Origin of the sequence: Ligilactobacillus sp. (assembly GCF_036846325.1) — a bacterium.
GTDB lineage: Bacteria > Bacillota > Bacilli > Lactobacillales > Lactobacillaceae > Ligilactobacillus.
Window position 1 is genome coordinate 1 of sequence record NZ_DAIUCE010000003.1, and the last position, 54,086, is coordinate 54,086.

The 54,086-nt window shown below is 48.7% G+C and carries 46 protein-coding genes and 2 pseudogenes; 36 read left to right on the plus strand and 12 right to left on the minus strand.

The annotated features are described in order from the left end of the window. Positions 1–113 precede the first annotated feature (113 nt). Positions 114–2,030, minus strand: a complete 1,917-nt coding sequence (locus V7Z60_RS00640; RefSeq protein WP_334115537.1) for a M13 family metallopeptidase — start codon at positions 2,028–2,030, stop codon at positions 114–116. 238 nt (positions 2,031–2,268) lie between these two features. On the opposite strand from V7Z60_RS00640, the gene jag reads away from it, so the two are divergent. After that, a complete protein-coding gene (gene jag, locus V7Z60_RS00645; RefSeq protein WP_334115538.1) occupies positions 2,269–2,979 on the plus strand; it encodes an RNA-binding cell elongation regulator Jag/EloR in 711 nt (236 codons plus the stop codon). Between the two features lie 34 nt (positions 2,980–3,013). Further along, on the plus strand, positions 3,014–3,481 hold the full coding sequence (locus tag V7Z60_RS00650; RefSeq protein WP_334115540.1) for a MarR family winged helix-turn-helix transcriptional regulator: 468 nt from the start codon (positions 3,014–3,016) through the stop codon (positions 3,479–3,481). Between the two features lie 372 nt (positions 3,482–3,853). Here the strand turns inward: V7Z60_RS00650 and V7Z60_RS00655 are convergent, their stop codons facing one another. Further along, positions 3,854–4,657, minus strand: coding sequence for an HAD family hydrolase (locus tag V7Z60_RS00655; protein ID WP_334115541.1), 804 nt, complete (start codon positions 4,655–4,657; stop codon positions 3,854–3,856). Between the two features lie 291 nt (positions 4,658–4,948). On the opposite strand from V7Z60_RS00655, the gene V7Z60_RS00660 reads away from it, so the two are divergent. The 5 genes from V7Z60_RS00660 (at position 4,949) to V7Z60_RS00680 (ending at position 7,822) form a co-directional block, all read left to right on the plus strand. Further along, positions 4,949–5,362, plus strand: a complete 414-nt coding sequence (locus V7Z60_RS00660) for a MerR family transcriptional regulator (RefSeq protein ID WP_334115542.1) — start codon at positions 4,949–4,951, stop codon at positions 5,360–5,362. A gap of 183 nt (positions 5,363–5,545) precedes the next feature. Next, positions 5,546–5,908, plus strand: a complete 363-nt coding sequence (locus V7Z60_RS00665; RefSeq protein ID WP_334115544.1) for a PadR family transcriptional regulator — start codon at positions 5,546–5,548, stop codon at positions 5,906–5,908. Then, a complete protein-coding gene (locus tag V7Z60_RS00670; protein ID WP_334115545.1) occupies positions 5,901–6,530 on the plus strand; it encodes a DUF1700 domain-containing protein in 630 nt (209 codons plus the stop codon). Before V7Z60_RS00665 ends, V7Z60_RS00670 begins: the two co-directional genes overlap by 8 nt. Continuing rightward, entirely contained in the window at positions 6,527–7,519 is a 993-nt protein-coding gene (locus V7Z60_RS00675; protein ID WP_334115546.1) for a DUF4097 family beta strand repeat-containing protein, read from the plus strand. Before V7Z60_RS00670 ends, V7Z60_RS00675 begins: the two co-directional genes overlap by 4 nt. Positions 7,520–7,561: 42 nt before the next feature. Beyond that, entirely contained in the window at positions 7,562–7,822 is a 261-nt protein-coding gene (locus V7Z60_RS00680; RefSeq protein ID WP_334115547.1) for a PspC domain-containing protein, read from the plus strand. Positions 7,823–7,867: 45 nt separating this feature from the next. Here V7Z60_RS00680 and V7Z60_RS00685 read toward each other — a convergent pair whose 3' ends face one another. Then, positions 7,868–8,050 carry a hypothetical protein gene (locus V7Z60_RS00685; RefSeq protein WP_334115549.1) on the minus strand — a complete coding sequence of 61 codons (183 nt, stop codon included), beginning with the start codon at positions 8,048–8,050 and terminating at the stop codon, positions 7,868–7,870. A 131-nt stretch (positions 8,051–8,181) separates the two neighbouring features. Between V7Z60_RS00685 and V7Z60_RS00690 the strand changes: the two genes are divergently transcribed. The 3 genes from V7Z60_RS00690 to V7Z60_RS00700 all read left to right on the plus strand — a co-directional run bounded on the left by V7Z60_RS00690 (position 8,182) and on the right by V7Z60_RS00700 (position 11,542). After that, positions 8,182–8,682 carry a hypothetical protein gene (locus V7Z60_RS00690; protein WP_334115550.1) on the plus strand — a complete coding sequence of 167 codons (501 nt, stop codon included), beginning with the start codon at positions 8,182–8,184 and terminating at the stop codon, positions 8,680–8,682. 237 nt (positions 8,683–8,919) lie between these two features. Beyond that, the gene (locus tag V7Z60_RS00695) at positions 8,920–10,314 is read left to right on the plus strand and encodes an ATP-binding cassette domain-containing protein (protein ID WP_334115551.1); all 1,395 of its coding nucleotides are present in this window, start codon (positions 8,920–8,922) and stop codon (positions 10,312–10,314) included. Next, entirely contained in the window at positions 10,304–11,542 is a 1,239-nt protein-coding gene (locus V7Z60_RS00700) for an MFS transporter (protein ID WP_334115552.1), read from the plus strand. The genes V7Z60_RS00695 and V7Z60_RS00700 overlap by 11 nt, the downstream gene beginning before the upstream one ends. Before the next feature lie 170 nt (positions 11,543–11,712). On the opposite strand, the gene V7Z60_RS00705 is transcribed toward V7Z60_RS00700, so the two are convergent. Continuing rightward, a complete protein-coding gene (locus V7Z60_RS00705; RefSeq protein WP_334115553.1) occupies positions 11,713–12,024 on the minus strand; it encodes an ArsR/SmtB family transcription factor in 312 nt (103 codons plus the stop codon). 127 nt (positions 12,025–12,151) lie between these two features. On the opposite strand from V7Z60_RS00705, the gene V7Z60_RS00710 reads away from it, so the two are divergent. The 3 genes from V7Z60_RS00710 to V7Z60_RS00720 all read left to right on the plus strand — a co-directional run bounded on the left by V7Z60_RS00710 (position 12,152) and on the right by V7Z60_RS00720 (position 18,003). Continuing rightward, positions 12,152–13,873: an ABC transporter ATP-binding protein gene (locus tag V7Z60_RS00710; RefSeq protein ID WP_442918879.1), complete on the plus strand. Its 1,722-nt coding sequence runs from the start codon at positions 12,152–12,154 to the stop codon at positions 13,871–13,873. Next, on the plus strand, positions 13,873–15,633 hold the full coding sequence (locus V7Z60_RS00715) for an ABC transporter ATP-binding protein (RefSeq protein WP_334115555.1): 1,761 nt from the start codon (positions 13,873–13,875) through the stop codon (positions 15,631–15,633). Before V7Z60_RS00710 ends, V7Z60_RS00715 begins: the two co-directional genes overlap by 1 nt. Positions 15,634–16,122: 489 nt before the next feature. Further along, positions 16,123–18,003, plus strand: a complete 1,881-nt coding sequence (locus V7Z60_RS00720) for a heavy metal translocating P-type ATPase (protein ID WP_334115556.1) — start codon at positions 16,123–16,125, stop codon at positions 18,001–18,003. Positions 18,004–18,131: 128 nt separating this feature from the next. Here the strand turns inward: V7Z60_RS00720 and V7Z60_RS00725 are convergent, their stop codons facing one another. Together V7Z60_RS00725 and V7Z60_RS00730 are read right to left on the minus strand one after the other, a co-directional pair. After that, a complete protein-coding gene (locus V7Z60_RS00725; protein ID WP_334115558.1) occupies positions 18,132–19,073 on the minus strand; it encodes a nucleoside hydrolase in 942 nt (313 codons plus the stop codon). Positions 19,074–19,273: 200 nt separating this feature from the next. Beyond that, a pseudogene (locus V7Z60_RS00730) lies at positions 19,274–19,513 on the minus strand (zinc ribbon domain-containing protein); the annotation flags it as partial. Between the two features lie 403 nt (positions 19,514–19,916). On the opposite strand from V7Z60_RS00730, the gene V7Z60_RS00735 reads away from it, so the two are divergent. The 9 genes from V7Z60_RS00735 to V7Z60_RS00775 all read left to right on the plus strand — a co-directional run bounded on the left by V7Z60_RS00735 (position 19,917) and on the right by V7Z60_RS00775 (position 30,989). Next, complete coding sequence (locus V7Z60_RS00735) at positions 19,917–20,942, plus strand: BMP family lipoprotein (protein WP_334115559.1); 1,026 nt, start codon at positions 19,917–19,919, stop codon at positions 20,940–20,942. Between the two features lie 114 nt (positions 20,943–21,056). Next, on the plus strand, positions 21,057–22,577 hold the full coding sequence (locus tag V7Z60_RS00740) for an ABC transporter ATP-binding protein (RefSeq protein ID WP_334115560.1): 1,521 nt from the start codon (positions 21,057–21,059) through the stop codon (positions 22,575–22,577). Between the two features lie 8 nt (positions 22,578–22,585). Continuing rightward, positions 22,586–23,668, plus strand: a complete 1,083-nt coding sequence (locus V7Z60_RS00745; protein ID WP_334115561.1) for an ABC transporter permease — start codon at positions 22,586–22,588, stop codon at positions 23,666–23,668. After that, on the plus strand, positions 23,665–24,624 hold the full coding sequence (locus tag V7Z60_RS00750; protein ID WP_334115562.1) for an ABC transporter permease: 960 nt from the start codon (positions 23,665–23,667) through the stop codon (positions 24,622–24,624). Before V7Z60_RS00745 ends, V7Z60_RS00750 begins: the two co-directional genes overlap by 4 nt. A 479-nt stretch (positions 24,625–25,103) precedes the next feature. Continuing rightward, positions 25,104–26,105: a LacI family DNA-binding transcriptional regulator gene (locus V7Z60_RS00755; protein ID WP_334115563.1), complete on the plus strand. Its 1,002-nt coding sequence runs from the start codon at positions 25,104–25,106 to the stop codon at positions 26,103–26,105. 158 nt (positions 26,106–26,263) lie between these two features. Next, positions 26,264–28,522 carry a glycoside hydrolase family 65 protein gene (locus V7Z60_RS00760; RefSeq protein WP_334115564.1) on the plus strand — a complete coding sequence of 753 codons (2,259 nt, stop codon included), beginning with the start codon at positions 26,264–26,266 and terminating at the stop codon, positions 28,520–28,522. Positions 28,523–28,535: 13 nt separating this feature from the next. Then, positions 28,536–29,204: a beta-phosphoglucomutase gene (pgmB, locus tag V7Z60_RS00765; RefSeq protein ID WP_334115566.1), complete on the plus strand. Its 669-nt coding sequence runs from the start codon at positions 28,536–28,538 to the stop codon at positions 29,202–29,204. A 304-nt stretch (positions 29,205–29,508) separates the two neighbouring features. After that, positions 29,509–30,366 (plus strand): endonuclease/exonuclease/phosphatase family protein, encoded by an 858-nt coding sequence (locus tag V7Z60_RS00770; RefSeq protein WP_334115567.1) that lies wholly within the window; start codon positions 29,509–29,511, stop codon positions 30,364–30,366. Between the two features lie 47 nt (positions 30,367–30,413). After that, positions 30,414–30,989, plus strand: a complete 576-nt coding sequence (locus V7Z60_RS00775) for a DJ-1 family glyoxalase III (protein WP_334115569.1) — start codon at positions 30,414–30,416, stop codon at positions 30,987–30,989. A gap of 52 nt (positions 30,990–31,041) precedes the next feature. Here V7Z60_RS00775 and V7Z60_RS00780 read toward each other — a convergent pair whose 3' ends face one another. The 4 genes from V7Z60_RS00780 to V7Z60_RS00795 form a co-directional block, all read right to left on the minus strand. Beyond that, complete coding sequence (locus tag V7Z60_RS00780; RefSeq protein ID WP_334115570.1) at positions 31,042–31,242, minus strand: DUF3955 domain-containing protein; 201 nt, start codon at positions 31,240–31,242, stop codon at positions 31,042–31,044. A 114-nt stretch (positions 31,243–31,356) separates the two neighbouring features. Continuing rightward, positions 31,357–33,426: a methyl-accepting chemotaxis protein gene (locus V7Z60_RS00785; protein ID WP_442918880.1), complete on the minus strand. Its 2,070-nt coding sequence runs from the start codon at positions 33,424–33,426 to the stop codon at positions 31,357–31,359. Positions 33,427–33,604: 178 nt separating this feature from the next. Further along, the gene (locus V7Z60_RS00790) at positions 33,605–34,570 is read right to left on the minus strand and encodes a sugar ABC transporter substrate-binding protein (protein ID WP_334115572.1); all 966 of its coding nucleotides are present in this window, start codon (positions 34,568–34,570) and stop codon (positions 33,605–33,607) included. A 20-nt stretch (positions 34,571–34,590) separates the two neighbouring features. Further along, positions 34,591–36,579: a methyl-accepting chemotaxis protein gene (locus V7Z60_RS00795; RefSeq protein WP_334115574.1), complete on the minus strand. Its 1,989-nt coding sequence runs from the start codon at positions 36,577–36,579 to the stop codon at positions 34,591–34,593. Between the two features lie 257 nt (positions 36,580–36,836). Here V7Z60_RS00795 and V7Z60_RS00800 point away from each other — a divergent pair, with 257 nt between their 5' ends. The 14 genes from V7Z60_RS00800 to V7Z60_RS00865 all read left to right on the plus strand — a co-directional run bounded on the left by V7Z60_RS00800 (position 36,837) and on the right by V7Z60_RS00865 (position 51,950). After that, positions 36,837–37,925, plus strand: coding sequence for an ABC transporter ATP-binding protein (locus V7Z60_RS00800; protein WP_334115576.1), 1,089 nt, complete (start codon positions 36,837–36,839; stop codon positions 37,923–37,925). A gap of 11 nt (positions 37,926–37,936) precedes the next feature. After that, positions 37,937–38,743: an ABC transporter permease gene (locus V7Z60_RS00805; protein WP_334115578.1), complete on the plus strand. Its 807-nt coding sequence runs from the start codon at positions 37,937–37,939 to the stop codon at positions 38,741–38,743. Next, positions 38,743–39,585 (plus strand): ABC transporter permease, encoded by an 843-nt coding sequence (locus V7Z60_RS00810; protein ID WP_334115580.1) that lies wholly within the window; start codon positions 38,743–38,745, stop codon positions 39,583–39,585. Before V7Z60_RS00805 ends, V7Z60_RS00810 begins: the two co-directional genes overlap by 1 nt. Continuing rightward, positions 39,582–40,655, plus strand: a complete 1,074-nt coding sequence (locus V7Z60_RS00815) for an ABC transporter substrate-binding protein (protein ID WP_334115581.1) — start codon at positions 39,582–39,584, stop codon at positions 40,653–40,655. The genes V7Z60_RS00810 and V7Z60_RS00815 overlap by 4 nt, the downstream gene beginning before the upstream one ends. A gap of 818 nt (positions 40,656–41,473) precedes the next feature. Then, entirely contained in the window at positions 41,474–42,310 is an 837-nt protein-coding gene (locus V7Z60_RS00820) for an HAD family hydrolase (RefSeq protein WP_334115603.1), read from the plus strand. Positions 42,311–42,556: 246 nt separating this feature from the next. Next, complete coding sequence (locus tag V7Z60_RS00825) at positions 42,557–42,991, plus strand: Hsp20/alpha crystallin family protein (RefSeq protein ID WP_334115583.1); 435 nt, start codon at positions 42,557–42,559, stop codon at positions 42,989–42,991. A 357-nt stretch (positions 42,992–43,348) separates the two neighbouring features. Then, positions 43,349–44,926, plus strand: coding sequence for an ABC transporter ATP-binding protein (locus V7Z60_RS00830; protein ID WP_334115586.1), 1,578 nt, complete (start codon positions 43,349–43,351; stop codon positions 44,924–44,926). Positions 44,927–45,275: 349 nt separating this feature from the next. Next, positions 45,276–45,554: a chorismate mutase gene (locus V7Z60_RS00835; protein WP_334115587.1), complete on the plus strand. Its 279-nt coding sequence runs from the start codon at positions 45,276–45,278 to the stop codon at positions 45,552–45,554. Next, the gene (gene aroC, locus V7Z60_RS00840; RefSeq protein ID WP_334115588.1) at positions 45,551–46,714 is read left to right on the plus strand and encodes a chorismate synthase; all 1,164 of its coding nucleotides are present in this window, start codon (positions 45,551–45,553) and stop codon (positions 46,712–46,714) included. The genes V7Z60_RS00835 and aroC overlap by 4 nt, the downstream gene beginning before the upstream one ends. A 2-nt stretch (positions 46,715–46,716) precedes the next feature. Further along, a complete protein-coding gene (locus tag V7Z60_RS00845; RefSeq protein WP_334115590.1) occupies positions 46,717–47,238 on the plus strand; it encodes a hypothetical protein in 522 nt (173 codons plus the stop codon). Between the two features lie 12 nt (positions 47,239–47,250). After that, positions 47,251–48,561: a 3-phosphoshikimate 1-carboxyvinyltransferase gene (aroA, locus tag V7Z60_RS00850; RefSeq protein WP_334115592.1), complete on the plus strand. Its 1,311-nt coding sequence runs from the start codon at positions 47,251–47,253 to the stop codon at positions 48,559–48,561. Further along, entirely contained in the window at positions 48,554–49,645 is a 1,092-nt protein-coding gene (locus V7Z60_RS00855) for a prephenate dehydrogenase (RefSeq protein WP_334115593.1), read from the plus strand. The genes aroA and V7Z60_RS00855 overlap by 8 nt, the downstream gene beginning before the upstream one ends. A 5-nt stretch (positions 49,646–49,650) precedes the next feature. After that, positions 49,651–50,145: a shikimate kinase gene (locus V7Z60_RS00860; protein WP_334115594.1), complete on the plus strand. Its 495-nt coding sequence runs from the start codon at positions 49,651–49,653 to the stop codon at positions 50,143–50,145. A 158-nt stretch (positions 50,146–50,303) separates the two neighbouring features. Further along, positions 50,304–51,950 carry a peptide ABC transporter substrate-binding protein gene (locus V7Z60_RS00865; RefSeq protein WP_334115596.1) on the plus strand — a complete coding sequence of 549 codons (1,647 nt, stop codon included), beginning with the start codon at positions 50,304–50,306 and terminating at the stop codon, positions 51,948–51,950. A gap of 76 nt (positions 51,951–52,026) precedes the next feature. Here V7Z60_RS00865 and V7Z60_RS00870 read toward each other — a convergent pair whose 3' ends face one another. Together V7Z60_RS00870 and V7Z60_RS00875 are read right to left on the minus strand one after the other, a co-directional pair. Further along, on the minus strand, positions 52,027–53,022 hold the full coding sequence (locus V7Z60_RS00870; protein ID WP_334115599.1) for a glycosyltransferase family 2 protein: 996 nt from the start codon (positions 53,020–53,022) through the stop codon (positions 52,027–52,029). A 15-nt stretch (positions 53,023–53,037) separates the two neighbouring features. Next, a pseudogene (locus V7Z60_RS00875) lies at positions 53,038–54,086 on the minus strand (4-amino-4-deoxy-L-arabinose transferase); the annotation flags it as partial.

Consider the following 54,086-nt stretch of genomic DNA (forward strand, 5'->3'; position numbering starts at 1 on the left):
AAACAAAGTCCCGGATGAAATTTGCAATTAACTGCAAATCATCCGGAACTTTTGTTAGAGACATGGTTTTTTCCCAGCCTCCTGTCAGCAGATATTCCTGTTATCCGGTCACTTTACCAGATGTGAACCCGTTTTTCAGGGTCAAGCCACATTCCGTCGCCTTCATGAACGTCAAACACGTCGTAGAAGTCCTGAAGGTTCTCAGGCTGAATGTTGGCGCGCAAAACGTGCGGAGCATGCACGTCGATGGCAAGGAGCAGCTTCTGGCGTTCAAGTGACGACTTCATGCACCAGATGCGGGCCCAGTTGAGGAAGAATCCTTTAATATCAGGATTTTCCTCGCCTTTTGCGGCCTCAAGCGCACAGCTCAGGCCGCCGGCATCAGCGATGTTTTCGGAGACGACGAGCTTGCCGTTGCACTTGCCTGCTTCCGTTTCCAGGCCGTCAAATTCGTCAATCATTTCCTGTGCCAGACCTTCAAAATGCTTCAGATCCTCATCCGTCCACCAGTTGGAGAGGTTGCCGAATTCGTCAAAGTGAGAACCATTGTTGTCAAAGGCATGCGAAATTTCGTGCGCGATTACGGCACCGATGCCGCCGTAGTTTTCGCTTGCGGTCTGCTTCAGACTGTAGAACGGAGCCTGAAGGATGGCTGCAGGGAAGACGATGATGTTGAATGACGGATTATAGTACGCATTTACCTGATGAGCAGGCATCTCCCAGCGCGTCCGGTCAACCGGCTTTCCGTAACGGTCAAAGTTGTCCGAAGTTTGAATGCGCCTGAATTCAACGGCGTTATCGAGCAGATTCTTTGTTTCGTCGACAAGATACTTTTTGTAGAGTGGGTCAAGCTCATCCGGATAGCCGACGTTGATGCCGAGCGCATCGAGCTTGACCACGGCTTTTCTGGCTGTTTCCCTGCTGAGCCAGTCATTTGTTTCAAGGCGTTTCTTATAAACGGCAATCATTTTTTCAACCATATGCTGAACGTCTGCCTTGGCATCAGGTCCGAAGTACTTGTGTGCATAGTAAAGACCGACGACTTGGTCGTAGCGTGCCGTTGCAAGGTGATATGCGGCTTTTTCAGGCTTCATGGCTTCCCTGGCACCGGAAAGGGCACGTGAGAACGTGCCTCCGAGGACGCGGATGTCATCGCTCAGGAAACCTGTCGAACTCAGCAGCGTATGTACGAAGATCCAGCTCCTCAATTGTTCAAACGTGTCATCGTTGACGATCATGTCTGCGGCTTCATAGAATTTCGGTTCGGTAACGACGATCTTGTCAGGCGTCGTCCCGACGATTTTCCTTGCGGCAGCTCCGAGGTCGATCGTGGTTGAAAGCCCGGAGAATTCTTCAAACGAATACGGATTGTAGACTTTGACGTAATCGGCACGTTCCGTGCTGTCCTTCTGGAACGGTGCGATCAGGCGGTCGTATTCGATGGCTTCGCTGATCGTCTTTCTGGCAAATTCAGCATCGTATCCGGCCTTTTCGAAGAGTTTTTCAAGCATGTCGGACAAGACCGAAAGCAGGGCGGCACCTTGTTCGTTTCCTTCTTCATAGTACGTCTTGTCCGGCAGGAACAACGGCGTCACGTCTGCGTACAATGCATATTCCTGTGTGTTCTTCATATCCGGTTCAACGCAGAAGTTGAACGGATTTGCCGCATCGACCAGAGCAAAATCGAGCCACTTGTCCTGCCAGTCATGCAAATCCCTGATGGCAAGAACGGCATCAAGGTATTTTCTGGCCGGTTCAAATCCTTCGGCATCGCGAGTTTCAAAGTCTGATGCCAGTTTATAGTACTTGAGGAATTCCTTTAAATACCTGTCATCAGGAACGTTCTTTCCTTCAAGCATTCCGCCCAGGTCATTCATCAAAGTCTTTTCAATGTTAAGATCAAGTTCGGAAAATCCTCCGGCTGTCGGGCGATCAGCCGGGATAACGGCCGTTTTCAGCCATTCACCGTTGACGGCTTGATAGAGATCGTCTTTTAAGAGACTTTCGTTGACCTTATTGTTTTCACCCATAAGAAAACCCCCCTGGATAATTTAATCAAATACATTTTTAATTTAAGCACAATTTTGATTTAAAGTACATAATCATGCTTGCACTTCTGGAATCAGAAACGCTGAAGAAGTTTCAGCCGTGGATTTTCCCAAAGTTTGAAAATTAGTATGCGGGTGTTTTTGACCTATGGTATACTTACCTGTGGATAGTGTAAATTAGCGCTGTTTAATCATTACTTCATAATCAGGGGGATTCTAAATGAAATTTTCCGCACAAACTGCTGAGCAGGCGATTGAAAAAGGCCTGCAGGAACTTGGAAAGACTCGTGAAGAAGTCGAAATCGTCATTGTCAGTGAGGGCAAAAGGGGATTTCTAGGCATTTTTGGAGGAAAGTCGGCTGAGGTCGAAATTATGCCGAAGGAAACGGAACGTGTTGAAGAAAAAGCTGAAACTGCTGCTGAACCGGAGCCGTCCGCTGAAGGGAAGGAGCCGGAATCGGAACAGGACGTCGAACAGGCGTTGCGCGAGGTGGGCTCATATCTGGCTGAAGTTACGAAGGAAATGGGCGTTGAGACTCAAATCGAAGTTACGGTTGAACGTCGCAGCGTTGTTTATAATTTCAGCGCCGACCAGGAAGGACTTTTGATTGGAAAGCATGGCAAAACGCTGAATTCACTGCAGTTACTGGCGCAGAACTATTTTGACAAGCTGAGCCGCAGGCGTTTGAACATCATTCTTGACGTGGCCGATTACCGTGAGCGTCGGACCGAGACGCTGGAATATCTGGCAAAGAAGGTCGCTTATGACGCCATTTCGCAGCGCCGGCGCATGCAGCTTGACCCGATGCCGGCGTACGAAAGAAAGGTCATTCATTCTGCGCTTGCCGATAATTCAAAGGTCAGGACCTATTCAAGGGGTGCGGAACCGAGACGATACGTGGTTATCGAGCCGGCAAGGTCAAGAAGGTAGTCAGAACAAGGCTGATTGGGGGAAACAGGGGGAAATGCTGAAACATAAGCCGTCACACTTGGAAGATGAGTTGTGTTTTGCAGTTTATTCAACGCAGAAGCTGTATAACCGTTTTTATTCAATCGTATTGAAAAGATACGGACTTACATATGTACAATATGCGACAATGCTTGTTTTGTGGGAAGAACAGCGTCCGATGATGGTCAAGGAGCTTGGCGAAAGGCTGAAGCTTGATTCCGGGACCTTGACGCCGCTGCTTAATCGTCTGGAAAAGCAGGAATGGGTCGTTCGAAACAGAAACTTTGAAGACGGACGGCGCGTGATGGTCGAACTGACGCCTAAGGCACTAAGTCTTGAACATGACGTCAAGCATCACATTCAGGATTGCGTTCTTCCGATCGAGATGACTGAAAACGAGTATCGTGAATGTGTCAGCGTTCTTTATGAGATTTCAGATAAGCTGGAATTCATCAATGAGCATCTTTTGGGAAAAGAAGAATAAAACAAGACCGGGGAATTGGCCTCGGTCTTGTCTTTTATAGGGGATTGGTTGTGAATCATGCAAACCGAAATCTTCAATCCGGACGTACTTCAGCAATTTCTCAAGAGTAACGTTGACCGGAATCAAAAAACGGCTTGCAAAAGACCGGGCCCCTTTTCAACGGGCAGGCAATCAGTTCCAGAATCTGGAAGAAACCCGGTCATGATAAGTTGTATTCTGTTTTCAGGGCAGTCGCCTGCCCGGAACCGTCTTTCAGGGACGATTCGGTTCAAGGTGTCTTCGCCTGCTCGCAGCGGGAATGTGAAAACACCTTACAGTTCGTATTGTATCTCTGAAGTCTAAACAATCTCGTAAGCAAATTTCAAAATTAGATTAAGATTCCAAATCTTCTGTAAAGTATTTTGAAAGGAAGGCATGAATTCCGTCTTCGTTGTTTGACTTCGTAACGACGTCCGCCTGTTCCAGGACTTGCTTGGGACTGTTGGCCATTGCCACGCCATGTCCGCTTTCAATCAGCATCGGCAGGTCGTTTTCGCCGTTGCCGAATGCAATCGTGTTTTGCGGCTTGATTCCGTATTTTTGCGCCACGTCCTTCAATGCTGCTGCCTTTGAGCGTCCGAAGGGAATCAGTTCGATGTTGTGTTCGTTTGATGAGGAAAGGCAAAGAGAGGGCGCATCCCTTAAGAATTCCCTTGCGGCCGCCAGAACCGACAGGTCGTCCGCACACAGAATGCCGTTCGTGATGAACGGGTTCAGGCGGTCAAGGTCAGCCTTTGACTTGATTTTCCTGAATTTCGTCCTGGAGGCAAGGTTCATGAAAACCTGCAGCATCCCTCCCATGCCATAGGCGGTATCAGTCGAAAACAGCCGCAGCTGAAGCCCTGGATAAAGCCTGCAGGCTTCAAAAACAGCCGAAACAGCTTCATCTTTCAATCTGTTTTTGACGATTTCGTTTTCGATGGTATAAACGCTGCCGTTTGAGGCAATCGTTCCGATGTTTTTGCCGAGCATTTCCGAATATGATCTGGCAGAAGAAAGCAGCCGGCCGGAAGCAATGTAGAAAAGATGTCCCTTTTTCTGGAGGCTTGAAACGATGTCGACTGTCTTCTTCGGGATGCGCATGTCGTCGTTCAGCAAAGTTCCGTCAATATCAAATAAGATGAGATGTTTTTCCATGATTATTTCCCCTTGTTCAAGGCATTCTTAAACTTAATTTTAGCTTATTTCCCCGATGAAATACAGTGCTGAATCAGAAAACGGGGTGACGTGGACACGGTGACCTGAGATTGGCCGTAATCGATGTCATCAGGAATCACGATTCACATATGCTGTTCCCAAAAACCGCGGCTGATCTGACTGCTTTCTGGTCAAAGCACTGTATTTTCATGAAATTGTCAAAAAAGTTGACAAAATGGCACGAAAAGTTACAATTAACGTAAGCAACACTTGAAAGGAAAAAGGACAACAGTGGATAAGTTAAAAATGGGTGACAACCTTCGCATCGGCATCGGTGACATGAGCAAAATGACAGGCGTTTCTTCGCGCCAGCTGCGTTACTGGGAACAAAAGGGGTACATCAAGCCGATGAATGAGGAAGAAGGGGCTGCAAGAAAATACGGCCTTGGATCGATGTACAAGATTTTTGCAATCAAGCATTTTCTGGACGAAGGGTATACTTTGTCAAAGTCGGTCGAGAAAGCCGAGATGCATCGCAAGGAGGGAATTTTGCTTCATCAGGTTTTTCGAACTCTCATCAAGGGCATCGAACTGACGGATGATGTCGAGATCAAGGGACGCGTTGATCTGGGGACTGCCGGTTCGTATCATGTCTACGGAGTCGTGGATGAAAAGGGAACTCGGATTGAGCTCGAAAAAGAATAGCTTCGTGACGAATTTTGGTTGGAGGACGTTGAGCCGCCTGTTTTTGACAGGGGGAATCAGCGTCCTTTGTCTTTGTGTCGAAAATTTCTTCTTGCTTTTTAAATAATATTGCTTGCCTTTTTATATTATACGTCATATAATATGGTTACGGATAAGATATTACATTCAAAAGGAGGGTGCGTGATGGAAATCAAAGTGACGGCGGATCTGCTAGACGGCCTGGTGCTGGCGCTGCTTGACAAGCAGGATTATTACGGATATGCATTGACGCAGGACATGCAGACTGCGATTTCAATTTCTGAATCGACGATGTATCCCGTATTGCGCCGATTGCAGAAGAACAATTATCTGACGACTTATGATCAGCCGTATCAGGGACGAAACCGGCGCTATTATCAGATTACACCTGAAGGGCGGACGCATTTGGAAAGGATTCGCAAGATGTGGGGAGATTTCAAAACGAGTCTGGACTCTGTATTCTACAAAGCGGATATTGTCGTAAGCCACAGTGATTTTAACGATGCAAAGGGGAATGAACATGGATAAGGAGAACTACTTGACGGAGCTCGAAGAGTATCTGGATGCTCTGACGGCTGATGAAAAAACGGATGTAATTGAATTTTACAATGAATACATTGATGATGCGGGGCTTGAGACAACGGACGAGATCGAAAAGCGTCTGGGGACTCCGCGTCAGTTGAGTCGCAAGGTTCTGGCGGACTATTCGATCAGGGCAACGGACGTTGAATCGCATCGAGGCAGGAAAAGCAAGGCTTCCGTCCGTTCAAACGGCAGAATGATCTGGATGATTCTGCTGGCATTGCTGGCATCGCCTGCCGCCATCGTGCTCGGAATCGTGCTGTTTGCGATTCTTGCGTGCGTGGTTGCGGTCTTTGGTGCCTGCATGGTTGCCGCGCTGGCAGTTTTGTGCGCATTCTTCGTTTTGATGATTGCTTCGTTCTACGTCGGCATCGTGATGCTGTTCAGCAGTTTCGCGACGGGACTTTTCTATCTCGGATGCGGGCTGATGGGGCTTGGCGCCGTTTTGATCGGCTTTCCTCTTCTGTACTGGATCTGCCGTGCCATCATTCAGGGAATCGCGAATTTTGCAAAGTTCCTGTACAGGAAAATTTACAGGAATCGTCGTCAAGGGGGGAATGAGCAATGAAGAATCTTTTTAAGGCAGGCTGGATCGTGCTTTTAGTCGGTGCCGTGATGACGGCAGTCGGTGTTGCCAAAAACGGAGCCAGATCGATTGAGTTCAAGGGAATCAAGCCGGTCGAAGTCAAGGACGATAAGAAAATCACCAGAAAATATAATGTCAGGGAAGCCAGGAATCTGGTCATTGCCTTGAACAAGAAGGCTGACGGCTCCAATGGCGACTACAGTTCAGTCGTCAACGTCGAGGTCCGACAGGGGGATGCCTTTTCTGCCAAATACAGCGGATCAAAGGACCTTGCGCCCGTAATCAAAAATGAAGGCGACACGCTCAAGATTTACGCCGGCAAAAAATCCGGAAATTATCGCAGAGTCGTTTTTGACTTCAACGGTTTCCGCAGCAGCACCGACTGGACGAGCCGCCTGGTCATCACGGTGCCTCGTGACTACAAGTTCAACAGCGTCGAAAATGACGGGATGAACGGTGATCTGACTCTCAGCGGACTTAAGACCGAAAACCTCAAGCTTCACATGTATGATGTTTCTGACGTAACGCTCAACAGCGTTGAAGCAGACAAAGTCGACGTCGATGTTGCAAATGACCTTAAAGTTAACTCATCAAAGCTCAGCTATGGTATGATTAAGGTGGATGAAGGCGATCTCAACCTGTCTGACAGCGAGGTCAACAGCATCGGATTCGAACTGAACGACGGGGATTTCACAAACAGCAACACCGTCATGGAAAAGAGTTCTGTCAAGTCAAATGACGGGGACATTTCAGCGAGCAACGCGACGATTAAGGGAAGATGCCAGTTCATTTCGCAGGACGGCGATATCAATGTCACAAACGCTCAGGCGGACGGGTACGTCTCGACGACAAGCTCTGGAGACAATCTTCTACACACAAAGAAGGGTGAGGCAACGACGTTTGAAGAGAATCCCAATGCAGCGAACATATTAGTCTTGATGAATTCAAACGGGGACAACTCCGTTAAATAAAGATTCTGGTTTATTTGATTAAAGAAAGGAAAGTGTTTTGGCATGAGCAAAAGGAAAAAGCAGCTTGCAAAATCAAATGACAAGGTAATCAGCGGTGTTTTAGGCGGTGTTGCCGAATATTTTGACTGGGACAAGACAATCACGCGTCTGATTGCGGTCGTCCTGTGCGTCTTTCCGGGACATGTCTTTGGCGGCATTCTGATATATCTGATTGCGGCCGTCGTAATGCCGGATGCAGATGATGATGATCGTCACCACGATGACGATGATGAAGTCATTGAAGGCGAGTTCAGGGAAAAATAAGCAGCTTGTGAAAAAAAGAGGACGGGAATTTTCCCGTCCTCTTTTTCATTTACAGTCATGATTTGCCTTCCTGATGATTGCATAGGCTTTTGCAGAAGCAACGATCAGCTTGTCAAGCTGCATGACGACCACACCTGTGAGGAGCAGTCTTCTGCATTTCTTAAAGTCCCCGGGGCTGACAAGGCAGGCCGGTTGTTTTCCGGTTTTGGCAAAAGGCAGTTTTTTCATAGTTAACACCTCATTAGCTTGTTTTCCTTATAGTATACCCAAAGAATTAGTCAAAAAAACGTCAATCTTCGTAACATGAAATGAAGAATTTGAGTGTTATACTGGACCTGTATCGATAAGGAGGAATTAAGATGGCTTTAAATGAAATCAATATTGCGCTTGGACCTGAAGCAACCATGAATATGCTGCTTGAGAAGTATCCGGAGCGTCATCTTCTGAAATACAGATCTGCGGACGATCACAGGAAGTTCATGCTTCTTGACGTTTCGGGCGAGAAGACCGTCTTTCAGTCTGGTCTCGACTACAAAGTGATTCAGACGCTTGGAAAGGTCAGTCTTGGCGAGAACGACATTCTTGAACTGCGCTACATGACGCTTGATTCCGATGAACAGAAGGTCATGCAGTCCATTCTTGATTCCTGGGATGACAGAGAAAAGCGTCCGCTCGGGCTCAAGTCATACGTTGAAACGCGCTCAGTCAAGCAGGACTATGAGTTTCTTCTGATCAACTCCTGGGAAGACGAACATGACTTCCTCCAGTGGGACAATTCTGAAGACAACAAGCTGGCACAGTTCGGTCACGCCGGCAACAGGTCCGCCGTGGTCAACCAGTACATCAGGGCGAAGAACTGAGATTGGAAAGAGGCCTGGGAAAAAAACCCCAGCCTCTTTTTCAGTCTGCTTGAATGTTGAACTATGTGCATTTGTGTAAACCGTTTTTTCATGTTTTGACTTAAACCCCCGTATGATTTTCACATTATGAATCATACGGGGGTTAAATTTGTTTTAACGGATTGTTTTCTTGACTTGGGAGAGTATCAGTACTACCATTGGATTAATATTAATTTTTTCTAATGGGGGGTGTAAATCTTGCTGACAGTTAATGACATTTCATTCAGCTACGTGGATGATCCGCTTTTTTCAAAATGCAGCTTCCGCATAGGAAACGGCAGGCACGTGGCACTTGTCGGTGACAACGGCACGGGAAAGACCACACTGCTCAGGCTGATTGCCGGAATCTTAAAACCTGATGAAGGAATGGTCAGATATGACGGACATGTTGAAATGGTCAGTCAGTTTCCGGCTGACATGGAAGAGGTCAGTCCCGGACAAGGGCAGATGCAGCGGATCAGCCGTGCATTTGCGAAGAGACCGGACATCCTGCTGCTCGATGAACCGACGTCAAATCTTGACGTGGAAGGCATCAGGAAGCTGACCGGGATGATTGGGGGCTTTCGGGGAATCGCAGTCATCATCAGTCATGACATTGCCTTTCTTGAAAAGGCAGTTGACGGCGTGCTGATGATTGAAAACCGGCACATCGACCTTTATGACGGTGATTTTGAGGAATTCCGGCAGATAAGGGAAAGGAACCGGAACAGTCAGTATCAGCTGTACGAGGTTGAGCAAAAGCAGCGGAAAAGGCAGAAGAAAGTGGCGCAGAAGATGAGGGAGAAGGCCGCAAAGTCCAGGAAGTCCGGCGGTGTTTCCAACTCGGATGCAAGGGCCAGGTCACTTCTCGGGAATTACGACAAGGTTCAGAAAAGACTTTCGGCCAATGCCAGACGCATGCAGAAAAGTCTGGACGAAGGGCCGAAGAATGCCAAGCCGTATGAAAAGATGGGGCTCAAGCTTCTGACGACATATCAGAAACCGCAAAAGGTCAGGATAAATCTTGACTTTGACGGACTGTTCGGCCATGGCATCAGGCTGATTGACAATTCGTTCTCGTTTCGGATCAGGTCAGGGGAAACGGTCGGTCTGCTCGGCAGAAACGGCAGCGGCAAGTCGACTCTGATGGATGAAGTCGAGGAAAGACTTGAGAAAAGATCCTGCAGAGTCAGCCACTTCAGACAGCAGATTCAAAATGTCTGGGAAGAAGGTGGAAGTCTTCTGTCCCAGCTCATGAAGGCCTCCGGGATGCCGGAACAGGTTGTGCTTGATGTCGCAGGGGCCATGGGACTTCATGCGGGCCTTCTTTCCCGCACTCCGGACGAACTGAGCGGAGGACAGCTTCTCAAGGCCCAGCTTGTACTTGAACTTGTGTCGCCGTTTGACGTCCTGCTGCTTGACGAGCCGACGAACTATCTTGACTATGACGGGGTGAAGGCCCTGACTGAATTCATCAGGAACAGCGAAGCGGCAGTCGTTGTCATTTCCCATGATGAGCGCTTCGTCGAGGGATGCGTTGACCGCACATATCTGATTTCGGACGGAAGATTCAGTGATTACTGTGATGTGGGAGATTATTTCGGTGGCAAGTGAGGAAGAAGACAAGGGGGTGGTTGACATGACTCATTTCAAGCGTATTGTGATGAACGACCTTTTGAGCAATGTGGCCTTGTCTGCATTCAACATCTACACAATCTGGTATCTTGCAAACGTCGTTCACAGCCAGGGGGCAGTCGCCCTGTTCGGATGCGCTGGCTTTGTCGAGATAGCCCTGGCATCGTTTGGCGGCAGGATGTCCGACCGGTTTCCGCGGATAAATCTGATAAGAATCGGCAGCGTGGCAAGGATGGTTGCATTGGCGGTTCTTATCGTGATGCAGAAGATGTCAGTCAGCTTCACTGCCGTTTCCGTTGCGGTCGGTTGTGTGCTGAGCTTCGTCACTTCATTTTATCTGCCTGCAATCGAGACGATAGCCCCGGCCTTTTCCGAAGATGACGACGATCTCATAAGAAACAACGCCAGTCTCAACATGGTTCAGCAGCTTGCGACGATTTTAGGTTCAGCGCTTTCCGGCGTGCTCGTCCTCCTGAAGAGCGCCCTTGTCTCATACGGCATAATCCTGGCCATCATGGGCGCATCATGCGTCATGATGCTCGGAATACCGTCGGACCCGGTCAGTCGTGAGGAAACCGAAATTGATGAATCCATGCTCGATTCCTTGAGACAGGTCATTCACCTGGAAGTCATCAGGGTCCTTCTGCCGTATGCGACGCTGATCAACGTCAGCTTCTGGCTGTACTGGTATCTCACGCCAATGTATCTGGCAAAAAGGCTGCCGGACTTCAAGGCAGCATATTCCATTCAGGAAATGACGATCGGAATCACAGCCGGAGTGAGCGGATTTCTGTTCAGCCATGTCGTCAGGGATGCTTCAAGGCATCTGCATGGCTACTCGCAGTGGCTCGTCCTGCAGGGAGTCGGCATTGCCATCTTTCCGTTCGGTGCAGTCTTCGTGACAAATCAGAAGGTTCTTTTGGCCTTGCTTGTGGTTTCGTGGATTGTCTACGGTATTGCAAACTACATGACGGGAACGATCTTCGTGACAATTGTTCAGAAGAAGACCGCAGATAAGATGCTTGGCGTTACATACGGAGTAGTCTTTTCGCTGTTCGGGGCAATTTCACCGCTGTCGTCGGTCTTCAGCCCTGCATTTTCCAGTATCGGTCCGGTCGGGATGCTTCTTTTGATCCTGCCGATGATTGTCCTGCCGGCGGTCATGACGATTGACAGACGGGTCAACGGACTGATGCGCGGAGTGTAGAGTAAAGTCTGTGTGGTTTTGCGGCCTTGTCCGTGACACATCCGGATAAATGAGGAAGCAGCGCAAGTGATTGCAAAAAACGTTTTCAAATTGAAAAACACCCCCGCATCCGATGCGGGGGTGTTTTTCAGTCTGATTAAGTTCAGGGGACGGGCGTTCGACTCCACACCTTAATCCTCCGCAATATGTTCCTTCACCGCCTGGAAGATGGTCATGACATGGCGGTCGGCCAAATGATACAGGATTCGTTGTCCGTCCCGCGAACTGGTGACGAGGCCTGTCTGGCGCAGGATTTTGAGCTGATGCGAAACGGCCGACTGAGTCAGTCCGATTGCCTCGACGATTTCAGTGACCGAAAGAGCCTGCTCGAACAGAAGATACAGGATGCGGTAACGCGTGTCGTTGCCGAACGCCTTGAAAATCTGAACGCATTTTTCGGTTTCCTCTGATGTTGGTAATGATGGTTTCTTTTCTTCTGACATATCTTTCACCTACTTTACATTTTACCATGATTGATGTACATATGCTAAGCAAACCTTTGAGCAGATAAATTGCAATTGAATTAATAAAAAGTTAAAATCTAGTCAATGTGCAAAGAGGGGGATTATGATGCGAAATTTAATGTCACATGTCGGAAATTATCGCATTCCGGTTTTCGGTTCGGTAATTTCTTTGATCATTGCGGCGTTTTGCTCGCTGCTTCAGCCGTGGCTGCTTCAGGACACCCTGGACTGCCTGATGAAAAATGATGCTGCGGGAATAAGAAGATACGGCATCGTTTTGCTGCTTCTGGCGGCAATCGGCGTCGTCTGCGGCATTTTGAACATCTGGTTTGCAGCCAGGACGGCACAGGGTGTTACAAGCGACGTCCGCGAACAGCTCTATCGGAAAATCCAGAGCTTTTCATTTTCAAACATCGAAAAATTTTCGGTCGGAACCTTGATCGTTCGCCTGATCAACGACATGAATCAGGTGACGAACATCATCATGACGACTCTGATGCAGGTCTTGAGGATGCCGATTGTCCTGATCGGTTCCTTCATCATGGGCATCGTGACGCTGCCGCGCTACTGGTGGGTTCAGGTGCTGTTGCTCCTGACAGTCGCACTGGTGCTTTTCTTCGTGTTTCCGTCGCTTGACAGGCTGTTTTCCAAATATCAGGTCTGGTTTGACGAGTGCAACACGGTCGCAAGGGAGTCGATGCAGGGCGTCAGGGTCATCAAATCGTTCAATCAGCAAGATCAGGAAACTGAAAAATTCACTGACTCGTCAAATGAGCTCAATCAGCTCAACATCAAGATCGGTTACGTTTTTTCGATTCTGATGCCGGCATTCACACTCGTCGTCTGCGTCGGAACGGCCCTGATTGTTTATCTGGTCGGCAAGAACATCGGTTTGTACCCGAAGGACATCAGCGCCATCAGCTCTTATGTCGGTTATCTTAACCAGATGCTGTCAAACCTGGCTTTTGGCGGGATGATGCTTGCGCAGTACTCCCGCGGCCTTGTTTCTCTCAAGCGGATTGATGAAGTGCTTGAAACAAAGCCGGATCTGAATTTCAACCGTGACGGATCAGACGTTGACCTGGAAGGTTCAGTTGAGTTTGACGACGTCAGCTTCAGGTACCCGGGAAGCAGCAGGGAAACCCTGAGCCACGTCAGCTTCAAGGCTTCTCCCGGCGAAACGGTCGGAATCGTCGGCAGGACCGGTTCCGGTAAGTCAACACTGGTTTCCCTGCTGGTCAGGCTGTATGATCCGACGTCCGGAACGATCCGTCTTGGCGGCTGCAATCTCAGGAACGTCAATGAACGCAAGCTGCGGAAAATGGCAGCCCTGGTTCAGCAGAAGGCATTGCTGTTCAGCGGAACGATTGCCGACAATCTGAGACAGGGCGACGAGAATGCCACGGAAGAAGACATGGAACGGGCAGTCAGGATTTCTCAGGCAAAGGAATTCATCGACAAGTATCCGGATCGGTTCGAACACGTTGTTGAAGAACGCTCGGCCAATTTTTCCGGCGGGCAGCAGCAGCGTCTGTCGATTGCGAGAGGCGTGATCGGCAGGCCGAAAGTGCTGATTCTGGATGACTCGACTTCAGCGCTTGATGCAGAGTCCGAAAAGAAGGTTCAGGCAGGTCTTGAACAGGAACTGGGTGACACCACTGTATTTATCATTGCCGAAAAGATCTTTTCGGTCATGCATGCCGATAAGATTCTCGTAATGGATGACGGAAAAATCAAGGCGATTGGCACGCATGAAGAGCTGCTTCGGACGTCGCCGCTCTATCAGGAAATTTATGAAACTCAAAGAGCAGCAGAGGGGGGACTTTGATGAAGGATTTAAAGCAAAGCGTCGGGTATTTCGTCAAGTACATGAAGCCCTTTAAGAATTCAGTGCTAATCATGTTCCTTTTGCTTTTGACTGCAATGATCGCACAGGTCGTTGCACCTTATTACATGGGTCAGGCCGTGACTTCGCTCGGGAGATTTTTGGCACACAAGGCGCATGCGACGGCAGATTTTCACCGGTTTCTGCTTTTGATGTGTGCGGCATTTTTCTTCCAGGTTTTCGCACAGCTTATCGCCTGGGTCATCATGTCCGTTTTCAACGCTGAAGCAACGAATTCGATGAGAATCAGTCTGTTCAAGAAACTGCAGAAGATGACGATCAGGTATTTTGACACTCACCAGGACGGAAAGCTGCTGGCATTGTTCAATTCTGACATCGACAACATCTTCAATGCGCTTAACGGTGCGATTTTTGACCTTGTTTCCCAGACGATTCTGTTTGTCGGAACAATCGTCGTCATGTTTGCAATCAACGTCAAACTGGCGCTCGTGACGATGGCTTCAACGCCAATCGTTGTCCTGATTGCGCTCAGCGTGATGAAGAAGGCGCGGAAGTATCTTGACGAGCAGCAGGAAGACATCTCCGTCTTGAACGGCTACATCAACGAGCAGCTGAACGGGGAACGCATTATTCTGGCCAACGGGCTGCAGAAGGCCTCAATTGCAGGGTTCGTCAAAAGAAACGACAAGCTTCGGAAGACCATGTTCCGCGGTCAGTTCTATTCCGGGCTGATGTTTCCGATGATGCAGGGATTATCGATGCTGAATCTGGCAATCGTCATCTCGGTCGGAACCCTGATCGTGGTCGAAAGCGGTATGTCGCTTGCCGTCGGAATGGGTCTGATCGTCACGTTCGTTCAATATTCTCAGACATACTTTATCCCGCTGATCAACCTGACTTCATTTTACTCGATGATTCAGCTTGCCCTGACGGGGGCCAGACGCCTGTCTGACGTTGAAGCTGAAAAGGAAGAGGACGAAGTTTCATCCGGCATCAAAATGCAGGGAATAAACGAAAGCGTGGCATTGAAGGATGTTCACTTCAGCTACGAAAAAGGGAAGGAAATCCTTCACGGCATCAACTTGACGATTCCCCGCGGCAGGACACTGGCATTGGTCGGTCCGACCGGATCCGGCAAAACGACGACGATGAATCTCTTCAGTCGTTTTTACGACGTCGACAGCGGCTCGGTCGAATTTGACGGAACCGACGTGCGAAAGTTCTCGCTTGCTTCCGTCAGAAACCATATCGGAATCGTGCTGCAGGATTCGATTCTGTTTACGGGCACGATTGCCGACAACATCCGGTTCGGAAAGCCCGATGCAACCATGGATGAAGTCAGATCAGCCGCTCGGAAAGCGCAGATTGCCGATTTCATCGAAAGTCTGCCGGACGGCTACGAGACGAAAATCAGCGATGAGCAGGCATTGTTTTCAAAGGGGCAAAAGCAGCTGATGAGCATTGCCCGGACGTTGCTGAGCGATCCCGAATTCCTTGTCCTGGATGAAGCCACGTCAAACGTTGACACCGTGACGGAAGAAAAGATCCAGAAAGCCATGGACATCGTGATGGAAGGCCGCACGAGCTTCGTGATTGCGCACCGTCTGAAGACCATCGTCAATGCCGATGAAATTGCCGTTTTGAAGGATGGCAGCGTCATTGAGCAGGGAAGCCATGAGGAACTGCTTGAAAAGGGCGGCTTCTACCATAATCTGTATGTGAATCAGATGGTTTTGGACTAGGACAAGGTGTGAAGGTGTGGAGCCGAACGTTCAGCCCCCACAACTGAATAATGATTTGAAATCCGTGCCGAATGATGGCGCGGATTTTTCGTTACAGGACCCGATTTCTGCCAAATGCAGTGCCTTGACTGAATTTGGCTGCTGTCTGGTCCGCGCGTCAAGGAGGGATTACGGGATTATGCAAGGTGTGGAGCCGAGCGGTCATGAGCCCGTACACAAGCATGAGGACGACCGAAGGCGAGTGAAACTCGTCCAGGGAGTCACTGCTTGTGATAGGGTGAATGCGAGGCAGAACCCGATTATGCAAGGTGTGGAGCCGAGCGGTCATGAGCCCGTAAATTCCAGTTCCTCCCCCCCGGACACCAGCGCCGCACTCAACGCTCTGCATTTTATAAAAGAAGCATATTGCCATCAATCTTTTCAAATGCTATAATCTACTTGAAGATATGAACATATGCTCATAAATTGTTCGGGAAAGAAGGGGCTGACATGAAGAAGTTTTGGAACGATTGCGGTGAAGAAGGTCAAAAAACGCTGAAAAAGATGGGGCTTACGCTGATTCTGCTGATTATGGCAGAATTCCTTCACGGTCCTGCTGCAGTCGCACTGTACGGAGTGGCCTATCTGACAATCGGTCTTGACGTTTTGAAAGAAGCCGTTGAAGGATTGAGAGACGGGGAACTGTTCAACGAGAATACGCTGATGGCGATTGCGACGATCGGTGCCTTTGCGATCAGGCAGTATCCGGAAGCAGTCTTTGTAATGTTCTTTTATAAAATCGGCGAATTGTTCGAAGACATCGCCGTCAGGAATTCGCGTTCCTCAATTACGGCGCTGCTTGACATCAGACCCGACCATGCCTGGCTTAAGCTGGGAAATGCAGTCAGGGAAACTGCTCCTGAAAAAATCAAGGTCGGCGACGTAATCGTGGTTAAGCCGGGTGAAAAAGTTCCGCTTGACGGAATCGTGACGGAAGGAAATGCATATTTGGATACGGCTGCCTTGACGGGCGAAACGAAGCCTTTATTCGTCAAGGAAGGCGACAAAGTGCTGAGCGGCACGATCTGCAAGAACAGCACGTTTGAAGTCAGAGTCGAAAAGGAATACGGCGAATCAACGGTCGCAAGGATTCTTGAGATGGTGGAAAACGCCAGCGAAAAGAAGGCACCGGCCGAAAATTTCATTACGCAGTTTTCCAGGATCTATACGCCGCTCGTCGTGCTCGGAGCGGTTCTGCTTGCGACTGTTCCGCCGTTGCTTTTTGGCGGTGCATTTACCGACTGGCTTTACCGCGCTCTGGTTTTCCTGGTGATTTCATGTCCGTGCGCTTTGGTAATTTCGATTCCCCTGAGCTTTTTCGGCGGAATCGGCGCCGCTTCAAGGGCAGGCGTGCTTGTCAAGGGCAGCAACTATCTTGAAGCGCTCACTCATGTCAGAACATTTGTCTTTGACAAGACCGGAACGTTGACGAAAGGCAAGTTTGCCGTGACGAAGGTTTTGCCGGACGAAGGAGTTTCAGAAGCAGAGCTGGTATTTCTGGCAGCGTGCTGCGAGCAGTTTTCACCGCACCCGATTGCCCGTTCAATCGTTGATTACTATGACGGAGAGCTGAAGAAAGGCGACGTTTCTGACAGCGAGGAACTGGTCGGCCTGGGCGTTAGCGCAAAGCATGACGGAAAGACGATTTATTGCGGCAACGCCAAACTGATGAAGAAAGTTCTTCCAGAGACAAGGCTGCCGGAATCGGAAATCGGAACCCAGGTTTACGTGGCGTATGACGGGAAGTACGTCGGAAGTCTGGAAGTGGCTGACGTCATCAAGGAAGATTCAAGGGAGGCAGTGAACGATCTGCGCGCAGCCGGTGTTCAGAAAATCGTGATGCTGACCGGCGATGCCCGCAAGGTCGGCGAAGGAGTGGCACGTGAACTGGGGCTGGATGACGTCAAGGCGGAACTTCTGCCGCAGGACAAGCTTGAAGAAGTTGAAAAACTGAAGGCAGAGCTTTCCGACCAGGACAAGCTGGCATTCGTCGGCGACGGTTTGAACGATACGCCTGTTCTTGCGCAAAGCGATGTCGGAATCGCCATGGGAGCGCTTGGTTCCGATGCTGCGGTTGAAGCCGCAGATGTCGTGCTGATGTCAGATGAGCCGTCTGCCATCGTGCGCGTCATGAAAATTGCGGTCAGAACCAGAAGGATCGTATGGGAAAACATCAGCTTTGCGTTGGGCGTAAAGGCAGTCTGCCTGGTTCTCGGAGCACTCGGAATTGCCGGAATGTGGCAGGCCGTCTTTGCGGATGTTGGCGTGACCGTGCTCGCCGTTTTGAACAGTCTGCGCGTTTTGTACGGGCGGGATGGGGCGCATGCATGACCGGCCGTTAAAGTCTCGTTGGAAAATGCAGAGCATTCGGCTTCTTCGCAGATTTCTGATCAGACCATGAGAATAGTTCAAAAAAAACAGGACTTCTCAAACGGAGGTCCTGTTTTTTTACCATTTTGTCATTCGGCTTTCCTGCCCAGTTCCATGATCATGTCAAAGAAGCGCTTGTTGTCGACGTCGTAGACAAGCTGGGCTTCTCTGCCGCTTTCGTCGAGATACGTGCGTCCGTCACGCGGGAAGTCGGTATATACGCTGCATTTAACGGTCTTCTGCTTGATCAGTGTCGGGTCTTCCAGGGCGCATGTTGTCAAAACATCCCACAGGAAGTAAGTTGAGTTTGTCTCGAACATGCTGAGTTCCGGGACGAAGGCATAGCTGTTGCCAATGAAGTCGATGCCGGGGTAACGTCGTTCCTTTGCCCATGACATGCGCACGGCCGGCGTGAGAGGAACATTGTGCGTGCTTTCCAGCGCGACCATCGTGATTTTGATGCTGCTTGAAAAGACGGCTGAAACGGCCTCGGGATCCCAGAAGGCGTTCCATTCCTGCGTGCCGTCGCAATCTGGTTCGGCAACGTTGCCGCGTTCCTGGAAGGTTCCGCCCATCCACATGAGTTCTGCTATCTTGTCTTCAATTTCCGGTTTCTTTTTCAGTGCGCTGGCAAGATCGCTGAGCGGGCCGGTGAACAGAAGCGTGACGGGTTCGTTTGAATTCATCAGTTTTTCAATCAGATCGTCATCGGCTGCAAGAGGGGCCTTTGGAGTCTTGATTTCGCCTGATTCGTTCAGGATGGGCAGGGAGTTTTCAGAGTAGGCATCGAGGCGCCATTTTGCCGGGAAGGGATGGACTGCGCGGGCGTTCGAATAGGCAACCTCGAGTTTCTTGCCGTGACCGAAGCGGTCGATGACTTTCCGGCTTGCCTCCGCGGCCGGCTGCAGGTAACTGTCTGCTCCCATGACGCCGACTCCGATCAGATCAACATCATCCATTTGAAGAAGCAGGAAAAGCGAAATGATGTCATCGACACCGCCGTCCTGACTGAAATAAACTTTTTTAGACATGTCTGTTCCTGCTATATAAAATGTGAACAAATGTAATCATTTTTCGTATATTTGACTACATTTGAGAAAAGAATATAGCTTTTCCTTTCATAATTTTATTTACTGCCGTCTTCACCGGTATTCCCATATCCCAATTCAGGGGTAATGACATTGACCGGCTCCTGCAGCTTAAGGGTGTAGCCCACCCCGTTGATGTTTTTTTACGCCAGTGCCAGCAGATTCATCACTGCATTCTCATCTCTGTCCATGACGGCGCCGCATCTATAGCAGATGTACTCATCATGCCTGGTCCTGTGCTTTCTGTTTCCTTCAAGCGTTATCTTTTCATCTTTCTGCTTGATGTGGCCGCACTTTGAGCAGCGCTGCGTGCTTGGATGGAATTTGTCTGCAATGATCAGCCTTCTGCCGTACCATTCGCATTTGTATGCCAGAACCTGTTTCATTTCAGCATCAGGATAAAGGCGGACCTTCTGAACCCTGATTGCCGTTCTCTTCGGGTTCGGCATTGACATAATATTCACCTCACATTTTGTCTTTCTGTTGAATATTATGTCACATTCGGTAGCTTTTGAGTATAATTTTAACTACAGTTTATTCCCTCCATGAGATATCGTAAAAATACGAACTATTAGAGTTGATTGGAAGAAAATGGGATTCAGGTAAAACCTTTTACCTGTCCGCAATCCGCACAACATTACGATTATACCACGGGTTACGGACGTTTTAAAACCTATTAAAAACGAACGTTAGGAAAAAAATTTCGAGAATTATATTGATTTTACAAAAAAACAATGTATACTAAAATTTGTAAATTGATTAATCTGTTTTGGAGGGTGTACTATAATGCACATTAACAAGAAAATTGCTTCGGCCATTGCGGCAACATTGATGCTCGGCACGGTTCTCGTTGGCTGCGGCAACGGTAGTTCTGATTCCGCAAAGGCAAAGCACACGGCTGCTCTGGTAACTGACGGCGGCAGTATTGATGACAAGTCCTTCAACCAGTCAGCCTGGGAAGGTCTTGAAGCATGGGGTAAGGAAAACAAGCTTGAAAAGGGCGTAAACGGCTACAACTACGCACAATCAAACTCTGATGCAGATTTCACTCCGAACATCAATAAACTGATCAAGGCCAAGTACGGCACGATTTTCGGAATCGGCTACAAGCTTGCTCCGGTCATCAAGAAGACGGCCAAGCAGAACCCGAAGACGAACTTCGTCATCATTGATGACGTCGTTTCCGGCAAGAACGTTGCTTCCGTAACGTTCAAGTCAGAACAGTCTTCATTTTTGGCAGGCGTTGCTGCCGCAGAAACGACGAAGACTAACAAGGTCGGCTTTCTGGGCGGTGTTAAGAGTGATGTCATTACAACCTTCGAAAAAGGTTTCATCCAGGGCGTTCATGCCGTAAATCCGAAGATTACGGTTGACGTCAAGTATGCAGGCTCGTTTACAAAGGCCGATCTCGGCCAGTCAATGGCAACGGCAATGTACAACAACGGTGAGGACATTATCTTCCATGCCGCCGGCGGTACTGGCGCGGGTGCATTCACGGCTGCCAAGAACCTTGCCAAGAACGGCAAGAAGGTCTGGGTCATCGGTGTCGATCAGGATCAGAAGGCTGACGGCGCATACAAGGGCGGCAACGTCACGCTTGCATCTGCTGTCAAGGAAGTCGGCAATGCCACAAAGGATATCGCAAACAAGGCCATGAAGGACAAGTTCCCTGGTGGCAAGACCGTTACCTATGATCTCAAGAGCAAGGGCGTCGATCTGGTAAACGACAACATGTCAGACTCTGCCTGGAAGGCTGTTCAACAATACAAGCAGAAGATCATCAAGGGCGATTTGACGGTTAAGGCAAAATAATCTGCGTAAAAGCGCTGGCTCCTTAAAGGAGCAATCGGGTGGAGTATTGGTTTTTAAGATCAGCCGGTACTTCACCTTTTTTATGGAAGAACGCATCAAATTCAGGAGGGAAATATGAGTACAAGCGTCGTTGAAATGAGACACATCACGAAAAAATTCGGCAATTTCAAAGCCAATGACGATATATCTCTTACATTGCACAAAGGTGAAATTCTAGCTCTCTTGGGAGAAAATGGCGCCGGCAAGTCAACATTGATGGGAATGCTTTCCGGACTTTTGAAACCGACTGAAGGTCAGATCCTCGTTGAGGGAAAGGAAGTCGAAATGGAAAGTCCGCGCGATGCCAAAAAGCTCGGAATCGGCATGGTTCATCAGCATTTCATGCTGATTCCTGCATTTACCGTGCTGGAAAACATCATTTTAGGTGAAGAACCGCTCAAAGGCGGCAGAATCGACTACAAGAAGGCTTCACAGGAAATTGAGAGACTGGCCGAAAAATATCAGCTTGACATCGACCTGAAGGCCAAGGTCTCTGATATTACGGTCGGGATGCAGCAACGTGTCGAAATTATGAAGGCTTTGTACCGCAAGGCCAACATCTTCATCTTCGATGAGCCGACTGCCGCATTGACGCCTCAGGAAATCGACCAGCTGATGAAGATTTTCCGCGCGTTGGCCGATGAAGGAAAATCCATCATCTTCATCACGCACAAGCTCAAGGAAATCAAGGAGGCTGCTGACCGCTGCATCGTGATTCGCGCCGGTCGCGTCATTGACGACGTGATGGTCGCAGACGTTGCCGAAGAAAAGATGGCCGAAATGATGGTCGGAAGAAAGATCAGGACGACGGTTGACAAGGCAGAAGTCGATCAGTCAAGGGCGGTTCTTGAAGTCAAGGGGCTGAATGTTGAAAACAATGGCCTTCAGGCAGTCAAGAATCTCGATCTGACGGTTCATACCGGCGAAATCGTCGGGGTTGCCGGCGTTGACGGCAACGGCCAGAGCGAATTGATTGATGCCCTGACAGGAATGCGTAAAATCAAGTCCGGTTCGGTCAGGATCAACGGCAGGGAATATGCCAACCATCCGGTCAGGGAAATCACTGAAGCAGGCGTCGGGTACATCCCTGAAGACCGCCAGGTTGTTGGTCTCGTCTTGCCGATGACGATTTCTGAAAACCTTGCCTTGAAGAAATATTATCAGAAGCCGTTCAACAATCACGGCATCCTGGAATATGCCGACATCAACAGGAACGGCAGGGAACTGATTGAAAAATTCGACATCCGTTCTCAAAGCGAAAGGGAATCAGTCGGATCTCTTTCGGGCGGCAATCAGCAGAAAGTCATCGTTGCCCGTGAAATCGCAGGCGAACCCGAGCTGCTGATTGCGGCCAACCCCACCCGCGGCGTTGACGTTGGCGCAATCGAATACATTCATGAAAAAATCAATGATGAACGAAATGATGGCCGTGCAGTTCTGCTGGTAAGTTTTGAACTGGACGAAATTCTCAAACTTTCGGATCGCGTCGTCGTGATGCATGCAGGCGAAATCGTCGGCGAAATCGACCCGAAGAACACGTCTGCTGAAGAATTAGGCTTGATGATGGCCGGCAAGAAGACTGCCGGTGCCGAATAGGAGGAAAAATGTTGAAGGGAAAGAATAAGAATGCCTTGATCATCCCGCTTCTGGCCGTTCTTTCCGGCTTTATCGTCGGAGCGGTTCTGATGCTTGTTTTTGGCTATAATCCGATTCAAAACTATGTTAACTTGTTTGCCGGCGCATTCGGCGATATCTATTCCGTCAGCGAAACACTGCGCAACATGACGCCGCTGCTTTTGACGGGTCTTGGCTTTGCCGTTTCCAGCAAGGCCGGATTCTTCAACATCGGCGGCCCTGGTCAGTATCTTATGGGCTGGTTCGGCGCAATCGTCTTCGCTCTGCATTTTCATGCTCTGCCAGGAATCGTCCTGATCATAGGCTCCATCCTGTGCGGTGCGCTGTGCGGCGCAATCTGGTCAGGAATTGCCGGCGTCTTGAGAGCATTTTTCGGAACGAGCGAAGTTATTTCAACAATCATGCTGAACTATATTGCTTTATATTATGTAAACTATGCCATCAAGACCTGGCTTGCTCCGAAAGGTTCCGACTCATCCCCGAACATTCCGAAGAAGGCAAGTCTGTGCACCGATTTCCTGCAGAATCTGACACACGGATCAACGTTCCACTGGGGCTTTTTCCTGGCAGTTCTCTGCGCGTTTGCGGTTTGGTTCTATTTCAACAAGACCCGTTCCGGCTTTGAAGTGCGCAGCGTCGGAATGAATCCTTCTGCCTCGCGTTATGCCGGCATGAACGTCAGGAAGACGATTATCGTTGCAATGGTCATCTCGGGTATTCTGGCAGGACTGGCCGGAGCGCTCGACGGCATCGGCAACTATCAGAACATTTCCGTTTCAAACTCTACGCCAAGTGTCGGCTTTGACGGAATGGCCGTAGCCCTGCTTGCCGGTGAGAATCCGATCGGCATGCTGTTTTCGGCCCTGCTCTTCTCAGCGCTTCAGATCGGTGGTCTGAGCATTTCGGTGCTTTCGACGACGCCGTCTGAAATCGTCAACGTCGTGATGGCTTCGATTATTTTCTTCGTCGGAATCAAGTATGCGTTTGAAATGCTGATCAGCAAGGGCGTAATCAGGAAGAGTGCCAAGGCAAAGGAGGCAGACAACCAATGAGTTTAGAAACGATTTTGATGACGGTTTTCTCGTCAACGCTGATTTATGCGGCCCCGTTGATTTTCACGGCTCTGGGCGGCACGTTCTCCGAGCGAAGCGGCATCGTCAACGTCGGGCTTGAAGGGATGATGATCGTCGGAGCCTTCAGCAGCACGGTCTTCACGTTATCCTTCAGCAGTGCGTTGGGTGCGGCGGCTCCGTGGCTTTCAATCCTTGTCGGCGGCTTTTTCGGATTTCTGTTTTCAATTCTGCATGCCGTTGCAACGGTTAACTTCAGGGCCGACCACATCATCTCAGGGACGGTCTTGAACCTGCTTGCTCCCGGGCTTTGCGTCTTCCTGACCCGGATCATCTACAACGGCAAGGGTCAGACGCCGATTATCGAACAGGGTCTTGGAACCTACACTTTCCCGGGACTTTCAAAAATTCCGGTTTTAGGAAAGATTCTGTTTACGCGTACGTCCCTTGTCGCATATGTTGCGATTCTGATTGCAATTGTCAGCTGGTACTTCCTGTATCGCACAAACGTCGGGCTGCGTCTGCGTTCCGTTGGTGAAAATCCAGTGGCGGCAGACACCCTTGGTATTGATGTCTACAAATACCGCTATCTGGGCGTCCTGATTTCGGGCTTTTTAGGCGGTATGGGCGGTGCCGTGATGGCTCAGTCAATCACGATGAATTTCTCGTCGAATACGATTTCCGGTCAGGGCTTCATGGCTTTGGCAGCCATGATTTTCGGCAAGTGGCATCCGATCGGTGCGATGGGAGCGGCATTGTTCTTCGGGCTGGCACAAAGTCTGCCAATCACAGGAGCCTATATTCCGCTTCTCAGCCACGTCAACTCGGTCTGGTTCCAGGTTGCACCGTACGTCATCACGATTATCGTGCTCGTGATCTTCCTCGGCAAGGCGGTCGCACCGGCTGCTGACGGGACTAATTACGTCAAGAACAAGTAGTCATGAAGAGTCTTTGAGAGACTATGCCTCAAACCGGGACTGAATGGAAAATCTGTCTTAAGTTTAAAACGCATATGATTCATAATCACCCTTATGAATCATATGCGTTTTTACTTTGACCGGACATCTGTCAGGCGTTCAAACTCAGGAGCGTGACGGGACAGCAGACCAAAATTCTGAATTTCGTCCGAAATAGTCTGCTTTGTCCGGTATTTCAACAGGCAAAGAAGACTTTCTCCCAGCCTCGGTTTTTATTCTGTGCCGGTTGAGTCTGAAAGCTGCAATCCAGGAAAAACATCCGCGGCATTTTCCAGCAAAAGCTGCCGGTATCGTGGATTTGCCAGTAACCGGACAAGCTGATTAAAGTTTATTCGGCTGAAATCAAAATAGGCTTGATTTTGCATTAATTATGGGTATATACTTTTAATATATCTAGTATGCAACCGCTTTTATTGCGGCGTGACAGAGAGGTCTTACGTATGGCAACAATCAAGGACGTTGCGCGTCTGGCGGGAGTTTCTCCTTCGACCGCCTCGCGTGCGATGCATGACAGTTCACTTATAAGTGAAGAAACTAAGCAAAGAGTGCGCAAGGCAATGGCGAAGCTTGACTATTCACCGAACTTTGCGGCGCAGAATCTGGCGAACAAGTCGTCAAACATGATCGGGGTTATCCTGCCTGCAAGAGAGGATTCCGTCGGAGACAACCCGTTCTTTATTCAGATTATTCAAGGATTGGCAACGATCTGCAACGCACATGACTATATGGTTTCCGTAGCAACGGGTCAAAGCGAGGATGAGCTGGTCAGGAACATCGAGACGATGATCAAGCGAGGCAACATCAGGCAGTTCGTCTTCGTCTATTCCAAGGCGCACGACAAGGTTCTGGAGTATGTCAAGAAGCAGGACGGCGTGCGGTTCGTCATTATCGGTACGCCCTATGAAGATCGGGAAACGACGCTTTACGTCGACAATGACAACCGAAAGGCCGGGTTTGACGCGACGGAATTCCTGTATGACAAGGGGTTGGAAAATATTCTGTATGTCTACACCGATCTTGATGAAAACGTGCAGAACGACCGCTTTCTGGGGTATAGGGATGCCGTCAGGAAGCATGGAGGACAATTGCTGAGCCTGAGCCTTGGAAGCGAAGACGAACAGGAGCGCACGAAGGCCTTGAAGGATTATTTCAAGGCCTATCCGGAGATTGAGGCAATCATCGCGTGTGACGACATTCTGGCGTTCAAGACGGAGTATTCATGCGAAGCCGCAGGAATCGACGGCAGAAGGCTTGCAATGATGGGCTTCAACAATTCCGCATATGACAAGATCATGCATCCGACGCTGACTTCGGTCGAGATCTTCCCGCGTTTTCTGGGATCTGAGGCTGCGGCGCTTGCGATTGACTCGAATCTTAAAATTGAAAGCAACTGCGTGATTGTCCCGCACAAGGTCATCGAGCGCGAATCAACGGAAATATAGCATTAAAACCGCTGGAATCTGAAAGGTTCCGGCGGTTTTTGTTCATGAAAATACAGTGCCGCTGAAAATTTTTTCAAGAAAGTGCTTGCAAGTGCAACCGATTGCATATATAATAATAAGCGAAAATGAAAACGTTTGAATGAAGGGCGGCATAGGAAATGAAACGTATTTTTGAAATAAATCCATGGAAGGTAATCACGCATACATTCAATAAGGAAGACAAGCGTCTTCAGGAAAGCATGACGAGCATCGGCAACGAATATATGGGCATGCGCGGAATGTTTGAGGAAAAATACTCCGGCGATACGCACAAGGGCATCTATCTCGGCGGCGTCTGGTTCCCCGACAAGACGCGCGTCGGATGGTGGAAGAACGGCTATCCCGAATACTTCGGCAAGGTCATCAATGCGGTTGATTTTGTCAGCGTCGACATCAGGCTTGACGGAGAATCGGTTGACCTGGCCAAAGATGAATTCAGCGACTTTGAACTTGCGCTTGACATGAAGAACGGCGTCCTGACAAGAAGCTATGTTGTCAAGCGCGGTGAAAAGAAGGTCAGGTTGAGTTTCGAGCGCTTTGTCAGCGTTGACATGAAGGAACTCTATGCGGACCGAATCACGGTCGAAAACCTCGGCTCAACTGCAGTCAAGGTTGAAATCGACTCGGTCATCGATGCTGACGTCTTCAATGAAGACTCAAATTACGATGAGAAGTTCTGGAATGTTCTCAGCAAGAAGGCTGACAGGACAACGGGCCGTCTTGTTGCAAGGACGATTGAAAACAACTTCGGAACACCTCAGTTCACGACGGAAATGCTCATGCAGAACGTTTCCGATCTTGAGGCAAAGGATCCGGAGGAAACTGATCTCAAGGTTGCAAACGCCTTTGAAGGCGAGGTTGCAGCAGGTCAGAGCACTGTATTTGAAAAGCGCGTCATCGTCGTGACGTCACGTGACTATGACACTGTCGAGGCGCTTGACGAAGCAGCTGAGAAGCTTTCCGCAAAACAGGCGGAATCAAGCTTTGACGAACTGCTGGCAGCACAGGCAGACGGTTGGGCAAGGCGTTGGGAAAAAGCCGACGTTGTCGTTGAAGGAAACGATGAATCGCAGCAAGGCATTCGCTTCAACCTGTTCCAGTTATTCTCGACCTATTACGGAAACGATGCGCGCCTGAACATTGGTCCGAAGGGATTCACCGGCGAAAAGTACGGCGGTGCCACTTACTGGGATACCGAAGGTTTTGCCGTTCCCCTGTATCTGGCACTGGCAGACAAGTCAGTGACGCGGAACCTGCTTGAATACCGCCACGAACAGCTTCCGGGCGCATACCACAACGCAAGGCAGCAGGGACTGAAAGGCGCATTGTTCCCAATGGTGACGTTCAACGGAATCGAATGCCACAACGAATGGGAAATCACGTTTGAGGAGATTCACCGCAACGGAACGATCGCATATGCAATCTACAACTATACGCGCTATACGGGCGATACCGAATACGTGACGCATGACGGCTTTGACGTCCTGGTCGGCATCGCACGCTTCTGGGCAGACCGCGTTCACTTCTCAAAGCGCAAGGGCATGTACATGATTCATGGCGTGACGGGTCCGAACGAATACGAAAACAACGTCAACAACAACTGGTATACGAACATGCTTGCCAAGTGGTGCCTGGACTATGCAAACGAAATCGCTGACAAGGTCGACGACGAGAAGACGGCTGAGCTTGCCCTGACTTCAGAAGAACGTGCCAGGTGGCATGAAATCGCAGACAACATGTATCTGCCTGAAGACAGGGAATTAGGCATTTTCGTCCAGCACGACACGTTCCTTGACAAGGATCTGACGCCGGTCAGGGATCTTCCGCAGGACCAGCTGCCGCTCAATCAGCACTGGTCATGGGATCACATCCTGCGTTCGCCGTACATCAAGCAGGCTGATGTTCTTCAGGGCATTTACTACTTCATCGACCGCTTCACACAGGAGCAGAAGGAACGGAACTTTGACTTCTACGAACCGCTCACAGTTCATGAATCAAGCCTTTCCCCATCGATTCATGCCATTCTTGCCGCCGATCTTCACAAGGAGGACAAGGCTTTTGAAATGTACTCAAGAACTGCGCGTCTTGATCTTGACAACTATAACAACGATACGAACGATGGTCTGCACATCACGTCCATGACCGGTTCATGGCTTGCAATCGTGCAGGGATTTGCAGGAATGCGCGTCATTGATGACGAGCTGCAGTTTGCACCGTTTCTTCCGAAGGAATGGACGGGCTACAAGTTCAGAATCAACTTCCGCGACCGTCTTCTGAGCATTGATGTCAGCCGTGAAGGAACGGACATCGACCTGCTCAAGGGCGATGACCTGACAATCAGGCTGAACGGAAAAGATTTGAAACTTACGGCAAAATAAGGAGGATCAGAACGTGAAAGGTGCTATTTTTGATTTAGACGGCGTAATTACCGATACGGCCAAATTCCACTTTGCAGCGTGGAGTCAGCTGGCTTCCGAAAAACTTGGGCTGGAGCTTCCTGCTTCATTTGAAACCGAGCTCAAGGGCATCAGCCGAATCGAATCTCTGGAACGAATTCTGGATTTCGGCGGTCTTCGCGACAAATACACGGCTGAGCAGGTTGAAGAGCTGGCAGCAGAAAAGAACGGCTACTACCTGAAAGCCATCGACACTCTGACAAAAGACGACATTCTTCCGGGAATCGCGCGTTTGATAGGAGAATTGAAGGAACATGACGTCAAGCTTTCCGTTGCTTCCGCATCAAGGAATGCTCCGGTCATTTTGAAGAAACTGGGGTTGTTTGACGAATTTGACGCTATTGCAGATCCTTCGAAGGTCGAACACGGCAAGCCCGCCCCTGATATCTTCCTGGCCGGTGCAAGTGCAGTTTCCCTGGACCCGAAGGACTGTGTCGGTGTTGAAGATGCCGTTGCCGGAGTCGCCGCAATCAAGGCGGCAAATATGACGGCCGTGGCTGTTGGTGACCCTGAAGAGCTCAGGCAGGCTGACGTTGTCGTCTCCTCAACGGATGATTTCAGTTACGAACTGTTTGAAAAGACGTGGGAAAAATCGCATAATTAAAATTGTTTCAGCGGAAATTTTCATTTTTGAAGGTTTCCGCTGCTTTTTTAGTCGTGCATCGCAGTCAAGATGAAAATCTCTGAACTTGTCTGTAAACACCTGATGAAACAGGACTTATGCTCATGCTTGAGGATTCATGACATAAGCCGCAGCCGCCGGCACTGCATTTTTAAGTAAATCCATGTCAAAAAGGGCCGTTCGCATTGCGGAAGGCGGTAGTAATTGTCAAAACAACTTGAGATAACGCTTTCAAAAAACTATAATGAATATGTAGTTATTTCACTTGAGTTAGGGGGCATGGTCGATGAGAATGCTGACATTGAATTGTCATTCTCTGTTGAATTATGATTCTGAAAGGCAGATTCAGGAAATAGTCGATCAAATCGTCAGAGAAGAGATTGACGTCCTGTCGCTGCAGGAAGTAAATCAGTCACAGCTTGCAGATGCAGTTGCTGAAGACGAACTGGAATCATTGGGGTATAAGGAACCAGCGGAAGAAAGCGCAGTTATCAAGAGTGACAATTTTGCCTGTCGGTTGTCGAGAGCATTGAAAAAAGTGAAGCTTGACTTTAAATGGTCATGGAATCAAGCCTACAGGGAAGCAGACGGACTTGAGTGGGGAGTTGCGCTTTTTTCGCGTCTTAGTTTGACCAACGTGCACAGCGCTTTGATTTCAAGCAGCGACTTTGCGGACAATCTGACCAAAAGGTGCGTTCTGCTGGCGCAACTGGCCGATGAAACGAAAACGGTGGTGGCAGCTGTTCATTTTAACGGTGAGAATTCGTCGGAATTTCGCTATGAGTGGGGTAATTTGATGGAAACGATTGTAGAGCTGGGACTGAGTAGTCACCCCGTGTATCTGCTCGGAAACTTCAATGTTGACGCAGAAGTTGATACTGGAAGCTATACGCTGATGTGTCAGGAATTTGACGATACATACTGTTCTGCAATTTCAAAGGGCGACGGCATGACCGTCCGCGGAAGACTTGACGGATGGGATGACAGCGGAATTTCCGAGCGGCTGGACTATATTCTGACGAATGCGCAAAATGAAGTGTCCTACAGCCGCGTTTGCTTTGACGGAAACATCGGTCCGCGCATCTCAAATCATGCAGGGGTTTTGATTGAGGTTTCAGATGATTCCGAAACGTGCTCTGCATGATCAAAATCTGTTATAATTCAGGTGTGAACAGATTGGAGTGATTAATTATGACAAAGAAAGCAGCGGTGATTCTGGCACCGGGTTGTGAGGAAATCGAGGCTTTGTCAGTAGTTGACGTTTTGCGTCGTCTGAATGTCAAGTGTGATATGGTTGGTTTGTTTGACACGAAAGTCGACGGCGATCACGGAATTCTTCTGACGTGCGACAGGACGGTCGATGAAAGTCTGCTTGACTATGACCTCGTGGCTTTTCCGGGCGGACTTGAAGGAGCAAGGAATCTGCGTGATTCGGAAAGCCTCGCAGAGCTGATGGTCAGAAGGCAGAAGGACGGTAAATGGAATGCGGCAATGTGTGCTGCTCCGATGGCATTTGCCAGATATGGTCTGCTTGACGGTGCAGAATACACGATGTATCCGGGCATGAATGATGACATCAGTTCTGAAGTTGACAATGGTTCGTTTAAGGAAGACATCGTCGTCATTGATGAGGAAAGGCATCTTGTGACGAGCCGCGGACCGGCAACCGCATTGGCATACGCATATGCGATTGCGGAGGTTTTAGGGATTGACACGAAGGAAATCAGGCATGGAATGTTGTACGATTTGCTGCTTGAAGACAATTAACGATTAGCCGAAATACAAAATTAGCCGGGAAAATGCTTCCCGGCTAATTTTGTTAGTGCTTCTTCAAAAGCTTCAAGGCTGTGATGACTCCTGAGACGATGGCAATCACGAAGAGAATTTCACCGATGATGACAGTGAAGAAACCGGGTTCGTGAAGCATTCCGTATTCATCAACGTAGGAGGACAGGTTGCCGATGAAGGGAATGGCAAAACTCAAGCCCAGAAGAAGAAGCGGAAATCTGAAACTTTTCATGCTTCGATTTTAACAGGAATTTGTTTCCTATTGGTTAAAAACAGGTTAAGAAAAAGTAAAGCAAGACCGAATAGACATTCGGTCTTGCTTTTTTTGATATTAAGTTTATAAAATTCAGACTGTGAATCGATTTGCCTGTTCGTCCAGCTGCTCGGCGATTTGCTGCAGATCAGCCACATGTTGCGTAAACTCGTCCATCGTTGCCAGAACTTCTTCAGAATTTGCAGAAACTTCCTCTGTTCCGGCGGCGTTTTCCTGCGTTGAAGCAGAGATGCTTTCAAGACCTTCAAGAACCTTGGCCTGCACTTCTTCAATTTTCGTCGAAGCTTCGGCAACGCCGGAAACTCTTTCTGCCATGTCCTGATTGCGCTTGTAGACGTCCATCGTTGACTTGATGGCGTCCTGAATCAGTTTGGACTGCTTCTGACCGCCTTCAACGGAACTGTTCGTCTTGTCGACCATGGCAGTCGACTGCTGCTTGATGTTGTCGATGATGCCTTCGATTTCCTTGGTTGAGGCAGCGCTTTGTTCAGCAAGCTTGCGGATTTCAGCTGCAACGACTGAGAAGCCCTTGCCTGCTTCGCCAGCGCTGGCAGCTTCAATCGAGGCATTCAAGGCAAGCAGGTTCGTCTGACGCGAAATTTCGTTGATGACATTGATGATCTTGGTGATGTCCTGAATGTCGGCATTCATGTTCTGCACGCTTTGGGACAGGGCCTTCATGTCTTCAAGCTCGTCACTCCAGTTACTGTTGACCTTGTCCATCGTGTTCATGTTGTCCTGATTGATTTTAGCCGATTCAACGGATTCCGAGTTCATCTGCTGAACGCTTTCGTTCAATTCGTCGATGACCTTTGAAAGTTCTTCAAGCTTGGTCACACTGTCCTGAGTTTCCTGAGCCTGCGAACTCGTCACGTCGGCAATGCCCGTAATCGTTTGTGCGACTTCGTCAACGGCGCGGTCGGTCTGTTTTGAAAGATCGAGCAGTGAAGTCGACATTTCATCGACTTTGGCTGAATTTTTCTGAACATGTCCGATTAGTTCTGCCGTTGCGTCAATCATGTGATTGTATTCATATGCAATCTGGTTGAACTCGTGTCCGTCTGGATCGGGACTAACGAGCTTTGCCGCAAGTTTTTTGAGATAAGAATGCTTGACGGACGGATCGTATTTTTCAATCTTGTTCAGGTTGCCTGAGGCAGCTTCCTGAATCCGGTTCTTGAAGATATTGATTCCGTCTTTGATCCATTGAACTGAAGCAATTGTGGTAACCACGATTGCAATGCCGATAATGATGAGAATGAAGGCTGTATTTCTCAACAGGACAGTCTGTTCTGTCTTGAAATCATATCTTCCGACTTTGGCAAACGTCCATGTCACACTTGAGCTGCTGCCCTTGTCGAAATAAATGTCCTGTGTTTTTGCCTCTCCCTTGATATGTATCGTTCCCCGGCGTTTTCCGGAATTTGAAATGGCCTTGAATTCGGGAGTTTGAGAGATGTCCTTGCCTACCTTGTAAACCGTGCCGGAGTTCTTGTCACCCGTTGAATTGATAACGTTACCCTTGTTTGAGACGAGCGTGAGACTGCCGGTTCTTCCGACTTTCATGTCGGCAAACTCATTTATGATGTCATTGTAGGAAACATTGATACAGATTACTCCGGAATCGCCTTTCCTGTTTCTGACGACGGTTGAGGCAGTTGTCAGCCACTGTCCCGTTGCTGCAAGGTAATGCGGAGTTGTCCAGTAAATCTGGCCTTCTCTCTGGACTGCACCCTTGTACCAGTCCTTTGTTCTCAGATCGGCCGTATCCTTGATGCCCTGGGTGCTTGTGAACTTACCCTTGCTGTTGATGAAAATTGCGTTCGTGTATTCATTGTTTCCTGAAATGGCAAGGTTCAGTTCGCGCTTAATCTGGTTGAAATCAAAATCGTTTTCAAAAGTCGGCTGACTGGAAATACCGGTCAGCTTTTCATTTGTCGTTTTGTTCAATTTGGTTCTGGCCTTTTGCAGAGTTGCGACTGCGCTTTGCTTTGAAAGCTCATTTCGTTCCTGCAGCATGTCAATATTGCTCATGTAGGAAGTAATTGACATAATAATGATCGGGATGAATCCGAGAATCATGAGCATGACCATAATCGGTCTGCTGATGCTTTTACCCCGTGTCCTGTTTTTATTTTCCACCTTCGTAACCTCCAGTAATGTCTGATAAAAAACGTACAACATGAAAATTATACAAAAACAACATGATGGAAATGTATATTTTCTTAAAATAAAAAAAGAAAACCAATCATCAAATTAAGGCATTTTTGATGATTGGTTTTAATAATTGTGACTATAGTTTCAAAAAACGTTTTATTATTTAATAATTTGAATTCTGACTGTTTGTGACGGCCTTGAAATGCGTATAAACATACAATCCGTCATCGGTGGAACCCTTGATGTCAGTGATTTTCTTGCCGTCAATCAGCTTCAGTGCGGTTTCGATGCACTTTTCACCCTGAATTTTTGTCGGCTGGGCAGCAGTCAGGCCCATTTCACCTGAACTGATTCTGGCTTTTCCTTCGGCCGATGCATCCACTCCGCAGACAATCGGGAGTTTCCTGCCCGCCTTCTTGAAGGCCTTGATTGCTCCGACCGCCATATTGTCATTGTTTGATGCGATGACGTCGCACGGCTGTCCGGTCTTAAGGAACAGTTCCATCTGATGTTCAGCCGTGTCTTCTTCCCAGTCCGCATAGTCATTGAAGACGTAATTGACGCTTCGTCCGGCCTTTTCAAGAGTTTCCTTGAAGGCTTCGGTTCGTTTTTCAGAAACAAGTCCGCTTTGACCTTTCAGGACGACAACGTTCAGTGTCTGTTTGTCAGTATGCTTTAAAACGTAATTTGCCTGAAGACGTCCGGCCATTTCTTCTTCCGGTCCGACGTAGACGTCCTGGTTTTCCTTCAGGACGCTTTCTGACGGTTGAAAGTTGTAGAAGACGACGGGAATTTTCCCGGCAAGTGCAATCATTTCCTGGGCATTGTCGGCATCAACCGGTCTGATCATGACGGCATCGTAGTGATTTCTGACAGCTTTCTTCAACTGTCTGATCTGTTTTTCACTGTTCTGATCAGAATTATAGACGTCAACCGTAACCCCTTTTTCGGCGCCTGCGTCCTTGATGGACGAAATCAGGTTTCTGATCAGTCCGTCGTCATTGGTGTGAATCAAAACGGCAATGCGCTTACCGTTGCCGCTGTCACTGTCTGACCTGCTGCCGCATCCGGCCGTAAGGAACACCATGCAGGCCAGCGCCATTAACACCTTGAAAAATTTCTTGAACATGCTTAACTCCTCCTGTTTGCTTAGACCTTGAAGCGCTTGACCTGATCGGCAAGTTCCTCTGAAGTGGCGGCCAGATGCCTGGACTCTTCGGCAAGAACCGTGCTGTTTTCGGAAATGTTCCTGGCCTGTGAAAGCGTCGTTTCCGAAGTGGCATGAATTTCGTCTGAACTTGCGGCCTGCTCTTCCGAAATGGCAGCAACGTTTGTCGCAACCTGGTCAACGCTGTCGATTTCCTCGACGACCTTCGAGATGACGTCGCTTGTTTCCTGGATGTTATGGTAGATTGTGTCGAAGCTTTCAACGGCCGTATTGATTAAAACGGCACTGGAGTTGATGTCCTTGACGCTTGATCCGGCCTGCTGAACCGTATTGTCGACAAGTCCGTTGACCTGATCGATCAGGTCTGAAATCTGCGAAACAGATTCGGCACTGCTCTTGGCAAGATTATTGATTTCAGTTGCCACAACCGCAAAGCCCTTGCCTGCTTCTCCGGCACGTGCCGCCTCAAGCGATGCATTCAGCGAAAGGAGATTTGTCTGATGGGCAATTTCGCCGATGATTTTCACGATATTGACGATTTCACCCGAAGCCTTGCCGACCGAATTGATGGAATCCTGGAGAGTCGTAACTGAGGATTGAATGTTTTCGAGCGCCGTAACGACCTGCTTCATGTCCTCCCGTCCCTTATTTGAAACTTCGACCGTATCGTTCATCTTGTTTCTGGCATGATCGCCGTTGTCCTTGGTGTCGGTGACGACTTCTGCCAGCTGACTTGCGTTTTCGGCAATGTCATTGACGGAAATTGCAAGTTGATCGACCGTCATGTTGAGTTCGTTCATTGATTTTGACTGAGTGTCTGATGCGGAACTCATTTCATTTGCAACGCGCTCGCTGTCAAGCGCCTGTTCCTCGAGATTGCGTGAAATGCCTGTGATTGATTTGATCATCTGACGCATGTAGGTGATGAATTCGGAAACGCTACGGCCCATTTCGGCAATTTCGTCGTTGCCCTTCGTCTTGACGGAAACGGTGAAGTCACCGCCGGCCATTGCCGTGATGACCTTCGTCATTTCCTTGACAGGCCTGATTGTGACATGCGTTACGCGTTCAACGACAATGCACATGATCAGAAGGGCAATGAGACTGACGATTGCCATGATGATTCTCAGTTTTGAAAGGTCAGCTAAAACAATGCCTGACGGAATATATGAAACCAAGATCCAGTCGGTTCCGTCAATCTGGGAAAATGCAGTGAAGTTTTCTCCGAGCTCCTGGGTGGAGTAGTCGCTTTTCTTGATTTCCCTTCTGGCCTGTGCGTAAATCTCAGGCTGGTCTGACGAGCCGAGTCTTTCTGAAACATAGCCTGAATTGCGATCAGCCATGATCTGCATCGTATCCTTGTTGACGAGAAAAGCTTTGGCACCTTCCATCGAAATGCTTGAATTGACAATGGTTGAAATGCGGTCAAGGCTGAAGTCAGCGGCAATGACACGGACATTCCTGCCGTTGTCGTCAAGCATCCCCGTTGCGCTGATGACCTTGCTTCCGTCTTCATTCGTGTACGGGTCGCCGAATGCCATGTTGACGTGAGTCAGACCTTCCTTGAACCAGGTCGAGTTCAGGGGATTGCTGATGGCCTTGTCTGACTTTTCCGCCTTGATGACCTTGCCCTTCTGGTCTGCGATGTAAATTCCGTTTTGAGAGTTGGTATTGAAGCCGTAATAGCTGTCGACCGTCTTCTGGAGGGCCTTGTCGCTTTGATTGGAAGTTTCAATGGCCTTCTTGGCTGAATTGAACGAATTGAGATTTTCCGTCATCCACGCTTCAATACTGGAACTTTGCTTGGCAACGGAAGTTTCCAGAAGATCTTCGGCATTCCTCTTGATCATCGAAGCGGAAATGTTGTAGGCAATGACTACCAAAGCAATGATCATTAAACCGGTAATTGGAATGATTGCTGACAAGAGCTTTGCCTTGATAGAGAACTTAGTGTTTTTTTTCAAAGACATATCCTCCATATGTATAAATTTCTTTAAATGAAATATATGATTCGCTAGTATTAATATCGGAAGAAAGTTTCAAAAATTAACCCTTCAATATACATATGAGATGATAATGAAAGGTATTTTAGTTTATAATCTTAATTTAATGCGTGATGAAGTCAGTTTTGTAACAATTGTGCATTTTTTGTCTAAATCAAGGCCGGATACTGTATAATTGCAATTGAGCGTCATCGCTCAATCGTTAAAATCAAGGGGTGGTAATTTTGAAGCAGCCAATCATTTCATTCAAGAACGTCATCAAGTGCTATGATGACGACGTACCGGTATTGAAGAACGTCAGTTTCGAGATTGAGGAGGGAAAGTTCTACACTCTGCTCGGTCCTTCCGGATGTGGCAAGACAACGATTCTAAGGATGATTGCGGGCTTTTCAGAGCCGACCGAGGGCGACATTTACTTTGAAGGGAAGAAAATCAACAACGTCCCTGCAAATAAGCGGCAGGTTAATACGGTTTTTCAGGATTATGCATTATTTCCGCACATGGACGTGTATGACAATATTGCATTTGGCTTAAGAGTCAGGAAACTTCCGAAAGATCAGATTGATCAAAAGGTCAGGGAAGCATTGAAGATGGTGCAGCTGGCCGGTTATGAAAAACGCGGGATCAATGAAATGTCAGGCGGTCAGAGACAACGCGTGGCAATCGCAAGGGCAATCGTCAACGAACCCAAAGTGCTGCTTTTGGATGAGCCGCTGTCTGCCCTGGATCACAAGCTGAGGCTTGACATGCAGTATGAGCTGCGCGAACTTCAGCAGCGCCTGGGAATCACGTTTATCTTCGTGACTCACGATCAGGAAGAGGCTCTGGCGATGAGCGACGAGATCTTTGTCCTGAACAACGGCAACATCGTTCAATCCGGAACGCCCGTTGACATTTACGATGAGCCGATCAATCACTACGTTGCTGACTTCATCGGAGAAAGCAACATCTTGAACGGGACGATGATCAGGGACTGTCTGGTTGAGTTTGCAGGCAAGCGGTTTGAATGCGTCGACGAGGGGATGAGGGAAAACGAGCCGGTCGAGGTTGTCCTGAGACCCGAGGATCTGGATTTGACGGATGAAGGGCACGGCAAGCTGAAGGTCAAGGTCGATACGGTCCTCTTCCGCGGCGTTCACTATGAAATCATCTGCTACGATGACGAGGGCAACGAGTGGATGGTTCATACAACAAAGAAGGCCGTGCCGGGGACGACGATCGGACTTTACTTTGATCCGGAAGACATTCACGTCATGCGTTTCAACGAATCTGAAGAAGATTTTGACGCACGTCTTGAAAGCTATGAGGATTGAGGGGGATTTCGATGAAAAAGTACAATGCCTTTTTTGCGATTCCATATTTTCTATGGCTCGTTTTCTTTGTCCTGGCTCCTGTCATCCTGATTGTCGGATATTCCTTCCTTGATTCCAACGGTCACTTTACCCTGCAGAACTATGCAACGTATTTTGCGTCCGGCAAGTATCTGGCCATGACGTTCAACTCAGTCCTGTATGCGTTTTTGATTACTTTGCTCACGCTTGTCATCAGCTATCCGACGGCATATTTTCTGACGAAGTTGAAGCACCGCGATTTATGGCTGCTGCTGATCATTCTGCCGACATGGATCAATATGCTGCTCAAGGCCTATGCATTCATCGGAATCTTCAGTCTGCACGGCGGGATCAACCGGTTCATGACGTTCTTCGGACTTGCGCCGCATCAGATTCTGTTTACTGACGTCGGTTTCATGATCGTTGCGATGTATATCCAGCTTCCTTTCATGATCATGCCGATTTTCACGGGACTGGAGGAGCTTAATCCGTCACTGATCAAGGCCAGCCGAGACCTTGGTGCAAATGCATTTCAAACATTTACGAAGGTGATTTTCCCGTTGTCTCTTGCGGGCGTGAAAAGCGGCATCCAGGCTGTCTTCATTCCGTCCCTGTCCTTCTTCATGCTGACGCGTCTGATTGGAGGAAACCGCGTGATCACTCTCGGGACTGCGATTGAAGAGCACTTCCTGGTTACGCAGGACTGGGGGATGGGGTCAACGATCGGCGTTGTCCTCATCATCGCAATGTTCATTGTGATGATTATCACCGGTGAAAAGAAGAAGGGGGGCAGAAACTGATGGAAAAAAAGCATAATTTCAGCTGGGACAAGCTGTATCTTGCTGTCGTGTTTGTTTTCCTGTATGTTCCGATTGTTTATTTGCTGGCGTATTCATTCAATAAAGGTGACACGATGAATTCCTTTACCGGATTTTCCATGCGCCATTTTGCCGAGCTCTTCTCGGACACACGTCTGATCGTGATTTTGCTTGAGACGTTCATGCTGGCCTTTTTGTCGGCGCTGATCGCAACGGCCATCGGTACGTTCGGGGCGCTTTCGATCTATTACGTCAGGAAACGCCGGCAGAGAATGGCACTGTTGTCCTTGAACAACATTCTGATGGTTTCGCCTGACGTCATCATCGGTGCCAGCTTCCTGATTCTGTTTACGACAATCGGATCGCTTGTCGGAGGAATCGGGCTCGGATTCTGGACGGTGCTCCTGTCGCACGTCGCATTCAGCATCCCGATCGTTGTCCTGATGGTTCTGCCCAAGCTTCAGGAAATGAACGGGTCGATGGTTTCTGCTGCATATGATCTTGGCGCAAATAACTTTCAGGTTTTAAAGGATATTATCCTGCCTTTTTTGACGCCGGGAATCATTGCCGGGTATTTCATGGCATTCACGTATTCACTGGATGATTTTGCCGTCACGTTCTTTGTGACGGGAAACGGGTTTACGACTCTGGCCGTTGAAATCTACTCCAGAGCCCGGCGCGGCGTGAGTCTTGAGATAAATGCACTCAGTACGCTTGTTTTCCTGTTTGCGCTTGTCCTGGTGGTCGGATATTACTACATCAGCAAGGACAACGAGTCTAAAAGGAAGAGCGGAAGACGTCAGAAGGGCGGTGTGATGCGATGAAGAAACTGCGTGCACTGGTGATTGGAATCGTCGCAATCATCGTTATCCTGATTGCCGGTTCCAGGATATTGAGCCGTTCTTCAGGAATGTCCGGCGCAAAAGTCATCAATATATACAACTGGGGAGATTATATCGACCCGGAACTGATCTCTGAATTTGAAAGGAAGACAGGCTACAAGGTAAATTATGAAACTTTTGACTCAAACGAAGCCATGCTGACCAAGATCAGGCAGGGCGGTACATCGTACGATCTTGCGGTGCCAAGCGACTATATGATTCAGAAGATGAAGAAGGCTCATCTGCTCAAGCCGTTGGACAAGTCGAAAATCAAGGGTCTGAACAATATTTCAAGTCAGTTTCTGAATCAGCCCTTTGACCGGAACAATCGCTACTCCGTCCCTTATTTTTGGGGAACTCTGGGCGTCGTCTACAATGACAGGTACTTCAGAAAATCGGACGTTGACAGCTGGAACAAGCTCTGGAACAAGAAGTTTCGCGGCAAAATCATGTTTGTCGACGGTGCCCGCGAATTCATGGGCATCGGGCTGGCCAGTCTCGGATATTCGCTCAACAGCAAGAATGACAGGGAGCTTGACCGGGCTTATAATAAGCTGAAGTCCCTGACCGGAAATACGAAGGCGATTGTTTCAGATGAGATCAAGATGTACATGGAAAATGAAGAAAGCAGCGTTGCCGTGACCTATTCCGGCGAAGCTTCGGAAATGCTTGCCGAAAACAGGCACCTGCACTATGTCCTGCCTTCAGAAGGGACCAATTTGTGGTTTGACAACATCGTCATTCCGAAAACCTCGAAAAATACCAGGGGTGCCTATGCGTTCATCAATTTCATGCTTGAACCGAAGAACGCGGCGAAGAACGCTGAGTATATCGGCTATGCGACGCCAAACGAAAAGGCCAGGAAGTATCTTCCAAAGGAAGTCGTTGACGACAAGCAGTTTTATCCGGAAAAATCCCTGATGAAGAAGATGGAAGTTTATGAGGATCTTGGTTCACGGTATATTGAAAAATACAATGATTTGTATCTGGAACTGAAGATGTATCGTCATTAGTGACAAAAGCTGGCGGTAAATTTGTTCATTTTGATAATCATAAAAATTTGCATTGTGCACAACCTATCGCCTATAATTAAAGTATAGATGCAGGGATGCCCGCATCGTCTCTATCATACAATAATATCAACTCAGATTCCCGCATGATTCCCGATATCATGCGGGTTTTTGTCTGGGTTTGTGGCTGATGTTTCCGGGTGTCCGGGCATTATGCATGACAGAGCCAGCGGTTGAACATGGCCATTGGCAGCATCATTTGACAAAATACAAAAAAGGTGCTGAAAAATCACTGTCAGCACCTGTTAGTATGAATTTATGAAAATGACGGCATATAAAAACAGCTCGCATACCCATTCAAAATTCCTACATATCAGCTTGAAGGTTCTCGTGTCGACTTCAAAGCCAAAAACCAACCGGGTACACGGGCCGTAATCCTGTAAGATAAGGAGTAACTATCATTCCCACGTCCTTTATTCAATTTTATGTCTATGATCTGTTCGCCCTCTCCGTGGCACTCAACACAATCACCTTTTTGAGCCAATCACAGCCGATACCGGTACGACTGTTGCAACGACAACCTGATGAAAAACTTCTCATGTTGGTTCCATCACCCTCTGTCCTTGAAGCGACAAATGCTTCGATTAATTCATGTGGGATCATCGACTCCTTACACTTATTTTATAACATATCCGAGCTAGAAATGCAAGCGCATACATTGAACTTGCGGAAATTTTTTCTGCAGCCGGAATGCTTGACTGAATTTGTACCAACAAGTTATAATACAAGTGATGAAAACGGTTAATTCAAAGGAGGAAATAATTATGGGCAAGGTTGTATTCTTAGATGTTGACGGGACTCTCTGCGACTACGACGGCGTGATTCCCGAATCTGCAAAGCAGGCGATCGGACAGGCGCGCAGGAACGGACACAAGGTCTATATCTGCACCGGACGTTCGCGTGCAGAAGTCTATCAGGAAATCTGGGACATCGGACTTGACGGGATGATCGGCGGAAACGGCAGCTATGTTGAAGACCGAGGCAGTGTGGTCTATCATAAAAAGCTCAGTGAAGCAGAGGAACGGGAGGTTGTTGACTGGCTCAATTCCCGCGGACTTGAGTTTTACGTCGAGTGCAATTCCGGCTTGTATGCCAGCAAGAACTTCGAGACTGCCGGCGAAGAGACGATGAAGAAGTATGTTTCGGGCAAGGGTCAGGCTGATGTTTCGAACGTCACCGTACGTTCAAGCTTTCCTGAAATGATCTTCGGCGCATCCCCGTACCGCGATGATGCCAACAAGATCAGCTTCATACTCGGTTCATATCAGGATTTCCTTGATGCAAGAGACAGGTTCAGTGACCTCAAGGCAGGCACCTGGGGTGGAAAGGACGAACAGGCACTTTTCGGAGACCTTGGCGTCAAGGACATTGACAAGGCGCATGCCATTGACGTTTTGCTTGAGCATCTTGATGCAAAAAGAGAAGATACGATTGCGTTCGGGGATGCCAAAGTCGACATTCCGATGTTCGAATACTGCGGAACTTCAGTATGTGTCGGAAACGGGGGCGACGAGGCAAAGAAAGCGGCTGACATCGTGGCTCCTGCGGTTGACGATGACGGTCTCTTCTCTGCATTTCAGGAGCTTGGACTGATATGAATAAAAATGGCGCCTGCCTTTCCGTAGCAGACGCCGAACCGTATAATAGAAACCTAAGCATAACATCCATTGTGTGAATTGTCAATATCACAAATGTGAAACAATCGTGAAAAATGGGCTTACAATCGTTGATATAGCAACTTTTTAAAGTTTGTAAATTTTTTTATAAATCCAGTGCTTATCACTTGAATTCTGTTCAAAAGAGTTTAAAATAGGAGTTGAAAAATATGAAAGGAAGTCTTAGTTATGGCACATGAATTGACAAATCGTTTCAATGATCTGATGAATACGGGTGATGATTTCTTCTCGAACTTCGGCCGCTCGTTCTTCAGCAACTTTGACAGTTCGTTCAAGGAAATGAAGTCTGACATCAAGGAAACCGACAAGGACTACACGGTCGTAATCGATGTCCCCGGCGTTGACAAGAAGGATATGACGATTGATTTCAAGGACGGCGTTTTGACCGTTTCAGCCAAGCGTGACTCCTTCAGTGACGAAAGCGACAGCGAAGGTAATATGGTTTCGAGCGAACGCAGCTATGGCCGCTTTGCACGTCAGTATGCCTTCGACAATGTTGACCGTGACGGAATTTCTGCCAAGTGCGAAAATGGTGTTCTGACCATTGTCTTGCCAAAGACTGAAGAAGAAATTTCTCAGACAAGCCACATTCAGATTGACTGACAGATAAAACATGACCGAAAGGCCCCGGGATGAAGTCCCGGGGCCTTTTTTATTTCCAAGTATTGGAAATATTAATTACCGGTCTGTCCTGCTTAAAGTTTTCAACTTCTGTAATTTCAATCAGCCGAAGTATTTTATTTTTCTTATGGAAATGTGAAATTGAATTTATGAGATGCTTTGCTTGAAGGAAGCAATATAATTTTTCCTGATTCCGAATATAAACATGAAATCAACTTTTTTTAGGACGAAACGCGCCTTGTTTAATTGACTTTTAATCATACGTTAATTATAATGATGCCTATAGATACTAAAGAACGATAAGCGTTTTTGTATCAAAAAAACAAGAGGCGACTTATAATGATTACATACAGATACTCTTCCAAGCTGAAATTTCTGCTGATTGTCCTGTTCGGAACAATCAAAAGCTCAGAATATGTCATTCTTGCATATATTGTCGGAACTCTGACAGACATTGCCACGAATCATCAGCTCGGACGGCTGCCGGGGTTCATTGCATTTGTCATGTGCACCTTTGTCCTGCTGCTTCTGGCAGAACTGATTTACAACAGTCTGAGGGCCGGTGCAGTCAAGAACATGAATGTCTTTCTCAGAAGAAGAATCCTGCAGGGAATGTTGAATAAGTCAGCTGAAGAAAATAGGGAATCACTCGGCTTTCTGACCAATGACTTCAAACTGCTTGAAACAAACAGGACAGACACAGAATTTGATGCAATCCTTGCAGTGTCCACGCTGACATTGGCACTATCCTATGCTCTTTATTCCAACTGGATATTGACAGTTGTCTTCTTCGCCGGATCGATGATACCTGTTCTGGCATCGAATCTCTTCCAGAAACCGATTCAGTCAGCATCTGAAAAATGGACGGAGGCCAACGCCTCATACGTAGGACAGGTAAAGAACTTCATTGATGCTTCTGACTGTGTCAGACTTTATGACAGAGCTGAACAGGTCGCATGTAAGAACGAACCGAAAATCCGTCGTCTTGAAGAAGCGCTCAGAAGAATGAATCTGCTTAACAACAATGCCAATTCCTGCATCAATGTCATCGCAAACATCGGGACCTTTGTGCTTCCGTTTCTCTTTGGCATCTATCTCGTTTTAAGGGGCCAGACGACGCTTGGTGCACTCTTCGGCATTGTCCAGCTGTCAAATGCATTCGTAAATCCCATTCTGATCCTTCTTCAGGAAAGAAACAGCTTCTCGACGACAAGACCGATTGTTGAAAAAGTAAACCAGTTTCTGAAGGATGCGGAAAAAAAGAACCCAGACGGGCTTGTCATGCGTGATGAACTGTCACTGGATGGAATCAGTGTCTCAAGAAACGGGCGGAAGCTGCTTGAAGACATCAGTCTCGACATCACAAGGGGGAAGAAAATTGCGGTTACAGGTCCGTCGGGTTCCGGCAAGTCAACGCTCATGAAGCTTCTTGTCTCCGACGATGAATCAACTGGCAGGATTGACAGCATCGTTTTGGACGGAAAACCGGTTGATGCTGCAGCCATCTCATCCCTGTTTGCATATTCGAGCCAGTCCCCCGTTGTCCTGGCCGATACTCTGTGGTTCAACCTCACACTTGGAAGAAAAATTGGAGAACAAAGGGTAATGGATGTCTGCAAATCGCTGGATCTGGATGACATTGTCAGGGAAAAGGGATTTGACTATGTCCTTTCAGCAGACGGGACCGGTCTGTCCGGTGGTCAACTTGCCCGGATAGAACTGGCACGTGCCGTTCTTTCCGGGAGGCCGGTTCTGCTTTTAGATGAAATCAACGCCTCTCTTGACAAAAGGACCGACATGGACATCCATCATTATCTCTGGAATTCCAATCTGACTTTTATTGAAATCATCCACCATTACAGAAAGGAAGACCTGAAGAATTATGATGTCGTAATCGATGTTTCAGATTACAGATGATTTTTCCGAGCACTTGGACGATGGTGAATTTTTCAGGCTTATCCTGGCTTAACTCTTGACTAATTTTTCTAACGGTGTTTTAATAATATCAACAAGGATGAAAGGATGAAGAACATGACCGGAAAACGTGCTGCAGTTGCATATTATTTTGGCTTTGCTTACTTTGCGAAGCGCCCGTAGTAGCTTACAGGTACGGGCGCTCCCCGTATCTGGCAGGGTCATGTTTCTTGTACCACGGCCAGAAAGGCGATTTCGGCTGTGGTGAACCTCATTCATGGAGAATCTCATTTACAGCCGGAATCATCAGGGTTTCGGCTGTTTTTTTATCCGGATGACGGAGGCAGGAACAATGAGTGAAAAATTAGAGAAGGCAAGAATGAAGGTTACGAAAGCAGATGAGCAGATCGTGCCCTTGCTCGTAAAGAGGCTCGCTGCGGTCGGGGAAATTGGGCGAATCAAGCAGGAAGAGGGCATCGAAATCAAGGATTCCGGGCGAGAGGAAAAGGTTCTGGAAAAGGTTGGAGAATGGGCCGGTCATGAAAATGCAGAGTACGTTAAGCAGATATACAGGGAGATAATGGCTCAGGCATGCAGGTTTCAGCAGAATCAAAAGGAGGAGATCAAATGATTTACTTAACGGCAGGAGAATCGCACGGCCCGCAGCTGACGGGAATTATCGAGGGATTGCCGGCGGGGCTTCATATCGACGTTGACGCAATCAATGACAATCTGGCCAGACGTCAAGGCGGGTACGGCAGGGGAAACCGGCAGAAAATCGAACATGACACGGTTCAGGTCGTCGGCGGAATGAGACACGGATATACGCTTGGATCACCGCTTTCTCTGGTGATCAAAAACCGCGATCATTCGCACTGGAGCGAGGTCATGGATCCGCTTGAAAACGACAGCGAAAATGCTCAGCTCAGGCAGTTGAAGCATCCAAGACCGGGACATGCCGATCTTGTCGGCGGGATGAAATACGGGCACCGCGATTTGCGCAACGTTCTGGAGCGTTCCTCTGCACGTGAGACGGCAATCCGCGTTGCACTCGGAAGCGTGTGCCAGCAGTTCCTCGAACAGCTTGGAATCAAGGTGGTTGGCTATGTGAAGCAGCTTGGACCTCTTGTACTCAGCACGGATGACCTTCTTGACGTCGATGAGATACGAGGCAGGATCGAGTCAAACGACATGCGCGTGCTTGACCGGGAAAAGGTTGAAGAAGCGCATGAACTGATTTTGAAAACGAAAGAAGAAGGCGACACGCTCGGCGGCATCGTCAGAATCGTTGCAACGGGACTTCCGGCCGGGCTTGGCAGCTACATCAGCTGGGACACGAAGCTTGATGCGAAGATTGCCTCTGCCGTGATGGGAGTCAATGCCATCAAGGGCGTCAGCATCGGTGACGGTTTTGAGGCGGCCACTCGTCCCGGCAGCATGGTAATGGATGAAATCCTGCATGAAGATGCCGGATGGACGCGGAAAACTGACCATCTCGGAGGCTTCGAAGGCGGGATGACAAACGGCATGCCGGTGGTCGTCAATGCGGCGATGAAGCCGATTCCGACTCTGTACAAGCCGCTTGAGACGGCGGACATCGAGACCAGGGAAAAATCAAAGGCCAGCGTCGAGCGTTCGGACACGACGGCGCTTCCGGCCTGCTCAGTCGTGCTTCAGAGCGTCGTCTGCCTGGAACTTGCAAAGGCAGTCTGTGACGAATTCCAGAGCTCAAGCATGGAGCGTCTCGAAAGACAGATTACAGAATACCGGGAAGAGCTTGCGAGGTATTAGATGTGAAGATTCATACATTGGGACCGGAGCAGACTGACAGCAGCGAGGCCTGTGACTATTACCGGAGACAAAACCTTTCTGATGCAGAAATCGTGCTTCACCAAAGCTTTGAGAGCATTTTGGAACACCTTGAAGAATACCGCGGCGATTTATTCGTGGTTCCGGCGGCATTTGCATCTGATGCCCTGCATTTGACATGGGGAACGATGCACTACCGCTTCCTCGACAGGCTGGACGTCGAGGCAAGCTTCGTCTATCCGCTCTCGGAAATGGTCTGCATCAGGAGCAGGAAGCGCCATACCGGAATCGGATATACGCATGCGGCCACAAAGGATCTGCTGAAAAAGTATGCGCCAGAGGCCAGGTCGGTGTCTGTCGCCAGCAAATACAGAGCTTACGAACGCTATCTGGAGGACGGCGAATACGTTTTAACGAACAGGAAGAACATGGTCGAAGAAGATGACGCAGAAATCTTGGCGGAATTTCAAGTGAAAATGGTCTGGTGCGTCTACCGGATCAAATAGGGAGGAGAAAAAATGAAAATTTTGCAAAAAGCGCCGGAAAACGGACTGCACGGCAATTTGACGGTGCCGGGGGACAAAAGCATTTCGCACCGTGCCCTGATGATCGGAGCAATCAGTGAAGGAAGGACGGAAATCGAGCATTTTCTCTGTGGCGAGGACTGTCTGAGCACGATGAAGGCCTTGCAGGACCTCGGTGTCAGAATCGTCCGAAACGGCGAGCACGTCGAAGTCGAAGGCGTGGGCCTGACCGGATTGAAGCAGCCGGAAGGGTCTCTTGACATGGGAAATTCAGGGACGACGACGAGACTCATGATGGGACTTCTGTCCGGGCAGGAGCTTGATGCGGAAATGGAAGGCGACGCCTCACTTTCGAAGCGCCCCATGAAACGCGTCAGCGAACCGTTGAAGAAGTTCGGTGCAGAGGTCCTGCTTTCGGATCAGGGGACGCTTCCTGCAGCCGTTCACGGCAAGAAGCTTCATGAGGCAACGGTCAAGATGGATGTTGCAAGCGCACAGGTGAAAAGCGCGCTGATTTTTGCGGCACTTTATGCCGACGGAACATCAACCATCGTTGAAAAGCTGCCGACGCGCAATCATACGGAAATCATGCTTCAGGCATTCGGCGCAGACGTGAGGACAGCTGATGATGGCGTGACGATTACGGTTTCCGGGAAACCTCGTCTGAAAGGCAGAAAGGTCATCGTCCCGGGCGATATTTCCTCTGCGGCATTTTTCATCGCGGCAGCAGCTTTGATTCCCGGGTCGGAAGCAACGTTTGAAAACGTTTCGCTCAACCCGACAAGGACCGGAATTCTGCATGTCCTGTGCAGGATGGGCGGAAACGTCAGCATCGTGCCTGATCCGGATGAAGGCGGAGAAAGACGCGGAACGATCAGAGTGAAATATGCGCCGCTCAGGGCAGTCGAGTTGACTGAAGAAGACGTCCCGGCAATCATTGATGAACTGCCGCTTGTTGCGATGCTTGCCGCAAGCGCTGACGGAACGAGCAGAATCACCGGTGCGGCTGAACTTCGCGTCAAGGAAACCGACAGAATCGCAGTGACGGCAGCAGAGCTTCGCAAGTTCGGCGTTGAAATCGAAGAACTTGAGGACGGGATGATTATCAAGGGACGGGAGAACTGGGACGTTCAGACCACGAAACTTGACAGCCACGGAGATCACCGCATCGGCATGATGGACACAATTGCGGCACTGAAGGCAGATTGCGGAATGGAACTTGAAAATGAAGCTGCCATTGACATTTCGTATCCGACGTTCTTTTCCGACCTGGAGAAGATTACAGGAGGCGTGAAGAATGACTAAGGTTTACTTGAAAGGCCTGGGACTGATCGGAAGTTCGCTTGCAAGAGCAATCAAAAAAAAACACCCGGATTACATGCTGATTGCAGAAGATCAAAACAAGGACGCCGAACGCTATGCGCTGGAACACGGAATCGCGGACGAATGCGGCACTGCATTTGACAAGGCTGGAGATGCCGACCTGATTATTCTGGCGACGCCCGTCAGCGTAATTGAAGAAGACCTTCTGCGGCTGGCCGGACTTGAAACGAAACCGGGAGCAATCATCACTGATGTCGGCAGTACGAAGAAAACGGTCATGGAAGCTGCACGGAAGCTGATTGATGCAGGCAGGATTTTCATTGCCGGTCATCCGATGGCGGGGTCGCATAAGACGGGTGTCTGGGCAGGAAAAGCCGATCTGTTTGAAAATGCCTTCTACTTCCTGATTCCGGCAGATGATGCGTCCGGGAAGAAACTTCCGGAACTGAAGGAGATGCTCAGTGGAGTTCATGCCAAATGGCTGGAAACGACCCCGGACCGGCATGACAGAATCGTGGCCCAGATCAGTCACGTGCCGCACGTGGTGGCGTCAGCTCTGGTCAATCAGACTGAAAGGACGTTTGAAGACGAGCCGATGGGGATGAGGGTCGCAGCCGGCGGGTTCAAGTCCATCACGCGCATCGCATCGGCCGACCCGACGATGTGGAGTTCGATTCTGCTGAACAATGGCGAACTGATCAGCGCGCAGCTTGAAGACTACATCGCCGCTTTAAGGGAGATTGATGAAAAAATCAAGAAACAGGATCAAAAAGCCCTGTTCGACTTCTTCAAGTCAGCCAAAACAGGGCGGGATTCACTTGGGCCGGAAAAGCTTGGCGCAATTCCTGGTTTTTACGACCTGTTCATCAATCTTGCCGACAAAGTCGGATCCCTGGCCGACGTGACGCGGATTCTGGCAGATGCGCGCATTAACCTGGTCAACATTCATATTCTGGAAATCAGGGAGGAAATTGACGGAATTGCACAATTGACATTTTCGTCAGGAAAAGATCGTCAGAAGGCTTTGGAACTGCTGAAGACAAAGTATAAGATTATTGAGAGGTAAAAGGGATGAAAGCGATTATCATCGGCTTCATGGGAAGCGGCAAAACGACAGTCAGCCGGCTTCTGGCCAGAAAATTAGGCTGTCGCGCCTTTGATCTTGACGAATACATCGTTGAAAACGAACAGAGGTCAGTGAAGCAGATCTTTGAAGAAGACGGCGAAGACTACTTCAGAAGACGCGAGCACGAGCTTCTGCTTGAAATCCTGAAGGAGGATGCCGTTCTGGCAACGGGAGGCGGGACTCCGTTAAGGGAAGACAACAGACTGGCCATGAAGAATGCGGGGGTCCCAGTGATTTTACTTGAGGCAAGCTCAAAGGAAACGTTTGAAAGACTGCAGGGAGACGATACGCGTCCGCTTGCGGACGGACTTGATGAAGCGAGTCTGGGAAATCTGAAGAATCAGCGTCGCCGGGCGTACGAGGATTGTGCGGATTATGCCATCAGGACAGACGAAATGACTCCGCTTGAGATTGCGGAAAAAATCATCGGGTTGCTCTAAAATGAGAGAAAAAAGCTCTGCATTTTCCTTAACAAGGGAATTGCTTCAAATGAAAATTAGAGAAAAATTGCAAAACGGTATTGCAAACTTAATTAGTTGGTTGTATAATTTAAAACAATCTTAACTAAATGTGTTTTAAATGAAAGGGAGAACGGCGTATGAACTGGAAAAAGACATTGACAGCCGGTGTTGCCGTAGCGTCAGCGGCAGTTGCCCTGACTGCCTGCGGCTCATCTGACAGCGGCAAATCAAATGGAAACGGCAAGCTTGCGGAAAAGCAGGTTTTAAACTGGAATGAGGCATCCGAACTGTCAACAATGGATCCTTCGAAGATCATGGACACGATCGGCGGGGACATGCTGAACAACACCATGGAAGGTCTCTACCGCCTGGGCAAGGATTCGAAGGTTGAACCCGGAATTGCCGAGAAGACGACCGTATCGAAGGACAACCTTACATACACGTTCACATTGCGCAAGAACGCCAAGTGGTCAAACGGCGATCCCGTCACGGCCAAGGACTTCGTTTATTCGTGGCAGCGCACGGTTGATCCCAAGACGGCGGCATCATACTCATACCTGTTCTCGGGCATCAAGAATGCTGACGACATCGTTGCCGGCAAGAAGGCACCTTCAACTCTCGGCATCAAGGCAGTGGGCAAGTACAAGCTTGTCGTAAGTCTCGAAAAGCAGCTCCCTTACTTCAAGCTGCTCATGGGCTTCTGCGTATTTGCACCGCAGAACCAGAAGGCAGTTGAACAATACGGCAGCAAGTACGGCACGGCAGCCAAGTACATGGTCTATGACGGTCCGTTCAAGATGACGGGCTGGACAGGCACGAACCTCAAGTGGAAGCTTGTCAAGAACGACAACTACTGGGACAAGAAGAACGTCAAGCTCAGCGAAATCAACTTCAGCGTAAACAAGAGCACGACGACGTCATATAATCTGTATCAAAGCAAGAAACTGGACGAGACAATCCTCAGTCCGGAACAGTCAAAGCAGCTCAGCAACAACGGCGACTACAGCGTTCTGAAGCAGGCCCGCACGTCATATCTTGACTTCAACCAGACACAAAAGAAGTTCCAGAACAAGAACATCCGTCGTGCAATCTCATGCGCGATCGACCGCAAGCAGCTGGCAGAGAAGGTTCTCGGCGCCGGTACGATTCCTTGCGAAGGTCCTGTCTCCAAGGGTCTTGCAAAGCGTGACGGAAAGGACTTCGTTGAAGCTGCCAAGACAAGCGAAGGTGCTGAATTCAACAAGACCAAGGCTCAGAAGTACCTCAAGCAGGGGTTGAAGGAACTCGGCGAAAGCAACTTGAGCTTCACGCTTCTCGGTGATGATACGGACAATTCCAAGAAGATCACGGAATTCCTTCAGAGCCAGATTGAAGAAAACCTGCCAGGCACAAAGGTAAGCGTTCAGAACATTCCGTTCAAGACACGTGTCACACGTTCACAGAAGGGCCAGTTCGACGTCGTTGTATCAAGCTGGGGCGCTGACTTCTCAGATCCTATCAGCTACCTGGATCTCTACACGACAGGCAATGCATACAACTTCGGCAGCTGGAAGAATGCCGAATACGACAAGTGGATCAACAAGTCCAAGACAACTGATGCGGGCAACGCAGAAGCACGTTGGAACGACATGGTCAAGGCATCCAAGATCATCAACGAAGATCAGGGTATCTCACCTCTGTTCCAGCTCAACCAGCCGCAGCTCATCCGTTCAAACGTCAAGGGACTGATTCAGAACACTGCCGGTGCGGTAAACAACTGGAAGAATGTCTACATTACAAAGTAATGTCTTAAACGACTGATCAATTTACAAGAAAAGCTCCCGCAAAATCGCGGGAGCTTTTTTTGCTTTCTGATTCTGTTCAGGCACGTTTCAGCAGATTGAACCTGTCATTTTGCTTCTTTTGAAAAAAATCAGTGTAATCGTCAACCTCGATGAGATAAAGCGGACGATGCCTTGTTTCAAGCAAGGCCTTGTAGAGATAGATGCCAAGAACGCCCATGGAACAAAGCAGGATTCCGCCAATCAGCCACATTGACAAAATGAGCACCGATGAAACTTTGACTGATGAGAAGATTGCTGCAATGCCCGTTCCAATCAATCCGACTGAGCTGACGGAAAATGCCATGATGCCTGCTGCCAGAATTAATTTCAAGGGGAAATCCGTCATGGAGGTGATTCCGTTTATGGCAAGCGCAAGCATCTTCTTCAACGGGTATTTACTTTGACCATGAATGCGGGGTTCCCGTTCGTAAAAGACTTCTGCACTCTTGAACCCGAGCATCGGAACGACCCCGCGCAGAAAGAGATTTTCTTCGTGATACTCAAGCAGAGCCCTGACCGCACGTTTTGACATCAAACGGAAATCAGCGTGGTTTGGTTTCAGTTCCGTGCCCATTTTCTTCATTATGGAATAGAAGGCATTGGCGGTCATGCGCTTGAACATGCTGTCCGTTTTGCGCCTGCTGCGGATTCCGTAGACGATGTCGTTTCCCTGCTTGCTCAAGGCGACCATTTCGATGATTTTCTGCGGATCGTCCTGCAGGTCACAGTCAATCGTGACCATCAGATCCGAAAAGTCAACAGCGGTCTTCATGCCTGCGAGCAAGGCATTTTGATGACCGAAGTTGCGTGAAAACTTGATTCCGGAAAAAACGGGGCTTTCCTGCTCAAGTCTCTTGATGATGTTCCAGGTGTCGTCCGTGCTGCCGTCATCGACGAAAAGCACTTTACTGCTTGTTGAAATCTGTTTTCCGATCATCAGAGTCTGGATGATTTTTGAAAAGACTTCGGCTGAAGTTTCGAGCATCTCTTCTTCGTTATAACAAGGAACGATGATTGTGAGTGTTTCGGGCATAGTTTCTCCTTCTTTCTAGTCCAGTTGATAGAGGACTCCCTGACTGCCAAATGCAGAAAAGGAATTCCTGTTTGTTTTTCCAGGCTGTTTCATGCCTTTTTGCTTTGGCATCTTTCCAGGTTGACGGTGGCTGTTTCCTTTAGAAGGACCGTTTCCCTGATTTTGTCCTCCGGCTGACGGCTGCTGCTGTCCATTTGGAGCCTGAGTGTTTCCCTTTGGCATCATGTTTCCGTTTTGGTTTTGACCATTGAACGGACTGTTCTGAGTTTTTGAGCCGGTTTTTTCAGTTGTCTGTTTTCCGTAAACGATTCTGCCGTGTTTTTTGACCCACTTGACGATTTCATTGTTTGTCGTCTTGCCTGAGAGATAGAAGTATTTTATCTGACCTTTTCTGACAAGCTGTTTGAATTGGCTGAGCGTGATCGCGTCGTCAGTGCCGTTGTAGCCGCCGATCGTCATGACTGCCTTCTGCGTCTTGATGATGTACGGAGCAGCAGTATTTGCATCCATTGTCGCGAAGAGGTATTTGGTATTCCGGGAATGCTTTTCGAGGTATTTGAGCATTTTTGAGTCGACTTGTTCATTGCCTGAACCGCCTGCATTTCCGTTACGTCCCAGAAGGCTCGGACCTGCACTTGGAATTGCGGCCGATTCTCCGGCCAAAGCCGGCGTCAGGGACCAGAACCCCGGTGCAACGAGCAGTGCCGCCAGGCAGAATTTTGCAAACTTCCTTTGCTGGCCGTCATTGAAATGCCAGAATGCGGCAATGGCGCATACGGAACAAAAAGCAAGCAGAACTGCCAGAATCACGCTGTATTCTGAAACGTACCATGCTTGAAGCATCGTTGTGATCAATAAGCCGATGCTGTAGAGAGCCTTGAGTTTTGAGTCCTGTTCCCTGAGCGATATCATGTGTGCAAATCCGATTCCGCAAAGAGCCGCAATCGGAGGAGCCATCATGACCGTATAGTAAGGATGGAAGAAGCCTGCGATTGAGAAGAAGCCGGCCGTCGGAATCAGCCAAAGCGACCAGTAAAGCAGCTGGCGACGTTTTTCATCAAGCC

What these genes read in the sequence shown, in the direction of transcription:
- V7Z60_RS00795 (WP_334115574.1), bottom strand. Translation starts at nt 36,579, where the DNA reads ATGTCTTTGAAAAAAAACACTAAGTTCTCTATCAAGGCAAAGCTCTTG.
- V7Z60_RS00735 (WP_334115559.1), top strand. Translation starts at nt 19,917, where the DNA reads ATGCACATTAACAAGAAAATTGCTTCGGCCATTGCGGCAACATTGATG.
- V7Z60_RS00775 (WP_334115569.1), top strand. Translation starts at nt 30,414, where the DNA reads ATGACAAAGAAAGCAGCGGTGATTCTGGCACCGGGTTGTGAGGAAATC.
- V7Z60_RS00770 (WP_334115567.1), top strand. Translation starts at nt 29,509, where the DNA reads ATGAGAATGCTGACATTGAATTGTCATTCTCTGTTGAATTATGATTCT.
- V7Z60_RS00805 (WP_334115578.1), top strand. Translation starts at nt 37,937, where the DNA reads ATGAAAAAGTACAATGCCTTTTTTGCGATTCCATATTTTCTATGGCTC.
- V7Z60_RS00790 (WP_334115572.1), bottom strand. Translation starts at nt 34,570, where the DNA reads ATGTTCAAGAAATTTTTCAAGGTGTTAATGGCGCTGGCCTGCATGGTG.
- V7Z60_RS00640 (WP_334115537.1), bottom strand. Translation starts at nt 2,030, where the DNA reads ATGGGTGAAAACAATAAGGTCAACGAAAGTCTCTTAAAAGACGATCTC.
- aroC (WP_334115588.1), top strand. Translation starts at nt 45,551, where the DNA reads ATGATTTACTTAACGGCAGGAGAATCGCACGGCCCGCAGCTGACGGGA.
- V7Z60_RS00760 (WP_334115564.1), top strand. Translation starts at nt 26,264, where the DNA reads ATGAAACGTATTTTTGAAATAAATCCATGGAAGGTAATCACGCATACA.
- V7Z60_RS00650 (WP_334115540.1), top strand. Translation starts at nt 3,014, where the DNA reads ATGCTGAAACATAAGCCGTCACACTTGGAAGATGAGTTGTGTTTTGCA.
- V7Z60_RS00780 (WP_334115570.1), bottom strand. Translation starts at nt 31,242, where the DNA reads ATGAAAAGTTTCAGATTTCCGCTTCTTCTTCTGGGCTTGAGTTTTGCC.
- V7Z60_RS00685 (WP_334115549.1), bottom strand. Translation starts at nt 8,050, where the DNA reads ATGAAAAAACTGCCTTTTGCCAAAACCGGAAAACAACCGGCCTGCCTT.
- V7Z60_RS00865 (WP_334115596.1), top strand. Translation starts at nt 50,304, where the DNA reads ATGAACTGGAAAAAGACATTGACAGCCGGTGTTGCCGTAGCGTCAGCG.
- V7Z60_RS00745 (WP_334115561.1), top strand. Translation starts at nt 22,586, where the DNA reads ATGTTGAAGGGAAAGAATAAGAATGCCTTGATCATCCCGCTTCTGGCC.
- V7Z60_RS00710 (WP_442918879.1), top strand. Translation starts at nt 12,152, where the DNA reads ATGCGAAATTTAATGTCACATGTCGGAAATTATCGCATTCCGGTTTTC.
- V7Z60_RS00670 (WP_334115545.1), top strand. Translation starts at nt 5,901, where the DNA reads ATGGATAAGGAGAACTACTTGACGGAGCTCGAAGAGTATCTGGATGCT.
- V7Z60_RS00655 (WP_334115541.1), bottom strand. Translation starts at nt 4,657, where the DNA reads ATGGAAAAACATCTCATCTTATTTGATATTGACGGAACTTTGCTGAAC.
- V7Z60_RS00725 (WP_334115558.1), bottom strand. Translation starts at nt 19,073, where the DNA reads ATGTCTAAAAAAGTTTATTTCAGTCAGGACGGCGGTGTCGATGACATC.
- V7Z60_RS00680 (WP_334115547.1), top strand. Translation starts at nt 7,562, where the DNA reads ATGAGCAAAAGGAAAAAGCAGCTTGCAAAATCAAATGACAAGGTAATC.
- V7Z60_RS00705 (WP_334115553.1), bottom strand. Translation starts at nt 12,024, where the DNA reads ATGTCAGAAGAAAAGAAACCATCATTACCAACATCAGAGGAAACCGAA.
- V7Z60_RS00750 (WP_334115562.1), top strand. Translation starts at nt 23,665, where the DNA reads ATGAGTTTAGAAACGATTTTGATGACGGTTTTCTCGTCAACGCTGATT.
- V7Z60_RS00755 (WP_334115563.1), top strand. Translation starts at nt 25,104, where the DNA reads ATGGCAACAATCAAGGACGTTGCGCGTCTGGCGGGAGTTTCTCCTTCG.
- V7Z60_RS00815 (WP_334115581.1), top strand. Translation starts at nt 39,582, where the DNA reads ATGAAGAAACTGCGTGCACTGGTGATTGGAATCGTCGCAATCATCGTT.
- V7Z60_RS00810 (WP_334115580.1), top strand. Translation starts at nt 38,743, where the DNA reads ATGGAAAAAAAGCATAATTTCAGCTGGGACAAGCTGTATCTTGCTGTC.
- aroA (WP_334115592.1), top strand. Translation starts at nt 47,251, where the DNA reads ATGAAAATTTTGCAAAAAGCGCCGGAAAACGGACTGCACGGCAATTTG.
- V7Z60_RS00830 (WP_334115586.1), top strand. Translation starts at nt 43,349, where the DNA reads ATGATTACATACAGATACTCTTCCAAGCTGAAATTTCTGCTGATTGTC.
- jag (WP_334115538.1), top strand. Translation starts at nt 2,269, where the DNA reads ATGAAATTTTCCGCACAAACTGCTGAGCAGGCGATTGAAAAAGGCCTG.
- V7Z60_RS00825 (WP_334115583.1), top strand. Translation starts at nt 42,557, where the DNA reads ATGGCACATGAATTGACAAATCGTTTCAATGATCTGATGAATACGGGT.
- V7Z60_RS00740 (WP_334115560.1), top strand. Translation starts at nt 21,057, where the DNA reads ATGAGTACAAGCGTCGTTGAAATGAGACACATCACGAAAAAATTCGGC.
- V7Z60_RS00860 (WP_334115594.1), top strand. Translation starts at nt 49,651, where the DNA reads ATGAAAGCGATTATCATCGGCTTCATGGGAAGCGGCAAAACGACAGTC.
- V7Z60_RS00870 (WP_334115599.1), bottom strand. Translation starts at nt 53,022, where the DNA reads ATGCCCGAAACACTCACAATCATCGTTCCTTGTTATAACGAAGAAGAG.
- V7Z60_RS00855 (WP_334115593.1), top strand. Translation starts at nt 48,554, where the DNA reads ATGACTAAGGTTTACTTGAAAGGCCTGGGACTGATCGGAAGTTCGCTT.
- V7Z60_RS00715 (WP_334115555.1), top strand. Translation starts at nt 13,873, where the DNA reads ATGAAGGATTTAAAGCAAAGCGTCGGGTATTTCGTCAAGTACATGAAG.
- V7Z60_RS00665 (WP_334115544.1), top strand. Translation starts at nt 5,546, where the DNA reads ATGGAAATCAAAGTGACGGCGGATCTGCTAGACGGCCTGGTGCTGGCG.
- V7Z60_RS00835 (WP_334115587.1), top strand. Translation starts at nt 45,276, where the DNA reads ATGAGTGAAAAATTAGAGAAGGCAAGAATGAAGGTTACGAAAGCAGAT.
- V7Z60_RS00675 (WP_334115546.1), top strand. Translation starts at nt 6,527, where the DNA reads ATGAAGAATCTTTTTAAGGCAGGCTGGATCGTGCTTTTAGTCGGTGCC.
- V7Z60_RS00720 (WP_334115556.1), top strand. Translation starts at nt 16,123, where the DNA reads ATGAAGAAGTTTTGGAACGATTGCGGTGAAGAAGGTCAAAAAACGCTG.
- V7Z60_RS00690 (WP_334115550.1), top strand. Translation starts at nt 8,182, where the DNA reads ATGGCTTTAAATGAAATCAATATTGCGCTTGGACCTGAAGCAACCATG.